The organism is Shewanella morhuae (genome assembly GCF_900156405.1).
GTDB lineage: Bacteria > Pseudomonadota > Gammaproteobacteria > Enterobacterales > Shewanellaceae > Shewanella > Shewanella morhuae.
In genome coordinates this window covers 1-57,088 of the sequence record NZ_FTNN01000017.1, presented here as the reverse complement: position 1 = coordinate 57,088, position 57,088 = coordinate 1, and the positions used below count along the sequence as shown (strand labels likewise).

The 57,088-nt window shown below is 43.2% G+C and carries 60 protein-coding genes, 4 tRNA genes and 1 pseudogene (1 of these 65 cut by a window edge); 32 read left to right on the top strand and 33 right to left on the bottom strand.

Annotation, left to right across the window (positions count from 1 at the left end; genetic code table 11):
- On the bottom strand, positions 1-579 hold the 5' portion of the coding sequence (locus BW947_RS16495; protein WP_076501579.1) for an MATE family efflux transporter. 801 nt of this gene lie to the left of the window's left edge; the window shows 579 of its 1,380 coding nt (coding positions 1-579); it begins with the start codon at positions 577-579; the stop codon falls past the left edge of the window.
- Positions 580-612: 33 nt separating this feature from the next.
- Between BW947_RS16495 and BW947_RS16490 the strand changes: the two genes are divergently transcribed.
- Positions 613-1,236, top strand: a complete 624-nt coding sequence (locus BW947_RS16490; RefSeq protein WP_076501578.1) for a riboflavin synthase subunit alpha — start codon at positions 613-615, stop codon at positions 1,234-1,236.
- A 35-nt stretch (positions 1,237-1,271) separates the two neighbouring features.
- Here BW947_RS16490 and BW947_RS16485 read toward each other — a convergent pair whose 3' ends face one another.
- Positions 1,272-1,472 carry a CPXCG motif-containing cysteine-rich protein gene (locus BW947_RS16485; RefSeq protein WP_076501576.1) on the bottom strand — a complete coding sequence of 67 codons (201 nt, stop codon included), beginning with the start codon at positions 1,470-1,472 and terminating at the stop codon, positions 1,272-1,274.
- Between the two features lie 784 nt (positions 1,473-2,256).
- Here BW947_RS16485 and thrS point away from each other — a divergent pair.
- The 4 genes from thrS to rplT all read left to right on the top strand — a co-directional run bounded on the left by thrS (position 2,257) and on the right by rplT (position 5,383).
- Positions 2,257-4,185 (top strand): threonine--tRNA ligase, encoded by a 1,929-nt coding sequence (thrS, locus tag BW947_RS16480; RefSeq protein WP_076501575.1) that lies wholly within the window; start codon positions 2,257-2,259, stop codon positions 4,183-4,185.
- Between the two features lie 3 nt (positions 4,186-4,188).
- Positions 4,189-4,731, top strand: a complete 543-nt coding sequence (infC, locus tag BW947_RS16475; RefSeq protein ID WP_076501573.1) for a translation initiation factor IF-3 — start codon at positions 4,189-4,191, stop codon at positions 4,729-4,731.
- Between the two features lie 84 nt (positions 4,732-4,815).
- Complete coding sequence (rpmI, locus tag BW947_RS16470; RefSeq protein WP_006081653.1) at positions 4,816-5,010, top strand: 50S ribosomal protein L35; 195 nt, start codon at positions 4,816-4,818, stop codon at positions 5,008-5,010.
- Between the two features lie 16 nt (positions 5,011-5,026).
- Positions 5,027-5,383 (top strand): 50S ribosomal protein L20, encoded by a 357-nt coding sequence (gene rplT / locus BW947_RS16465; RefSeq protein WP_006081652.1) that lies wholly within the window; start codon positions 5,027-5,029, stop codon positions 5,381-5,383.
- A gap of 251 nt (positions 5,384-5,634) precedes the next feature.
- Here the strand turns inward: rplT and trxB are convergent, their stop codons facing one another.
- Positions 5,635-6,588, bottom strand: a complete 954-nt coding sequence (gene trxB / locus BW947_RS16460) for a thioredoxin-disulfide reductase (protein WP_076501572.1) — start codon at positions 6,586-6,588, stop codon at positions 5,635-5,637.
- Positions 6,589-6,898: 310 nt separating this feature from the next.
- Positions 6,899-8,014: an alanine dehydrogenase gene (gene ald / locus BW947_RS16455; RefSeq protein ID WP_076501570.1), complete on the bottom strand. Its 1,116-nt coding sequence runs from the start codon at positions 8,012-8,014 to the stop codon at positions 6,899-6,901.
- Between the two features lie 180 nt (positions 8,015-8,194).
- On the opposite strand from ald, the gene lrp reads away from it, so the two are divergent.
- The 7 genes from lrp to BW947_RS19010 all read left to right on the top strand — a co-directional run bounded on the left by lrp (position 8,195) and on the right by BW947_RS19010 (position 15,622).
- A complete protein-coding gene (lrp, locus tag BW947_RS16450; RefSeq protein ID WP_006081649.1) occupies positions 8,195-8,701 on the top strand; it encodes a leucine-responsive transcriptional regulator Lrp in 507 nt (168 codons plus the stop codon).
- Between the two features lie 341 nt (positions 8,702-9,042).
- Complete coding sequence (locus BW947_RS16445) at positions 9,043-11,784, top strand: DNA translocase FtsK (RefSeq protein WP_076501568.1); 2,742 nt, start codon at positions 9,043-9,045, stop codon at positions 11,782-11,784.
- A 57-nt stretch (positions 11,785-11,841) separates the two neighbouring features.
- Positions 11,842-12,468: an outer membrane lipoprotein periplasmic chaperone LolA gene (gene lolA / locus BW947_RS16440; RefSeq protein ID WP_076501567.1), complete on the top strand. Its 627-nt coding sequence runs from the start codon at positions 11,842-11,844 to the stop codon at positions 12,466-12,468.
- Positions 12,469-12,476: 8 nt separating this feature from the next.
- The gene (locus BW947_RS16435; RefSeq protein WP_076501565.1) at positions 12,477-13,808 is read left to right on the top strand and encodes a replication-associated recombination protein A; all 1,332 of its coding nucleotides are present in this window, start codon (positions 12,477-12,479) and stop codon (positions 13,806-13,808) included.
- Positions 13,801-14,175, top strand: coding sequence for a fluoride efflux transporter CrcB (gene crcB, locus BW947_RS16430; protein ID WP_076501563.1), 375 nt, complete (start codon positions 13,801-13,803; stop codon positions 14,173-14,175). The genes BW947_RS16435 and crcB overlap by 8 nt, the downstream gene beginning before the upstream one ends.
- Positions 14,176-14,193: 18 nt before the next feature.
- Positions 14,194-15,480: a serine--tRNA ligase gene (gene serS / locus BW947_RS16425; RefSeq protein WP_076501561.1), complete on the top strand. Its 1,287-nt coding sequence runs from the start codon at positions 14,194-14,196 to the stop codon at positions 15,478-15,480.
- A 19-nt stretch (positions 15,481-15,499) separates the two neighbouring features.
- The gene (locus tag BW947_RS19010) at positions 15,500-15,622 is read left to right on the top strand and encodes a hypothetical protein (RefSeq protein ID WP_143562267.1); all 123 of its coding nucleotides are present in this window, start codon (positions 15,500-15,502) and stop codon (positions 15,620-15,622) included.
- A 178-nt stretch (positions 15,623-15,800) separates the two neighbouring features.
- On the opposite strand, the gene BW947_RS16420 is transcribed toward BW947_RS19010, so the two are convergent.
- The 11 genes from BW947_RS16420 to BW947_RS16370 form a co-directional block, all read right to left on the bottom strand.
- Positions 15,801-16,139: a TusE/DsrC/DsvC family sulfur relay protein gene (locus tag BW947_RS16420; RefSeq protein WP_076501558.1), complete on the bottom strand. Its 339-nt coding sequence runs from the start codon at positions 16,137-16,139 to the stop codon at positions 15,801-15,803.
- Positions 16,133-16,414: a sulfurtransferase complex subunit TusB gene (gene tusB, locus BW947_RS16415; RefSeq protein WP_076501555.1), complete on the bottom strand. Its 282-nt coding sequence runs from the start codon at positions 16,412-16,414 to the stop codon at positions 16,133-16,135. Before tusB ends, BW947_RS16420 begins: the two co-directional genes overlap by 7 nt.
- On the bottom strand, positions 16,414-16,770 hold the full coding sequence (gene tusC / locus BW947_RS16410; RefSeq protein ID WP_076501553.1) for a sulfurtransferase complex subunit TusC: 357 nt from the start codon (positions 16,768-16,770) through the stop codon (positions 16,414-16,416). Before tusC ends, tusB begins: the two co-directional genes overlap by 1 nt.
- Positions 16,771-16,784: 14 nt before the next feature.
- On the bottom strand, positions 16,785-17,174 hold the full coding sequence (tusD, locus tag BW947_RS16405) for a sulfurtransferase complex subunit TusD (protein WP_076501550.1): 390 nt from the start codon (positions 17,172-17,174) through the stop codon (positions 16,785-16,787).
- A 262-nt stretch (positions 17,175-17,436) separates the two neighbouring features.
- On the bottom strand, positions 17,437-18,099 hold the full coding sequence (locus BW947_RS16400; RefSeq protein ID WP_076501547.1) for a glutathione S-transferase family protein: 663 nt from the start codon (positions 18,097-18,099) through the stop codon (positions 17,437-17,439).
- A 192-nt stretch (positions 18,100-18,291) separates the two neighbouring features.
- Positions 18,292-18,852: an elongation factor P gene (gene efp, locus BW947_RS16395; RefSeq protein ID WP_076501544.1), complete on the bottom strand. Its 561-nt coding sequence runs from the start codon at positions 18,850-18,852 to the stop codon at positions 18,292-18,294.
- Between the two features lie 45 nt (positions 18,853-18,897).
- The gene (gene earP / locus BW947_RS16390) at positions 18,898-20,076 is read right to left on the bottom strand and encodes an elongation factor P maturation arginine rhamnosyltransferase EarP (protein ID WP_076501541.1); all 1,179 of its coding nucleotides are present in this window, start codon (positions 20,074-20,076) and stop codon (positions 18,898-18,900) included.
- A gap of 104 nt (positions 20,077-20,180) precedes the next feature.
- Positions 20,181-20,708, bottom strand: a complete 528-nt coding sequence (gene fldA, locus BW947_RS16385) for a flavodoxin FldA (protein ID WP_076501538.1) — start codon at positions 20,706-20,708, stop codon at positions 20,181-20,183.
- A 54-nt stretch (positions 20,709-20,762) separates the two neighbouring features.
- Positions 20,763-21,035, bottom strand: a complete 273-nt coding sequence (ybfE, locus tag BW947_RS16380; RefSeq protein WP_076501535.1) for a LexA regulated protein — start codon at positions 21,033-21,035, stop codon at positions 20,763-20,765.
- Positions 21,036-21,045: 10 nt separating this feature from the next.
- Complete coding sequence (locus tag BW947_RS16375) at positions 21,046-21,267, bottom strand: DUF2788 domain-containing protein (protein WP_076501533.1); 222 nt, start codon at positions 21,265-21,267, stop codon at positions 21,046-21,048.
- A gap of 101 nt (positions 21,268-21,368) precedes the next feature.
- The gene (locus BW947_RS16370) at positions 21,369-22,145 is read right to left on the bottom strand and encodes an alpha/beta fold hydrolase (protein WP_076501530.1); all 777 of its coding nucleotides are present in this window, start codon (positions 22,143-22,145) and stop codon (positions 21,369-21,371) included.
- Between the two features lie 294 nt (positions 22,146-22,439).
- Between BW947_RS16370 and seqA the strand changes: the two genes are divergently transcribed.
- Together seqA and pgm are read left to right on the top strand one after the other, a co-directional pair.
- Positions 22,440-22,985, top strand: a complete 546-nt coding sequence (gene seqA / locus BW947_RS16365) for a replication initiation negative regulator SeqA (RefSeq protein ID WP_076501527.1) — start codon at positions 22,440-22,442, stop codon at positions 22,983-22,985.
- A 66-nt stretch (positions 22,986-23,051) separates the two neighbouring features.
- Entirely contained in the window at positions 23,052-24,704 is a 1,653-nt protein-coding gene (pgm, locus tag BW947_RS16360) for a phosphoglucomutase (alpha-D-glucose-1,6-bisphosphate-dependent) (protein WP_076501524.1), read from the top strand.
- Between the two features lie 104 nt (positions 24,705-24,808).
- On the opposite strand, the gene msrA is transcribed toward pgm, so the two are convergent.
- Positions 24,809-25,288, bottom strand: a complete 480-nt coding sequence (gene msrA / locus BW947_RS16355; protein WP_076501521.1) for a peptide-methionine (S)-S-oxide reductase MsrA — start codon at positions 25,286-25,288, stop codon at positions 24,809-24,811.
- A gap of 324 nt (positions 25,289-25,612) precedes the next feature.
- On the opposite strand from msrA, the gene astE reads away from it, so the two are divergent.
- From astE to nadA, 5 genes are all read left to right on the top strand, one after another.
- A complete protein-coding gene (astE, locus tag BW947_RS16350) occupies positions 25,613-26,647 on the top strand; it encodes a succinylglutamate desuccinylase (protein ID WP_076501519.1) in 1,035 nt (344 codons plus the stop codon).
- Positions 26,648-26,809: 162 nt separating this feature from the next.
- Positions 26,810-27,988, top strand: coding sequence for a thiamine pyrophosphate-dependent dehydrogenase E1 component subunit alpha (locus tag BW947_RS16345; RefSeq protein ID WP_076501517.1), 1,179 nt, complete (start codon positions 26,810-26,812; stop codon positions 27,986-27,988).
- A 3-nt stretch (positions 27,989-27,991) separates the two neighbouring features.
- Complete coding sequence (locus BW947_RS16340) at positions 27,992-28,969, top strand: alpha-ketoacid dehydrogenase subunit beta (RefSeq protein ID WP_076501515.1); 978 nt, start codon at positions 27,992-27,994, stop codon at positions 28,967-28,969.
- Between the two features lie 9 nt (positions 28,970-28,978).
- A complete protein-coding gene (locus BW947_RS16335) occupies positions 28,979-30,577 on the top strand; it encodes a dihydrolipoyllysine-residue acetyltransferase (RefSeq protein ID WP_076501513.1) in 1,599 nt (532 codons plus the stop codon).
- A 132-nt stretch (positions 30,578-30,709) separates the two neighbouring features.
- Entirely contained in the window at positions 30,710-31,777 is a 1,068-nt protein-coding gene (gene nadA, locus BW947_RS16330; RefSeq protein WP_076501511.1) for a quinolinate synthase NadA, read from the top strand.
- A 158-nt stretch (positions 31,778-31,935) separates the two neighbouring features.
- Here the strand turns inward: nadA and gap are convergent, their stop codons facing one another.
- Positions 31,936-32,946 carry a type I glyceraldehyde-3-phosphate dehydrogenase gene (gene gap, locus BW947_RS16325; protein WP_076501509.1) on the bottom strand — a complete coding sequence of 337 codons (1,011 nt, stop codon included), beginning with the start codon at positions 32,944-32,946 and terminating at the stop codon, positions 31,936-31,938.
- Positions 32,947-33,150: 204 nt separating this feature from the next.
- Entirely contained in the window at positions 33,151-34,041 is an 891-nt protein-coding gene (locus BW947_RS16320; RefSeq protein WP_076501507.1) for a DUF2989 domain-containing protein, read from the bottom strand.
- Positions 34,042-34,245: 204 nt separating this feature from the next.
- On the opposite strand from BW947_RS16320, the gene BW947_RS16310 reads away from it, so the two are divergent.
- From BW947_RS16310 to BW947_RS16285, 6 genes are all read left to right on the top strand, one after another.
- Positions 34,246-35,679, top strand: coding sequence for a glyceraldehyde-3-phosphate dehydrogenase (locus BW947_RS16310; protein WP_076501503.1), 1,434 nt, complete (start codon positions 34,246-34,248; stop codon positions 35,677-35,679).
- A 372-nt stretch (positions 35,680-36,051) separates the two neighbouring features.
- Positions 36,052-36,127, top strand: a tRNA-Gly gene (locus tag BW947_RS16305).
- A 42-nt stretch (positions 36,128-36,169) separates the two neighbouring features.
- Positions 36,170-36,245, top strand: a tRNA-Gly gene (locus BW947_RS16300).
- 24 nt (positions 36,246-36,269) lie between these two features.
- Positions 36,270-36,343, top strand: a tRNA-Cys gene (locus BW947_RS16295).
- A gap of 47 nt (positions 36,344-36,390) precedes the next feature.
- A tRNA-Leu gene (locus tag BW947_RS16290) sits at positions 36,391-36,476 on the top strand.
- Between the two features lie 355 nt (positions 36,477-36,831).
- Entirely contained in the window at positions 36,832-38,025 is a 1,194-nt protein-coding gene (locus tag BW947_RS16285) for an amino acid aminotransferase (protein WP_076501501.1), read from the top strand.
- A gap of 82 nt (positions 38,026-38,107) precedes the next feature.
- Here BW947_RS16285 and BW947_RS16280 read toward each other — a convergent pair whose 3' ends face one another.
- Entirely contained in the window at positions 38,108-39,031 is a 924-nt protein-coding gene (locus BW947_RS16280) for a YvcK family protein (RefSeq protein ID WP_076501499.1), read from the bottom strand.
- A 307-nt stretch (positions 39,032-39,338) separates the two neighbouring features.
- Between BW947_RS16280 and BW947_RS16275 the strand changes: the two genes are divergently transcribed.
- From BW947_RS16275 to BW947_RS18475, 3 genes and pseudogenes are all read left to right on the top strand, one after another.
- The gene (locus BW947_RS16275; protein ID WP_076501497.1) at positions 39,339-40,151 is read left to right on the top strand and encodes a glucosaminidase domain-containing protein; all 813 of its coding nucleotides are present in this window, start codon (positions 39,339-39,341) and stop codon (positions 40,149-40,151) included.
- Positions 40,144-40,767: a DUF2987 domain-containing protein gene (locus tag BW947_RS16270; protein ID WP_076501495.1), complete on the top strand. Its 624-nt coding sequence runs from the start codon at positions 40,144-40,146 to the stop codon at positions 40,765-40,767. Before BW947_RS16275 ends, BW947_RS16270 begins: the two co-directional genes overlap by 8 nt.
- A gap of 159 nt (positions 40,768-40,926) precedes the next feature.
- Positions 40,927-41,394 (top strand): annotated as a pseudogene (locus tag BW947_RS18475) (transposase); the annotation flags it as partial.
- A 183-nt stretch (positions 41,395-41,577) separates the two neighbouring features.
- Here BW947_RS18475 and ttcA read toward each other — a convergent pair.
- The 11 genes from ttcA to ccoN all read right to left on the bottom strand — a co-directional run bounded on the left by ttcA (position 41,578) and on the right by ccoN (position 51,763).
- Positions 41,578-42,549 (bottom strand): tRNA 2-thiocytidine(32) synthetase TtcA, encoded by a 972-nt coding sequence (ttcA, locus tag BW947_RS16260; protein ID WP_076501625.1) that lies wholly within the window; start codon positions 42,547-42,549, stop codon positions 41,578-41,580.
- An 89-nt stretch (positions 42,550-42,638) separates the two neighbouring features.
- Complete coding sequence (gene uspE / locus BW947_RS16255) at positions 42,639-43,571, bottom strand: universal stress protein UspE (protein ID WP_076501492.1); 933 nt, start codon at positions 43,569-43,571, stop codon at positions 42,639-42,641.
- A 172-nt stretch (positions 43,572-43,743) separates the two neighbouring features.
- The gene (gene etrA, locus BW947_RS16250; RefSeq protein ID WP_076501490.1) at positions 43,744-44,496 is read right to left on the bottom strand and encodes an electron transport transcriptional regulator EtrA; all 753 of its coding nucleotides are present in this window, start codon (positions 44,494-44,496) and stop codon (positions 43,744-43,746) included.
- Positions 44,497-44,551: 55 nt separating this feature from the next.
- Positions 44,552-45,244, bottom strand: a complete 693-nt coding sequence (locus BW947_RS16245; protein ID WP_076501487.1) for a sulfite exporter TauE/SafE family protein — start codon at positions 45,242-45,244, stop codon at positions 44,552-44,554.
- The gene (ccoS, locus tag BW947_RS16240) at positions 45,241-45,480 is read right to left on the bottom strand and encodes a cbb3-type cytochrome oxidase assembly protein CcoS (RefSeq protein ID WP_076501485.1); all 240 of its coding nucleotides are present in this window, start codon (positions 45,478-45,480) and stop codon (positions 45,241-45,243) included. Before ccoS ends, BW947_RS16245 begins: the two co-directional genes overlap by 4 nt.
- A 39-nt stretch (positions 45,481-45,519) precedes the next feature.
- Positions 45,520-47,919, bottom strand: a complete 2,400-nt coding sequence (locus BW947_RS16235) for a heavy metal translocating P-type ATPase (protein WP_076501483.1) — start codon at positions 47,917-47,919, stop codon at positions 45,520-45,522.
- Positions 47,920-47,941: 22 nt separating this feature from the next.
- Positions 47,942-48,421: a FixH family protein gene (locus BW947_RS16230; protein WP_076501481.1), complete on the bottom strand. Its 480-nt coding sequence runs from the start codon at positions 48,419-48,421 to the stop codon at positions 47,942-47,944.
- A 109-nt stretch (positions 48,422-48,530) separates the two neighbouring features.
- Positions 48,531-49,499, bottom strand: a complete 969-nt coding sequence (gene ccoP / locus BW947_RS16225) for a cytochrome-c oxidase, cbb3-type subunit III (RefSeq protein ID WP_076501480.1) — start codon at positions 49,497-49,499, stop codon at positions 48,531-48,533.
- The gene (locus BW947_RS16220; RefSeq protein ID WP_076501478.1) at positions 49,499-49,675 is read right to left on the bottom strand and encodes a cbb3-type cytochrome oxidase subunit 3; all 177 of its coding nucleotides are present in this window, start codon (positions 49,673-49,675) and stop codon (positions 49,499-49,501) included. The genes ccoP and BW947_RS16220 overlap by 1 nt, the downstream gene beginning before the upstream one ends.
- An 11-nt stretch (positions 49,676-49,686) precedes the next feature.
- The gene (gene ccoO / locus BW947_RS16215; protein ID WP_076501475.1) at positions 49,687-50,313 is read right to left on the bottom strand and encodes a cytochrome-c oxidase, cbb3-type subunit II; all 627 of its coding nucleotides are present in this window, start codon (positions 50,311-50,313) and stop codon (positions 49,687-49,689) included.
- Between the two features lie 13 nt (positions 50,314-50,326).
- On the bottom strand, positions 50,327-51,763 hold the full coding sequence (gene ccoN / locus BW947_RS16210) for a cytochrome-c oxidase, cbb3-type subunit I (RefSeq protein WP_076501473.1): 1,437 nt from the start codon (positions 51,761-51,763) through the stop codon (positions 50,327-50,329).
- Between the two features lie 265 nt (positions 51,764-52,028).
- Here ccoN and BW947_RS16205 point away from each other — a divergent pair, with 265 nt between their 5' ends.
- The 3 genes from BW947_RS16205 to BW947_RS16195 all read left to right on the top strand — a co-directional run bounded on the left by BW947_RS16205 (position 52,029) and on the right by BW947_RS16195 (position 54,316).
- Complete coding sequence (locus BW947_RS16205; protein ID WP_076501471.1) at positions 52,029-52,475, top strand: hypothetical protein; 447 nt, start codon at positions 52,029-52,031, stop codon at positions 52,473-52,475.
- Positions 52,476-52,743: 268 nt separating this feature from the next.
- Positions 52,744-52,962 (top strand): hypothetical protein, encoded by a 219-nt coding sequence (locus BW947_RS18935; protein ID WP_076501468.1) that lies wholly within the window; start codon positions 52,744-52,746, stop codon positions 52,960-52,962.
- Between the two features lie 61 nt (positions 52,963-53,023).
- Positions 53,024-54,316 (top strand): tyrosine-type recombinase/integrase, encoded by a 1,293-nt coding sequence (locus BW947_RS16195; RefSeq protein WP_076501466.1) that lies wholly within the window; start codon positions 53,024-53,026, stop codon positions 54,314-54,316.
- Positions 54,317-54,686: 370 nt separating this feature from the next.
- On the opposite strand, the gene BW947_RS16190 is transcribed toward BW947_RS16195, so the two are convergent.
- From BW947_RS16190 to BW947_RS16180, 3 genes are all read right to left on the bottom strand, one after another.
- The gene (locus BW947_RS16190) at positions 54,687-54,905 is read right to left on the bottom strand and encodes a hypothetical protein (protein ID WP_076501464.1); all 219 of its coding nucleotides are present in this window, start codon (positions 54,903-54,905) and stop codon (positions 54,687-54,689) included.
- 3 nt (positions 54,906-54,908) lie between these two features.
- Positions 54,909-55,133 (bottom strand): hypothetical protein, encoded by a 225-nt coding sequence (locus tag BW947_RS16185; protein ID WP_076501462.1) that lies wholly within the window; start codon positions 55,131-55,133, stop codon positions 54,909-54,911.
- 385 nt (positions 55,134-55,518) lie between these two features.
- Complete coding sequence (locus BW947_RS16180; RefSeq protein WP_076501459.1) at positions 55,519-55,722, bottom strand: hypothetical protein; 204 nt, start codon at positions 55,720-55,722, stop codon at positions 55,519-55,521.
- A 135-nt stretch (positions 55,723-55,857) separates the two neighbouring features.
- Here BW947_RS16180 and BW947_RS16175 point away from each other — a divergent pair.
- A partial coding sequence (locus tag BW947_RS16175) for a replication endonuclease (protein ID WP_208606978.1) occupies positions 55,858-57,088 on the top strand: 1,231 nt, incomplete at its 3' end.

Sequence of the window (57,088 nt, the reverse complement as noted above, 5' to 3'; positions counted from 1 at the left end):
ACCGCAACCCGCGCCGCCCATAGCAGGTACGCCAAAGTGGCCATAAATAAAAATATAGTTAGCGGGAATGTTTACGGCTAAGCCGACAAAACCTATCACCATGGTGGGTAAGGTATAAGAAATCCCTTCACTACAGCCACGCAGCACTTGATAGAGTACGAATGCGGGGGCACCCCATAAAATACCGTCGAGATATCCTATGGTTAAACGGTATAATTCAGGCTCTAAGTCCATGTGGCTAAGCACAAAGGGCGCTGATGCAAGAAAAATCATCACACCAATACCGCCGATGATGGCAAGATAGGCACCTTGAAAGGCCAGCGGTTGAATCGCTTTTTGATTATTCGCCCCATTATAGTGGGCAAATAAAGGTGTAAAAGCCATCAGCAAACCTTGGACAAACAAAATAGCGGGCAACCACAGGCTTGTGCCGACTGCCACTGCGGCCATATCCACTGCACTTACACGGCCCGCCATAACGGTATCAATAAAGCCCATCATAGTCTGAGTGACCTGAGCTATTAGCACAGGAAGTGCCAGTTGGATTAAACGTTTGGCTTGATAGCCTGAATGATTCATAAATACAGCCTTTAACGATTAAGCGAGCAAAAAATGTTTACAGGTATAGTACAAGCCACCTGCGAGGTGGTTGCAATACATAAGAAAGATGGTTTACATACCCTTGAGGTAGCGTTTGAACCTGATTTGCGTGAGGGACTTACGATTGGCGCAAGTGTGGCAAATAACGGGGTATGTCTCACAGTGACTCAGGTTGCTGATGATAGGGTATTTTTCGACGTAGTGGAAGAGACGTTACGGTTAACAAATCTGGTAAATTTGTCGGTGGGTCAAAGTATTAACATTGAACGTTCATTAACCTTTGGCAGTGAAATTGGTGGCCATATTCTGTCAGGCCATATCCATGCCAAGGCCAAAGTCATGGATATCAGTCACACAGAACAGCATTATGATCTAACACTGGGTATTGAGCCTAAGTGGATGGACTATATCTTTTACAAAGGATTCGTCGGTGTCAACGGTTGCAGTTTAACGGTTGGTGAGGTGAGTGAATCGGGCTTTAAGTTGCATTTAATCCCTGAAACCTTAAAGCTGACAAACTTAAACAGCTACAATGTGGGTGACGAACTTAATATCGAGATAGACAGCCAGACACAAGTGATTGTCGATACTGTTGAACGTGTATTGGCCAGACGTTTTAACGGTTCAGCGCGTTAGCCTTGTTAAGCGTCTCGTGTTTAGTGCAAGCTGATTTAATAGATTTGCTCGTCGTCTGAGTCGATATGCAGTTCAACAGTACGTCTCAATTCATCGACATGTAAACGTAAATGAATTGGGTTACAGCAAATTCGGCAGTCATCGTAATAATCTTGATCTCCGCCGCTGGCATCGATACTGATATCTTGATGGTGCCCGCAGTGGGGACAGGCTATCACTTTATTCATGATTTTCATGGTGTCACTCCTTTTTAGGCAATAAAGCCGAATCATTCTGCTCAATCAGCACTTCTCATGCTTTATTTGCTCGTGATACCTACAGTATTGCGTGAGCTCTGAATGCTCAGTATGTGCTTTCTAGTTAGAGTATCTTTTATTAAGTGCTATTAGAGTATATAGCAGAGTGTAGTGCATTGGCTTAGATGAAGTCAGTCTCAAAACGCCCCATGATAGACCTTCTGGTTAAATTTTTGCTTAGTGAGTGATGACACTTTTAGCATTTAGTCTTTTACCGTCGCCAACCCTTCAATTTTGTTTCTATGTATTACACCATCGTGGGCACTTGAAGTAATATCGTGCGTTAAATGTTGCATTTGCGGTTAAATTTCACTTGTTACATCAAAGAGTAATGCTTGCGTGTCGGGCAGGGGTGTTTGCGCTTAGCTTCTACGATTCTGGTGGCGCGCCTGTTTTAGTCATGATTACTACAGCGAGTAGAATACCGTTCAACATATTTAAGTTCCCTTATCATGATTTAGTTATGTGCCATAAACGGGTGTCAGAATAGGGGAGTTAGATGACCGTTAGGTTAACATGCAGCCAAATCACTAATTCGCTTTTTGCTTTTAATCCCATTTCTAGCCAATAGACTTGCGCCTTTTAGCTACAATCCCTTAGAATAAACGCCCTGTTACGCAAGGTGGCTAAGACTCCTGTACTGTCTTAACCTAGCGAGCATTTTTCTTCAATTAACTTAACCCAAGTGGCCCTACGTGTGGGTCACCACTGGAAAGGATATTTCATGCCTGTAATTACACTTCCCGATGGTAGCAAACGTGAGTTTGCTCATTCTGTCTCGACTCTCGATGTTGCCGCCGATATTGGCCCTGGTTTAGCGAAAGCGTGTATCGCTGGCCGCGTTAATGGCGAATTAAAAGATGCTTGCGATCTCATTGAAACCGATGCTGAGCTGTCAATCATTACCGCCAAAGACGAAGAAGGTGTTGAAATTCTTCGCCATTCTTGTGCGCATTTATTGGGCCATGCGATTAAGCAAATGTGGCCAGAAACCAAGATGGCGATTGGTCCAGTTATCGATAATGGCTTCTACTATGATATCGACCTTGAGCGCAAATTGACTCAAGAAGATATCGAAGCCTTAGAAAAGCGTATGCAACAACTGGCCAAAACTAACTATGATGTTGTGAAGCAAGTGGTTAGCTGGCAAGAAGCGCGCGATACATTCGCAACGCGTGGTGAAGATTATAAAATTGCTATTCTTGATGAAAACATCAGTAAAGACGCAACGCCTGCGTTGTATCATCACGAAGAATACATCGACATGTGCCGTGGACCACACGTGCCTAACATGCGTTTTTGCCAACATTTTAAATTAATGAGTATCGCAGGCGCTTATTGGCGTGGTAACTCAGACAATAAAATGCTGCAACGTATCTATGGTACTGCTTGGGCCGATAAAAAAGCGCTGAGCACACACTTAACCCGTTTAGAAGAAGCGGCTAAGCGTGACCACCGTAAAATTGGTAAACAACTCGACTTGTATCACATGCAAGAAGAAGCGCCAGGTATGGTGTTCTGGCATAACGACGGTTGGAGTATCTTTTTAGAATTAGAAAGATTCATTCGCCGTAAGTTAAATCAATACACTTACCAAGAAGTAAAAGGTCCATTAATGATGGATCGCGTGTTGTGGGAACGTTCTGGTCACTGGGATAAATACTCAGAAGCCATGTTTACGACCAGTAGTGAAAACCGCGAATACGCAATTAAGCCAATGAACTGTCCTGGTCACGTACAGATTTTCAACCAAGGGTTGAAATCTTATCGCGACTTGCCATTGCGTATGGCGGAGTTTGGTTGCTGTCATCGTAACGAACCTTCAGGTTCGTTACATGGATTAATGCGCGTACGTGGCTTCACACAAGACGATGCGCATATTTTCTGTACAGATAATCAAGTTCAAGAAGAAGTGAGTGCGTGTATCCAGATGGTTTACGATACATATGCGACCTTTGGTTTTGACAATATTGTGGTTAAGTTATCTACTCGCCCAGAAAAACGTATCGGTGACGATACTATGTGGGATAGAGCCGAAGAAGCGCTTAAGCAAGCACTACGTGCCAATAACATAGAATTCACTATTTTACCTGGTGAAGGCGCATTCTACGGACCCAAAATCGAATTTACTTTACACGATTGTTTGGACCGTCCGTGGCAATGTGGTACTGTGCAGCTCGATTATGCGTTGCCAAGTCGTCTTGGTGCAACTTATGTTGCCGAAGATAACAGTCGTCAAACCCCTGTTATGATCCACCGTGCTATTTTAGGCTCGTTGGAGCGATTCTTGGGTATCTTGATTGAAGAATATGCAGGACGTTTCCCAACTTGGTTAGCCCCAATGCAAGTTGTCGTGATGAATATCACTGATAAACAGGCTGATTATGTTGAAGAAGTTGTAAAATTCTTCAAAGAACAAGGTATTCGAGCGTCTTTTGACTTGAGGAATGAGAAAATAGGCTTTAAAATACGCGAGCACACCTTAAGGCGTGTCCCTTATTTGTTGGTCGTTGGCGATCAAGAAATGGAAAATAAGGAAGTCGCGGTGCGTACTCGTGATGGTATAGATTTAGGTAAGATGCGACTTGAAGATTTCGCCACTAAAATCCATCAACAGATTTCGCTCCGTAGTCTCAAATTGTTGGAGGAATAGATCATAAAGATCAAAAAAACAGCAGGGCGTCAGCCAGCCCCTAATAGAATCAATGACGAAATTACAGGCGTACCAGAAGTACGTTTAACTGGCATTGATGGTGAAGCTATTGGTGTGGTAAGCATCAGAGATGCTCAGAATTTGGCAGATGAAGCAGGTGCAGACCTAGTAGAAATTAGTCCAAACGCTGAACCTCCAGTATGTCGCATTATGGACTACGGTAAGTTCCTTTTTGATAAAGCGAAAGCTCAAAAAGAACAAAAGAAGAAGCAAAAACAGGTTCAGGTCAAGGAAATTAAATTCCGTCCTGGAACTGACGAAAACGACTATCAGGTAAAACTACGCAACCTGATACGTTTTCTGGAAGACGGGGACAAAGCGAAGATTACGCTACGTTTCCGAGGTCGCGAAATGGCACACCAAAACCTGGGTATGGATCTATTGAACCGTATCAAGGCTGATTTGGACGAGTATGCGGTTGTTGAGTCTTTCCCGAAAATGGAAGGCCGACAAGCAATTATGGTGCTAGCACCTAAAAAGAAATAAGTAGGGCAAAACTTAAAGTAGCAAAGGCTTATGGCCTTTGCTCGCCTTGCTTTTTATTAAACATCCCAATGCGGAGTTTTAGAAATGCCTAAAATGAAAACAGACAAGGGTGTAGCGAAGCGTTTTAAGAAAACCGCTAATGGTTTCAAGCGCAAGCAAGCACACTTACGTCACATTTTGACGAAAAAAAGCACTAAACGTAAACGTCACTTACGTGCCAAATGTTTAGTATCAAAAGCTGACGTACCAGCAATCGCGCGTCAATTACCTTACGCTTAATTTAGGAGTTTAGAAAATGCCAAGAGTTAAGCGTGGTGTAACCGCTCGTGCTCGTCACAAAAAAGTTTTAAAACTAGCTAAAGGTTATTATGGCGCTCGTAGCCGTACTTACCGTGTTGCTGTACAAGCAGTAACTAAAGCTGGCCAATATGCTTACCGTGACCGTCGTCAGAAAAAACGTCAATTCCGTCAATTATGGATTGCACGTATTAATGCTGCCGCTCGTCAAAATGGTCTGTCTTACAGCCGTTTCATCAACGGTCTGAAAAAGGCGTCTATCGAAATCGATCGTAAGATTTTGGCTGACATCGCTGTATTCGACAAAGTTGTGTTTGCAACTTTAGTTGAAAAAGCAAAAGAAGCGTTAAACTAAGAAATTAGTTTGTTGCTGTAGAGAAGGGACCATTTGGTCCCTTTTTTTGTCGGTTATTTTTGACTTAATACAATGATTAAATATTTTACGTTGAAGAAATTAGAATGTATGGGCTGCGTGGAAGCGAAAAAGCCTCTGTGTTTACAGCATTAAACTTTGGGAAAACATGAGCTAAATGATGGTCTTTATGGATAAGTTGCAGTTAAAAAAATAGCAGGCTAAGCCTGCTATTGATCTAAAAGCTAATCTTATTATTTTTTAGCGTCTAAGTAACGCTCAGCATCGAGTGCAGCCATACATCCAGTGCCTGCTGAAGTGATGGCTTGGCGATAATGTTGATCCATTACGTCACCACAAGCATAAACACCTTCAATGCTAGTTTGGGTGGCATTGCCTTGTAAGCCGCTCTGTACTTTTAAATAACCGTGGTCCATTTCTAGCTGGCCTGCAAAAATACCGGTATTAGGGCTGTGGCCAATAGCAACGAACACGCCTGCAACGGCTAAGTCGGTGATTGAACCATCTTTAGTGCTCTTCATCTTCAGGCCTGTAACACCCATAGCATCACCAACAACTTCATCCATGGTTTGATCTAAGTGAAGGATGATGTTGCCATTAGCGACTTTGTCCATTAGACGGTTAATCAGAATTTTTTCTGAGCGGAATGTGTCACGGCGATGAATTAAATGTACTTCAGCGGCAATATTACTTAAGTACAGTGCTTCTTCTACGGCTGTATTACCACCACCTATCACGGCAACTTTTTGATTGCGATAGAAGAACCCATCACAGGTTGCACAGGCTGACACGCCGCGGCCCTTGAATGCTTCTTCAGAATCTAATCCTAAATAACGGGCTGAAGCGCCAGTTGCAATGATCAGCGCATCACAAGTGTATTCGCCGTTGTCGCCTTTTAAACGAAAAGGGCGCTCAGTTAAGGTTACTTCGTTGATGTGATCGAATAAGATTTCAGTATCAAATTTTTCGGCATGCTTTTGCATACGTTCCATCAAAGCTGGACCCGTTAGGTCATCCGCATCGCCTGGCCAGTTTTCCACTTCAGTTGTGGTGGTTAATTGTCCACCTTGCTGCATACCTGTGATCATCACTGGTTTTAAGTTTGCGCGCGCAGCATAAACAGCTGCGGTATATCCTGCTGGGCCTGAACCCAAAATCAATAAGTTACAATGTCTGATCTGGCTCATTTTTATCTCCATGCCTTTAGCAAATTGCGAAGATTGTAGGGAATTTACCCGTAGGGGTAAAGTGTTGAAAGGCGATTCTTTTAGATTGTGCTAATCGAGTCTGTGAGCTTTTAGATTAGAACGTAAATGTTGCTTTAACAACGATTAAAATTAACGACTTAAAAGGGGAAATAATAGTCATAATCGCAGCATAAGTTTCTTTATTAAATGATGACGAAATGGTTGTTAATGGACTTTGACTTATAAAATAAGCGGCCTGATAAAATGAAGGCCGCTTAGAATGTATTGCTAGATAAAACTTACGTAGAATTTAGCTTAAAAGGCTGGTTGGTGAAGTAAACTCTAGATTTAACGCGTGAGCGACTTCTTTACAGACGACTTTTCCGTGCATTACGTTTAAGCCATTGAGGAAATGCTTATCCTGCAATAGTGCCTCTTTATAACCTAAGTTAGCCAGCTTAAGAATAAACGGTAGCGTTGCATTGTTGAGCGCAAAGGTTGAAGTTCGAGCAACCGCGCCGGGCATATTTGCGACACAATAATGCACAACACCATCAACAATGTAAGTTGGATCTTCATGAGTTGTTGCGTGTGACGTCTCAACACATCCACCTTGATCGATTGCTACATCAACGATGGCGCTGCCTTGCTTCATACGTGAAATCATACTTCGTGTCACTAATTTTGGTGCCGCAGCGCCTGGAATAAGTACGCCACCGATAACAAGATCGGCTTTAATAACATGTTGTTCAATCGTATCAGCGGTAGAGTAAATCGTTTTAACTGCCGAGCCAAACTGCACATTTAAACGACGCAGTGCATCAATACTACGATCGAGCACTACTACATCTGCGCCCATGCCTACAGCAACTTGCGCGGCATTAGTACCCACCATGCCGCCACCAATGATGACGACTTTAGCTGGCTCTACGCCGGGTACACCACCCATTAAAACACCGCGCCCTCCTGAAGATTTCTCTAATGCCATTGCCCCCGCTTGGATTGACATACGACCAGCTACTTCCGACATAGGGGCCAATAGAGGAAGGCCTCCATGATTATCTGTCACCGTTTCATAAGCAATGCACACCGCTCCACTTTTGATTAAATCTTCAGTTTGCGATAAATCTGGAGCCAGATGCAGATAAGTAAATAAAATTTGATCGTGACGTAACATCGCACGCTCAATGGCTTGAGGTTCTTTTACTTTTACAATCATTTGCGCTTTAGCAAAAACCTCTGCCGCGGTGGCTAAAATGCTGGCGCCAGCATCAATATAATCTTCATCTGAAAAACCAATGCCTAGGCCAGCATTGGTTTCAACAAAAACATCATGACCTTTGTTCGCTAATTCACGAACGCTAGAAGGAACCATACCGACACGATATTCGTGGTTTTTAATTTCTTTTGGAACACCAATAATCATAGTTGAGCCTCAATTGCCTGTAAATCCCACTTTTAATGGGCATAATTGTTATTTTATCGTGACCTGAACGTGATTAATTCAGGGATTTCTAGTATAGTATTGGTAAAGCAGTTTATGCTGCTAAAGTTGGGTCATACCTAGAGTAAAATGTTGTTTTAGTGATAAAGCAAGGTTAAATAAATGGCATATAATAAAAAGAGTCCTGTAAAAGACTTGGATCGCATCGATCGCAACATTCTTAATGAATTACAACTTGATGGCCGCATTTCAAATGTGGAATTGTCAAAAAGGGTCGGGCTCAGTCCCACTCCGTGTTTAGAAAGAGTGAAACGACTCGAAAAACAAGGTTATATCAATGGCTACACCGCGTTGGTAAATCCGCATTTCTTGGGCGCATCCCTGCTCGTATTCGTTGAGATCACGCTAAGCCGTGATACTCCCGAAGTGTTTGATAAGTTTAACCGTGCAGTACAGCTGCTAGATGATATTCAAGAATGTCACCTAGTGTCAGGCGATTTTGACTACTTACTGAAGACCCGAGTTTCAGATATGTCAGCCTATCGTCGTTTGCTAGGTGAGACATTATTGAAGTTACCTTCTGTTTCTGACACGCGTACCTATGTCGTGATGGAAGAGGTGAAACACACCAGTCGTGTCGCGATAAATCATCTACTTTCAGATATCTAATTTACCCTGATTATTTGGTTTTATCATAAGGGGCTTAGGCTCCTTATTTGTGTAACACCATTTGCTTATCTTGCTTGAATTCTGTTGTGCTCAATCTTGCGATCCTACTTAAGTTAACCAGTTTACACACTTATTTTCGTGGTAATTTTAATCAAATTTGTTAACGGAAGTGTTTGTGTAATAACTCTTTCCTCCCTAAAAATATACTTAAGTACCCCGATAGGTTAAATTTTACCAATCATGGCTAATTCTACGTAGAAAAACGGACTAATATGCTCCACATTTAGTGGGATTCTGGTATCGTTAGCCCACCTGTTTTCACTTATTATGGATTACGTCGTTTGTCTCAAGGAAATAGTGTACGCACGCTCACAGGGCTGCAACGTCTGCTGGAAGGCGGACTCATCATTTGTTGTGTTCTCGCCACTTATATTTTGCTCGCATTAACGAGTTTTAGCCCGTCTGATCCTGGTTGGAGTCAGTCGCATTTTCAAGGCGATATTAAAAACTGGACCGGAGCAGTAGGCGCTTGGATTGCCGATATCCTATTATATTTTTTTGGTGTGACAGCTTATATCATGCCGCTTATTGTCGCGTCGACAGGCTGGTTAATGTTCAAACGCGCTCATCATTTACTTGAGGTTGATTACTTCTCTGTTGCCCTAAGGTTGATTGGTTTTTTACTGATTATTTTAGGCTTTTCGGCCCTAGCGAGCATGAACGCTAATAATATTTATGAGTTTTCAGCAGGGGGCGTCGCAGGTGATGTCATTGGACAAAGTATGTTGCCGTATTTTAATAAACTCGGCACGACCTTATTGCTGCTGTGCTTTTTAGGCTCAGGTTTTACGCTATTAACCGGCATTAGTTGGCTCACCGTGGTCGAGAAAATCGGCTTAATTTCAATTTGGGTTTATAAAAAGCTTAAATTACTGCCACAAGCGATGAAACGTAAAGGTGAAAGCGAAGATACTCGTGGTTTTATGTCGGTGGTTGATAAGTTCAAGCAGCGCCGTGAATCTCAATATGTGCTTGAAAGACCACCCGTTATTGACTCGCCAAAAGTGCGTGAACGCCATATCGGGCGTAGAGCAGAGATAACACCCACATTGTCTGCTACTGATGAGGGCATTATCACTGCAACGCAAGACGATACGCCGCAAAAAAATAAGTTGTCTGCGCTTGCAAAAATTTTGAGTTTTAATGGCGCCAAAAATAAAAATACCCAACGGGTTGAGCCGCAAATCGATCATGATGATTTGGCCGCCCATGGTAATTTTGAAGCGCCGCCATGGTTAGCTGAGCCGCAACATTCAATGGCAACTGAGCAAAATAGCGCTGACTTTAACTCCTATTCATTTGCACATGACGATAATGAGCCGGTATTTAATCATCAAACATTGGCAGAAGATGACGATGAGAGTATTGGGTTTAATGATGATGACATTATTGATTTTGATACTAAAGCTTCAACGGGCGCTGTGAATCAAGCTCAGCGTAAGAAGCAAGAGCAAAAAGCAAAAATTGTTGATGGTATTGTGGTACTGCCGGGGCAAGAAGATAAACCTACGCCGAAAAAACCGATGGATCCGCTACCAAGTATTAATCTACTCGATATACCTGATCGTAAAAAGAATCCCATCAGCGTAGAAGAATTGGATCAAGTTGCGCGGCTTGTTGAAGTTAAGCTCGCTGATTTCAATATTATCGCTAATGTGGTGGGCGTGTATCCAGGACCTGTGATCACGCGCTTTGAATTAGAATTAGCACCAGGCGTTAAAGCGTCAAAAATTTCTAATTTATCAAAGGATTTGGCTCGCTCTTTATTGGCGGAAAGTGTGCGAGTGGTAGAAGTGATTCCGGGCAAGGCTTATGTTGGCATCGAAATACCCAATAAATTTCGCGAAACCGTATTTATGCGCGACGTCCTTGATTGCGAGGCATTTACCGAGAGCAAATCCAATTTAACCATGGTGTTAGGCCAAGATATTGCAGGCGATCCAGTGGTCGTCGATTTGGGTAAAATGCCGCATTTGTTGGTTGCGGGTACAACAGGTTCGGGTAAGTCTGTGGGCGTAAACGTGATGATCACGAGCTTACTGTATAAGTCTGGCCCAGAAGATGTGCGTTTTATCATGATCGATCCGAAAATGTTGGAATTGTCTGTGTATGAAGGCATTCCGCATTTGTTGTGTGAAGTGGTCACCGATATGAAAGAAGCTGCCAATGCACTGCGTTGGTGTGTGGGCGAAATGGAGCGCCGCTACAAGCTAATGTCTATGATGGGTGTACGTAACATTAAAGGCTATAACGCTAAAATTGCCGAGGCGAAGGCGAATGGCGAAGTGATTTTAGATCCTATGTGGAAGTCTTCTGACAGCATGGAGCCCGAAGCCCCCGCGTTAGATAAGCTGCCATCAATTGTCGTCGTGGTTGATGAATTTGCCGATATGATGATGATAGTCGGTAAGAAAGTGGAAGAGTTGATTGCCCGTATCGCCCAAAAAGCGCGCGCTGCAGGTATTCATTTAATTCTGGCCACCCAAAGACCGTCAGTGGATGTGATTACCGGTTTGATTAAAGCCAACATTCCTACCCGTATGGCGTTCCAAGTGTCATCGCGTATCGATTCGCGTACTATTTTAGATCAACAAGGTGCTGAAACCTTACTCGGTATGGGGGATATGTTATTCCTACCACCGGGCACGGCCATACCAAATCGGGTTCATGGCGCCTTTGTTGACGATCATGAAGTACATCGCGTGGTTGCCGATTGGTGCGCCCGTGGTAAACCGCAATATATTGATGAAATTCTTAATGGCGCTACTGATGGTGAGCAAGTGTTATTGCCCGGTGAAGCCGCTGAGTCCGATGAAGAATATGATCCGTTGTATGATGAAGCCGTTGCCTTTGTGACTGAAACTCGCCGCGGCTCTATTTCAAGCGTACAACGTAAGTTTAAGATTGGTTATAACCGCGCTGCGCGCATTATTGAACAGATGGAAGCACAAGGTATTGTGTCGGCGCAAGGCCATAACGGTAATCGTGAAGTATTGGCGCCGCCAGCACCAAAAAAATATTAAGCCAATGCTAAGACATGGCTTTAGTGCACCGAATAGTTTTACAGGGTAAGGATTAAAATGAAAAAACGATTATACGCTGTATTGTTAGCTTCGCCTTTGTTATATAGCGCAGCGGCATTTGCCGATGATGCACAGCAACTTAGAGACAAACTTATTAGCACAGCTTCATTAAAAGCGGATTTTAAGCAAACTGTCACTGACGTAAATCAAAAAGTGATTCAGACCGGTTCAGGCATCTTTGCCTTAGCCTATCCGAATCAATTTTATTGGCATTTAACTCAGCCTGATGAGTCTAAAATTGTCGCCGACGGCAAAGATTTATGGATTTATAACCCCTTTGCCGAAGAAGTGGTCATTATGGATTTTGCACAGGCGATTAATGCTTCGCCCATCGCATTGTTAGTGCATCGCGATGATGCGACTTGGGCACAGTATTTTGTGACTAAAAAACAAGATTGCTATGAAATCAAACCCAAAGCGATTGATTCTGGTATTTTGTCCGTTAATGTTTGCTTTAAAAACACTCAATTAGTTCATTTCAATGTTGCTGATGATAAAGGTAATTTAAGCCAGTTTGATTTAAGCAATCAGCAAGCGATTACCGATAAAGATAAAGCGCTATTCACTTTTATACTGCCTGCTAATATCGATGTTGATGACCAACGTCGTAAAACAGCGCATTAGGCTACCGTGTGAGCAGTTTATCCTTTAATTTTGCCCCAGACTTTCGCCCCTTGGCTGCGCGCATGCGGCCAAGAACGATAGCCGAATATATAGGTCAAGCCCATTTATTAGGTGAGGGTCAGCCGCTGCGTAATGCATTAGAAGCAGGGCGCGCCCATTCAATGATGTTGTGGGGGCCACCTGGCACCGGCAAAACCACCCTGGCCGAATTAATTGCACATTATTCAAATGCGCACGTTGAACGTATCTCTGCGGTCACCTCTGGCGTAAAAGATATTCGCGCGGCTATTGAGCAAGCAAAAGCTGTGGCGCAGTCCCGTGGCCAGCGCACCTTATTATTTGTCGATGAAGTACACCGATTCAATAAGAGTCAGCAAGATGCCTTTTTGCCGTTTATTGAAGATGGCACCGTTATTTTTATTGGTGCAACGACAGAAAATCCTTCATTTGAAATCAATAATGCGCTTCTCTCGCGGGCACGAGTCTATCTTATTAAACGCTTAAGCCATGATGAGATTGCCCATATTGTCACTCAAGCCTTAAATGATACTGAGCGCGGCTTAGGTCAGCGCCAATTTGTGATGCCAACCGATGTGCTCACCACGTTGGCACAGCTTTGTGATGGTGATGCTCGTAAAGCCTTAAATCTTATTGAGCTGATGAGCGATATGCTCGCCGATTGCGGCACCTTCACTACCGAAATGTTAATTCAAGTGGCGGGGCACCAGGTTGCTGGGTTCGATAAAAATGGCGATCAGTTTTACGATTTAATCTCGGCGGTGCATAAATCTGTTCGAGGGTCAGCACCCGATGCGGCATTGTATTGGTTTTGTCGAATATTAGAAGGTGGCGGCGATCCGCTGTATGTCGCAAGACGCTTGCTGGCGATTGCCTCTGAAGATGTGGGTAATGCCGATCCTGCGGCTATGACCATAGCGCTTAATGCTTGGGATTGTTTTCACCGTGTTGGCCCCGCCGAAGGTGAGCGCGCAATCGCACAAGCCATTGTGTATCTTGCCTGTGCACCTAAAAGTAACGCTGTTTATAGCGCATTTAAGGCGGCGCGTGAGTTAGCCCGCGGAACAGGACAAGTTGAAGTGCCACACCATTTACGTAATGCACCGACTCAATTAATGAAAGATATCGGCATGGGAGAGGGCTATCGCTACGCCCATGATGAGCCTAATGCCTATGCCAGTGGTGAAAACTATTTTCCTGAACCCCTGCAAACAGCCCAGTTTTATTTTCCGACTGAGCGAGGGTTCGAGAAGCGAATCAAAGACAAATTAGCGCAATTAACTCAATTAGATCAAACCAGCGAGACTAAAAGATATGAATAATCTCTTACTTGTGGCGCTAGGTGGTTCAATTGGGGCTGTTTTTCGCTATCTTATTTCAATATTCATGATCCAAGTATTTGGCGGCAGTTTTCCTTTTGGTACACTGTTGGTTAATGTCCTCGGTTCATTTTTAATGGGCGTAATTTACGCGCTGGGGCAAATGAGTCATATCAGCCCAGAACTCAAGGCACTTATTGGTATTGGCCTATTGGGCGCCTTGACAACGTTTTCGACTTTCTCTAATGAAACCTTATTGCTGTTGCAAGAAGGGGATTGGCTGAAGGCGACTTTGAATGTGGTGTTGAATCTAAGTCTATGTTTATTCATGGTGTACTTAGGTCAACAACTGGTTTTTTCTCGCATTTAACTATTAAGAATATATCACATGCTAGATCCTAAATTTTTACGCAACGAATTAGACGTTACCGCTGAGCGACTGGCCACCCGTGGCTTTATTTTAGATATCGCTCATCTCACTCAACTAGAAGAAAAACGTAAGTCACTGCAAGTGGCTACCGAAGAATTACAAGCGTCGCGTAACGCCATCTCTAAATCTATTGGCCAAGCTAAAGCCCGTGGTGAAGATACTGAGGCGATCATGGCGCAAGTGGGCGATTTAGGTTCACAGCTGGATGCCAAAAAGATTGAATTGGCCGCAGTGCTTGAAGAAGTGAATGCCATTGCCATGTCAATGCCAAATCTGCCAGATGAATCCGCGCCCATTGGCGCCGATGAAACACAGAACGTTGAAGTTCGCCGCTGGGGTACGCCGCGCACGTTTGATTTCCCCATTAAAGATCATATCGATTTAGGCGAAGGCCTAAATGGTTTAGATTTTAAAAATGCTGTGAAAATTGCCGGTTCCCGTTTTATCGTGATGAAAGGCCAAGTGGCGCGCTTAAACCGTGCTATTGGTCAATTTATGTTGGACTTGCACACCACTGAGCACGGTTATACCGAAGCCTATGTGCCATTACTGGTTAATGAGGCAAGCTTGCTTGGTACGGGTCAATTGCCTAAGTTTGGTGAAGACTTGTTCCACACTAAACCTGCTACCGAAGAAGGCCAAGGCTTGAGCCTTATCCCAACGGCTGAAGTTCCGCTAACCAACCTCGTACGCGATACGATTGTTGATGAAGATGAACTACCAATTAAGTTAACTGCGCAAACAGCTTGTTTTCGTAGTGAAGCGGGTTCGTACGGTAAAGATACCCGTGGTTTAATCCGTCAGCATCAGTTTGATAAAGTTGAAATGGTGCAAATCGTTAAACCTGAAGATTCTATGGCGGCGCTCGAAGCGCTGACAGGCCATGCTGAAACGGTATTACAACGCTTAGGCTTACCGTATCGTACAGTGGTTTTATGCACTGGCGATATGGGTTTTGGCTCTAGTAAAACCTACGACATCGAAGTGTGGTTACCGGCACAAGATACTTACCGCGAAATTTCTTCTTGTTCAAATATGAAGGATTTCCAAGCGCGTCGTATGCAGGCACGTTACCGTGTGAAAGCTGACAATAAACCAGCATTGCTGCATACCTTAAATGGTTCTGGTTTAGCAGTGGGACGTACTTTGGTGGCTATTTTAGAAAACTATCAAAATGCCGATGGCAGTATTACCGTCCCTGAAGTATTACGTCCTTATATGGGCGGGTTAACTCAAATAGGCTAACGGATCACAAAATAACACCATGGATAAAAGCCAGCGCTATTTCCGTTGGCTTTCCTATACTGCAGTCATTGCTGCGTTTTTTGCTGTGATGTTGGCGACCATAGGCGAAGCCTTCTGGGTTGTGTTAGAAAATATCAGTTAAGTTTATTTTTTTGCTCAAATAAAAAAGGCATGCTCCCTTAGGAACATGCCTTTTTGTTAACACTTATGTCGCTATAACTTATTCGGGTATAAAGCAGAATTCAACTCCAAAGTGCATGCAATACTCGGCAATTAAGCAACTAATTGGTTTGTTATTACTGCACTATTACTCGTTCTGGTTAAATGCATTTCGCCGGTTTTGGCAGGCCAGCAATTTTAGTTGCTTGTTTAGCCGGTCCAAGTGGGAACAAGGTATATAAGTATTTTGAATTGCCTTTGTCACTCCCTAAGGTTTGACCAATGGCTTTAACTAATACGCGAATAGCAGGGCTGGTTTTGTATTCAAGATAAAAATCACGAACAAAATTGATCACTTCCCAATGGGCGGGCGTAAGTATGATTTGTTCTTCTGCCGCTAACAGTAAAGCCATATCCGGTTGCCAATCGTTAATACTTTTTAAATAGCCTTGATGGTCACGGTCGATTTGAATACCATTAAATTGCAATGAACTCACCACGTTATCACCTTATTGTATCGTAATGCTTGAACCACAAACTCATTGTAATCGATAAGACTGACATTTTTAAACCGCTCCAATAAACCACGAGCAATCACATCGTCTTTTAATACCATCAGCTTGAAAGGTGATAAGGCCATTGTCCATTGGCGGAGTAAAAGGGCGTTAACGCCATCGCTCGATAATAATATGGCATCTTCCTTACAGGCGTAACGTAAACACAGTTTTAAGGCGTTATCGCGGTTGGGCGATGTTTGAATATGGTGCAATATCATCAGAATACTAAGACCTCATCCACTGCGTTTAAGTGAGCCGCTATGGTTTCATCGTTGACAATAGTGACAGGAATGGACAATAAGCTATGGCTTAAGCCGTAATCGGTTAAAGATTGTTTGCACACCATTACCGACTCGATATCGTACAGTGGCAAAGCTTTAAAGGTCGAAATATAATCTTTTGCGCCAATAAGCTCAGGCTGTTGATTTTTAATCAAATGTAGTACGCCTTCATCAACAAAGACTAAACTGACTTCTTGCTCAAAACTAGCACTCAAAAGAGCAAGATCTAAGCCCTCGCGGCCACGAACCGTACCGTGTGGTGAGCAGCGAAATAAGATACACAATTTTTTCATAGCGACCCTGAGAGTTAAAAGCTGATCAAACGATCGGCTGATTCAATGCCTGTGATAAGTTCGCCTAAACCACCCATAATAAATGACTTACCTACATTCCAGTGGCTTAAGCCATTCTCGTGGGCATCTTGCTCACTAATAATTCCGCGGCGCAGCGCTGCGGAAACACAGTTAACTAAGGGAACTTGGTGAGCTTGTGCAAGTTGTTTCCAGTCACTAATGACATTGTTTTCGGCGGCGGCGGGTAAGTTTAAATCGGTAGAATTATAGACACCATCTTGATAAAAAAATACACAGATAACCTGATGCCCAGCCGCAAGGGCTGCCTGAGTAAAACACAAAGCATTGATGCTCGATGACGTGCCATAAGCGGGCCCGTTCACTTGGATAATAAATTTGCTCATTTAAAATAAAAATGGCCTGAAAAGTAAGGCTATTCTAACGCAAGTTAAGCTAAAAATCCTAAGTAACCTGCACACGGTTTAATGGGTAATGACTGCAACGTTGGGCGAGCCATACAGCGTTGTGGTTTGTTGTCCATCAATAGATAGATAATCAGCCCAGCCATTATCTTTAGCATTAAACGATGATTAATGCCGTCTCTAGAGTGCGCTGTCTACGACAGTTTTAATAATAAAATAAACAGACACAGCATTGATCACAGTCTTATTTGACAGGTTTCATTGAAGTCAATATTTCTTGCTCGCCCGCTAAGAGGTTCTGCAGTGAAGGCCGCGCTTTAATTCGGCTATAAAGACTAAACAGATTTGGCCAACGCTTTGCATCGAGTTGTTCTCCAGCGTGCTCCATATTGACCATTTGAGAAGCAAATGCCAGATCGGCAAGACTTAAGCTGCCACCGACAAAAAATTCAGCACTGCCTAAACTTTGCTCCAAATAATCAAAGTGCACTGGGAGTTTTTGGCTTAAAACCGATTGTACAATATCTTCATTACAATGCTGACCCATGCTTGGATTAATGATGCGTTGTTGAAATAGCATAAAAGTGGTCAGTGGCGCCAACTCATAATCGGCATATTTTTCTAACCAGCGCACCTTGGCATGCTGCTCTGCGGTTTGTCCGAGCAACGGCTTAAGGTTGTTATACTTGTCCTCAAGATATTGGCAGATCACGCTGGAATCAGCCAAAGTAAGGTCGCCATCTGTCATTGCAGGAATACGACCCAAAGGATTGAGATCTTTAAACCAAGCGGGTTGATCAAAGGGCAATACCATGACCAGTTGATAATCAAGTGCTTTCTCTGCCAAGCATAAACGAAGTTTGCGCACATAGGGGGAAAGTGGAACGCCATAGACGGTGAGTTTCATTGTGGATCCTTAACTCGTTTAAGAGAAATGCATTATGTAAGTGCAACTTACTATATCTTAACTGTGCAGAGTATGGCCTTAGATGATGTGTTTACCACATATGATGACGATTACTTGACCATCGACTACAAAAAAACAGCCACAAAAAAGCCAGTGCAAGCACTGGCTTTTTGCTGGAAACGAGAAAGGCGATTACACGCGCTTCTTGAATTCGCCAGTACGAGTATCAATTTCAATCTTGTCGCCTACTTTCACGAAATCAGCAACGTTAACCTTGCCGCCGCCAGTGATAGTCGCAGGCTTCATCACTTTACCTGAAGTATCACCACGAGCTGAAGGCTCTGCATAGATTACTTCACGCACGACTGTAGTTGGCATTTCAACAGAAATAGCTTTGCCATCGTAGAAAGTTACTTGGCAAGTTTCTTCCATACCATCAACGATGTAATTCGCTGCATCACCTAAGTTTTCAGCTTCTACGTCGTACTGGTTGTACTCTGCATCCATAAATACATACATAGGATCTGCAAAGTAAGAATAAGTACAATCTAGACGATCTAAAACGATGTCTTCTAACTTATCTTCACCTTTAAACGTCGTTTCAGTACCAGAGTTAAGTAATAAGTTTTTTAACTTTAACTTAACGATAGCAGCGTTACGGCCAGAACGAGTTGTTTCAGTTTTCTGCACAACCCATGGGCTGCCATCTAACATGATCACGTTACCAGGACGGATTTCATGAGCAGTTTTCATTACAGTATTTCCTATATGTAGATTTTTCTGTTATCGCGCAGTATCTTAGCTGTTTTTAACGAACTGAACTAGTCGAGTTGCAAGATCTGCGGCATTTATTGCATTAATTGGCCATTGTTTAACATGTTGCAACAAGGGCAAACTAACAAGATTAAGGTTTTGCCAGTGAAGGTTTACAGCTGATTGCTGTGCTTGGTTAAATGCGAGATTCAATTTAGACCAATTTTCGGCAATTTCAGGGGCGAGATTATCGCAGTAAATTTTGAGAAAAGCTTCTAATTTTACCAGGTGATAATCATCTTCTTGCGGATAAATGTGCCAAATGAAAGGTTTTGCAGCCCATTGTGCTCGCATAAATGAATCTTCGCCGCGCACAATATTAATATCACAGCTCCAAAGTAGGCGATCAAAGCTCTGTTGGTTTGTCATGGGTAAGATGTGTAGGGTTAAATTGCCATGCGTTACCTGTTGACCCGGCACTAGCGCGGCAATATCACAGGGCAATAAATGTGTCAGACTATTTAAGCTACGCCCTTTGGGGATCAACGCATGGATTTTCTCGGCCGATTGCTGCCACAACTCGCATAGCGCCGGCAGAGCCTCAGTCTCATAGCTAAAGATGCTAATTACAGTATCTTGAGCCTCAATCCCCTTAAGACCTAGCTGACTAAAAAGCTGTAACTTATTGGCCGTGTCGGCTTGCCAAGTATCGCGCTCGGCAAACAAATCTTGCTCGCAGATGAGCCCACCGGTTTTTGCGCCAAAGCCAGGAAAGTAAAAATACTTTTTTAGACCATTGGCTTGTAATGAAGGTAAACCATGGCAGCCTTCGACCCAATCCTCTGCGCTTAAATACTCTAAATTCAGCCAGATAGGTACAGACTTGGGATCGTTCTGATGTAAATGAACTAGCAGTTCTTTTACCTGTTCGGGTAATTCACAGGCAAAGGCTTCGATGAGTACTTCTCCTGCGAAAAACTCTATAGGTAAAGGCTTAATCCAATGAATAATATTCACACCATTGAAGCTTTGAGCGGTTTTTAGTGGATCGAGTGTCGGTAATATGTGCGAGAAGCTTGCGAGGTCGTCGACCCACAAATTAACCGGAATGTGGTACTCATTAGCCATTTGTTTGGCTAAACGCCAAGTCACGCCGATATCGCCGTAGTTATCGACGACGGTGCAAAAAATATCCCAATGGTTAGCGTGGGGCATATTGATCATAAGTTGGGTATGTTGTTATTCAGTGGTGAAATAATTTTTTATGCACAAAAATAAATGCATAAAAAAAGCGGCGTAAAGGCCGCTTTATTCAAATCATTAGAAAATTAATCTTCTAATTCAGCTAGACACATTTCTTCATAGATTTGCTTAACCCAAGCATCAACTCGCTCTTCGGTTAGTTCTGGCTGACGATCTTCATCGATACCTAAACCAATAAAGTGCTCGTCATCAACTTGACCTTTAGAGGCTTCGAAGTTGTAGCTTGCCGTTGGCCAATGACCGATGATGATACCGCCACGCGCCTGAACGATATCGCCCACCATGCCCATGGCATCAAGGAAATACTCAGCGTAGTCTTCTTGATCACCACAACCAAAAATAGCGACAAGTTTGTCAGTAAAATCAATCTGCTCTAATTCAGGGAAGAAATCGTCCCAATCACATTGAGCTTCGCCGTAATACCAGGTCGGGATGCCGAACAGCAGCAAATCATACTCTGCGATCTGTTCTTTGGTACTTTTGGCGATATCTTTCACCTCAACCATTTTTTTACCCAGTTTTTTCTGGATCATCTTGGCTACAGCTTCGGTGTTACCTGTGTCGCTACCGAAAAAAAGACCTACAGTTGCCATTGTCTATCCTTTAATGTCTAGTTCACTTATTAGGTTAATCTTGCTGGTACTCATTCAGCACTCAATTTGCTGCTGAAGAATGAATTCGATTAACTGGCTACGGCTGATGTTACTGGCCAATGCCTGTTCATTCAAGGCGTCATATAAATCTTGTGACACCTTTAACTCTATTCGCTTTAATCCGTTAGCTTTATCGCGCTGGATTTGATTGCGTTTGTTGACCTTAAGCTGTTGACTGCGGGACAAAGGATTGCTTCTTGGGCGGCCCCGACGTTTGTCATTGGCAAAAAGGTCAATGGTGGTTCTGTCTGTTGCTTCTTTTGCCATGTTGTTATTGTTAACCGATCCCTGAGCCTTCCCAAGTGATCTGGATAATACCTTTTACAATAAACCCGGCGCAGCCGAGAAATAACACTAACCAAACAATAAATCGACCAAATTTAGGTACATTACCTTGCTTGAGCACATCGTTGATGGCCATGCCGATAAAGAAAAATATCGAGGCAAAAAACAGGTTAAGACCAATGGTTTCAATTTGTTCCATGTACTGAGTTAACATAGTTTCTTAGTCCTTGAGAGTGTTCGAAGGCCAAAAGAGGCGCGAATATATCACATCAAGATGACGGCTGCCATAGGCTTTAAGTCAACTATTATGTGTATTTACTCTGTATGTTTGTCTATAAATTCAGACACAATCCGATTAAATATGGCGGGTTTTTGTGCATGTAACCAATGGCCACATCCTTCAAGCGTTTTCGCCTGCGCAGCAGGGAACTGACTCATAATCGCCGCTCTATGTTCACTCGTCACATAGTTAGAATCACCGCCGCGAATAAATAAGCTCGGACCTGCATAAACTTGTGAGGGATTGGGGCTCTGATTGTACCAGCCAATAATATGAGGATAACAATCTTTTAAACCATTTAAGTTTAGTTTCCAGCGAAAGCCCGTGTCGGTGCGCTGTAAATTCTTCAGTAAAAATTGCGCCGTGGCTTCGTCAACACCCTGAGTGATTAAGTGGTTTAGGGCAAAACGTCTGTCAGTGTGGCTTTCTAAGGGCAGGCTTTCTAGTGCCGCAAATACGATATTGTGCCTTGGTTCATAGGCTACGGGCGCGATATCTGCCGCCACCATAGTGATAATACGCTCAGGAAAGGTCAACGCTGTTGCCATAGCTATTTTCCCGCCCATAGAGTGACCCACAATATGGGCGCGTTCTATGTCAAGTTCATCGAGTAAGCCTGCCATGGCATGGGCGAGGCTAGGGTAATCCATTTGCTGCCAATGTTCGCTTAAACCGTGATTAGGCACATCTACGCGGATCACTTGATGATGCGTTTCTAATGTTTGCCCTAGACTTTTGAGGTTATCTAGATTGCCAAACAAGCCGTGGATTAAAAGGACTGCGCTTCCTTGGCCTGTGGAAACAAAATTCATGGTGATTCCTGTGGGATTTTTGCGGATTATGGCGCGAATTGTGCCCTTAATGCACTTAGCTTGACAAGTCAGCTCTGCTTAGCAATGCCTTTACGATGGCTAACTTGTCTGCTTTTTCAGCAATTGCCCATTATCTGCTAGTTTCCTGTGCTGTTTAGCGCATTTTTAGAATAATGGCGCTTTATCAGATTGATAGAGATAGATACACTGGTGCAGATCGCAATGATCTGTCCCGATCGCTGTGGTACATTTTTTTCGGTTAAGCCTGTCGAATAACAAAGGATAATGAAGGTCATGAAATATATCGAAGTAGATGAAGATCTCTATCGTCACATTGCCAGCAAAACAGAACGAATTGGCGAGAGCGCCTCAGACATCTTGCGTCGATTGCTCGGCTTGCCCTTTGCTGCGATTGAAGCACCTCAGCCTTTGGCGATAAGCCAACCCAGTTTAGAGGCTGAACCTGTTCAGCCTGTTGTAGTAAAAGTCGTAACGCCAGTGGTTAATGATTTCAGCGCATTAGTTAATGAGCATCAGTTATCCCAACAAAAAGGCGCAGTAGGGCGGTTTCTATTTTTACTCGACAGTTTGTATCAATTAGCCCCAGCGCAGTTTTCGAAAATTTTGCAGATACAAGGCCGCGATCGTTTATATTTTGCCCGCTCTAAAGAGCAGTTGCTTGAAGCGAGCGCCTCGGCTAACCCTAAAGAAATCGGTAGCAGCGGTTTTTGGGTCACGAGTAATAATAATACTGCCAAAAAACGCACCATTTTATCCGAAGTGTTAGTGCAGTTTGGTTGTGATGCGACCATCGCCGAAGGTATTGCTGAGCGTTTATAAGTCATTTACGTTTAGTGTTTGATATTAAATTAATTTTCACTGTAATTGAGTGCAGGAGAGCCACAGGTGGCAATACATCAACGGGCAGGACAAATCGCTAATCAGACGGATCTGGTTAATATTCCGAAACTGATGAGTCATTATTACGCCATCATGCCAAATATGGCTGACGTGCAACAACGTGTCACCTTTGGCACATCTGGGCACAGAGGCTGCGCCTTTAACGGCAGTTTTAACCAGCAGCACATTTGGGCCATTACCCAAGCGGTGGTGGATTATCGCCAATCAGAGAATATTGATGGACCGTTAATCCTTGGGATTGATACTCATGCGTTATCCTACGCCGCTTATTTATCGGCTATTGAAGTGCTAGCTGCAAACAAAGTGACTGTACATATTCAGCAACATGATGGGTTTACGCCAACGCCAGTGGTTTCCCACGGCGTGATTGGTGCTAATCGTGCAGCCAATATCACAGGCGCGGGGATGTCTGATGGACTGATCATTACGCCATCACACAATCCGCCACAGGATGGTGGTATTAAGTACAACCCGCCCCATGGCGGTCCGGCGGAAGGCAATATTACTGCTTGGATTGAATCGCGCGCGAATGAGTATCTTAATCAGCAGTTAGCTGGTGTGCATAAACTCACCTATGCCGATGCACTCACTTCAGGTTATATAAAAGCCATTGATTTAATTAGCCCGTATGTAGCCGACTTAGAAAACGTTATCGATATGCAAGCGATTGCTAAAGCTAAAATTCGTATTGGTGTTGACCCGCTTGGCGGCTCAGGTATCCATTATTGGGCACCGATTGCAGCGCGCTACGGGCTCGATATCACCTTAGTTAATGATAAAGTGGATCCAAGTTTTAGCTTTATGCCATTGGATAAAGACGGCAAAATCCGCATGGATTGCTCGTCTCCTTATGCGATGGCTGGTTTACTTGCCCATAAAGAATCCTTTGATTTATGTCTGGGTAACGATCCAGATTATGACCGCCACGGCATTGTGTGCCCAGGCACTGGTTTGATGGATCCCAATCATTATTTAGCGGTCGCCATAGATTATTTACTCACCCACAGACCAGATTGGAGTGATACCTTAGCCATAGGTAAAACCTTAGTATCGAGTGCGCTTATCGATAAAATCTGTGCTTTCCACGGCAAAAAATTACTCGAAGTGCCTGTGGGCTTCAAATGGTTTGTTGATGGTTTAGCCAAAGCCACGATTGCTTTTGGTGGTGAAGAGAGCGCTGGCGCGGCATTTCTGCGCCGTGATGGCACTACATGGTGCACCGATAAAGATGGTTTTATTCTGGGTTTACTGGCCGCTGAAATACTTGCTGTTACAGGTAAAACCCCTGGCCAGCGTCACCAAGAGTTGGTAAAGCAATTTGGTCAAAGCTTTTATAAGCGTATTGATAGCCCAATCAGTCTTGAAAACAAGGCCAAGTTTGCGTTATTGAATGCTGACACCTTAAAAGCCACTGTGCTTGCAGGGGAGGCAATTGAAAACGTATTAACTCATGCTCCGGGCAATAATGCGGCCATTGGCGGCATTAAAGTGACCACTGCGAATGGTTGGTTTGCGGCGCGCCCATCGGGCACTGAAGCGTTATTTAAGATCTACGGTGAGAGTTTTATCAGCGAGCAACATTTAGCCGATATCATCAAAGATGCGCAAGCGTTAATTGATAAAGCGCTAAATGCTTAAGATGAATAGTATGCTTAGTCGATAAAAGCCAGTAACGGCTAACGATAAAAATATCCAAAAAACGCACTCATAATAGAGTGCGTTTTTTTGAATAGGAAAGTATCTTAGTAGGCGATATGGCAACTAGGTAGGTTATTGTTATCAATATAATTTTGATGGTATTCCTCCGCGACATGAAATTGCTGCAAGGGAACAATTTCAGTCACAATGTGGCGTAACCCCCAACGTCCCGAGCGGGCGAAGGTCAGTTTTGATGCTTCAGCGGCCGCTTTTTGTTCGCGATCATGAAAGAAAATAGTGCTGCGATACTGATTGCCGATATCTCCACCTTGCATATTAAGGCTGGTAGGATTGTGATTTTTCCAAAAAACTTCGAGTAAATCGTCATAGCTGACTATCGTGGGGTCAAATTCCACTTGCACCACTTCGGCGTGGCCAGTGTTGCCTTTTTTGACTTCTTCATAAGTCGTTGCCGTATTTTTACCGCCCATATAACCACTTGTGGCGTTTAGTACGCCTTCAACTTGTCTAAAAAAATATTCAACGCCCCAAAAACAGCCGGCTCCAAAAGTTGCTAATGCCATAGATAATACCAATTAGATGTCTAGATGGCTGAGATTGTGATTAATCTACTCATCAAAAGCAAGTAGGGCGATTAAATTTAATATTTTTAGTTTATGCCAGTCCCAAGTGGTTGGACTTCAGCTAATGTATTGGCCGTTATTGCCTTTTATAACCAAGCATTTTTTTGCCGTGAATGTCTAGGATACGGTTTTCATACTTGTGTTAGTATTGATGCGCTTTTAAGGATGCCTGCCTCAATCAAACCATATCATGACAAAAATTAAACGGGCTTAATCATTCCCGTTGGGCATTTATCTTTAGCACACCATTATAAGGAGAATTCTGTGTTACAAGCTCTGTTAGATTCGAAGGATTTTTTAGCGTTAACCTTAGCCAATCCACACACATTTGATGGCACGTTTTCGTTTAAGTTAGGCGATCATACTCAAGTTGAAGTGTGGGACACCGGCGTTATCGTTTTTGAGCCAGTCCACAATGAAGGTAAAGATATTGTCCTATCCTGCGGAGTTCATGGTAACGAAACAGCACCTATTGAGCTATGTAATGGCTTAATTACACAGCTTCTACAGCAAAAAATTATTGCCAAACAGCGCACTTTATTCCTTATTGGCAACCCATTAGCCATCAATAATGGTACCCGTATTATTGATGAAAATATGAATCGCCTTTTCAGTGGCGAGCATTCAAATCCTCCTGGTTTAATCAATCCCGAACGTATTCGTGCAAAGAAACTCGAAGCCTATGTCGATAAATTTTATACTTCGGTAACGGATGGACGCCAACGTATTCATTACGATTTACACACCGCAATGCGTGCCTCTAAACACGAAAAGTTTGCTATTTACCCCTATCGTCCAGGGCGTGCCTTTAGTGGCGAGCAAATTATGTTTTTAGCTGCAAGCGGTGTTGATACTGTACTCTTTCACCACGAACCGACTACCACATTCAGTTATTTTTCCTCTGAGCGTTATGGCGCTGATGCCTTTACTATTGAATTAGGTAAAGTGTATCCCATGGGGCAAAACGACATGACACGCTTTATCGCCACCCATGAAATGTTTATGCGTTTAATTACGGCTAAGCCATTAGAACTTACTGATTTTGATGCAGATAAAGTCAATCTGTATCAAGTATGCCGCGTTATCAATAAACATGCCGATGATTTTGAATTTACCTTCGCAACCGATGTCGAAAATTTCAGATCTTTCCCTAAAGGTTTTGTACTGGCACGCGAAGGGGGGCAAGACATTAAAGTCGAACAAGAGTTTGAGTCTATTGTGTTCCCTAATGCCAAGGTGCCTATTGGTAATCGCACTGTGATTTGTTTAATTCCAGCGGTTAATGCGCACGTACGTTAGGCTTGTAAAGCATTATATACATGCAAGGTAGTGATAACTTACAGTTTGAACTGTGCCAATGGTTGATAGGTAGTTTACGTTAACGTAATGTCCGTCCGGCATATTAGTATAAATTAGGCGCACCAAACACGTTGGAGCGTCACGAGATAACAAGAGCACAATATGAGCAAAGCAACACTCAACACTGATACAGTGCACCGAGTCGGCTTCTTGGATAAGGCATCGCTTCACATTCCTATCCTTCGAATTCTACAAGCCGATGGCACCACTTATGAAACCGCGGTTTTGCCTATTATAGATGAAACCTTAGCAACCAAAATTTATGATACCTGTGTGTTCACTCGGGTTCTCGATGAACGTATGTTAGGTGCCCAGCGTCAAGGACGCATCAGCTTTTATATGACCTGCACGGGTGAAGAAGCGGCGATTGTCGGCAGTGTTGCCGCACTTGAACAAGAAGACGTGATCCTCGCGCAATACCGTGAACATGCGGCGCTGCGTTATCGTGGCTTTACCACTGAACAGTTTATGAATCAGATGTTCAGCAACGAGAAAGATCTCGGTAAAGGCCGCCAAATGCCCATTCACTACGGCAGTGCAGCATTGCACTATCAAACGATCTCATCGCCATTAGCAACGCAGATTCCACAAGCAACAGGTGTTGGCTATAGCTTAAAGATGCAGGGCAAACGCAATGTAGCTATTTGCTATTTTGGCGAAGGCGCCGCATCAGAAGGGGATTTTCATGCTGGTCTAAACATGGCCGCGGTGTTGAAATGCCCGGTGATTTTCTTTTGCCGTAACAATGGCTACGCCATTTCAACGCCAACTGAAGAGCAGTTTGCTGGTAATGGTATTGCCAGTCGTGGTGTGGGTTATGGCATGCATACTATTCGTGTTGACGGTAATGACATGCTGGCTGTGCTGGCCGCGACTCAACAAGCGCGCGCTTATGCAATCGAGCATAATGCTCCCGTATTGATTGAAGCGATGACTTATCGCCTCGGTGCCCATTCATCTTCAGACGACCCATCAGGTTATCGCTCCAAAGATGAAGAAGCTAAGTGGCAGCAACACGATCCGGTGAAACGTTTCAAATTATGGCTTATCAACAAAGGTTGGTTTGCCGAAGCGGATGATGTGAAGCTACATGAAAAATATCGCGAAGAAGTATTAGCAGCGGTAAAAGTGGCTGAAAAAATTCCTGTGCCTATGCTGGATGAAATTATTGAAGATGTGTACGACAAGCCAACGCCGGTGCTGAAAAAGCAACTTAGCGATCTTAAAGAACATATCAAAAAATATCCGCAAGCCTATCCAAAAAGTGCAGGGAGACTATAAGCCGTGGCTGAAATGAATATGTTACAGGCCGTGAATGAGGCCTTGTCTATTGCTATGCAAGCCGATGAGCGCATGGTGATTTTTGGTGAAGATGTGGGCCATTTCGGCGGTGTATTTCGCGCAACTTCTGGTCTACAAGAAAAATTTGGTCGCGACCGCTGCTTTAATACCCCGCTGACAGAGCAAGGTATTGCTGGTTTTGCTAATGGTTTAGCCTCAAATGGCATGACGGCTGTGGCTGAAATCCAATTTGCCGATTATATCTTTCCGGCGTTTGATCAAATCGTCAACGAGACGGCGAAGTTTCGCTATCGCAGCGGCAATGAATTCGATGTTGGTGGTTTAGTTTTTCGTACGCCCTATGGCGGCGGCATCGCTGGCGGCCATTATCATTCGCAATCACCTGAAGCCTATTTTACCCAAACACCTGGATTAAAAGTGGTGGTGCCACGTAACCCAGAGCAAGCTAAAGGGCTGCTGTTGGCGTCAATTCGTGATAAAAACCCGATAATATTTTTTGAGCCTAAGCGTTTATATCGTGCATCAGTTGGCGAAGTACCCGCTGGCGATTATGAAATCGAACTGGGTAAAGCAGAAGTGGTTCGCGAAGGTAAAGATATCACCTTAGTAGCGTGGGGCGCACAAATGGAAATCCTGGAAAAAGCGGCTGATATGGCCGCTAAAGAGGGTATCTTCTGCGAAATTATCGATTTACGTACCTTGTCACCCTGGGATATCGATACCGTTGCCGATTCAGTCAAAAAGACCGGACGTTTGTTGGTCAATCATGAAGCGCCACTAACCGGTGGTTTTGCTGGTGAAATTGCCGCGACTATTCAGCAAGAATGCTTCTTATATCTTGAGTCGCCTATTAGCCGCGTTTGTGGTTTAGATACCCCGTACCCACTCATTCATGAAAAAGAATACATGCCAGATGCGCTCAAAACCTTTGAAGCCATCAAAGCATCAGTGACCTTTTAGGAGTCCGGTATGATTAAAGATTTTATTTTGCCGGATATTGGCGAAGGTGTGGTTGAGTGTGAGTTGGTTGAATGGTTGGTTAAAGAAGGCGACACCGTCGTTGAAGACCAACCGATTGCCGATGTCATGACCGACAAAGCGCTAGTACAAATCCCTGCACCTTTTGCGGGTGTGGTCACTAAGCTCTATTACGCGAAAGGTGAGATTGCAAAAGTGCATGCGCCGCTCTATGCCGTACAAATTGAAGGCGCCGTTGAAATCGCAGATGAAGAGTCAGTTGCGGCTACTCAATCTACAGTGGCGCAAGTCGCGACAAAGGTTGCTGAGCCCGCTGGGAATGCATCCGTGAGCATTGAAGAGTTCTTACTGCCGGATATTGGCGAAGGTATTGTTGAATGTGAGTTAGTCGACTGGTTGGTGAGCGAAGGTGATATGGTTGAGGAAGATCAACTGATTGCCGACGTGATGACCGATAAAGCGCTAGTGCAAATTCCTGCCATAAAAGCGGGTAAAATTGCCAAACTGCATTATCGCAAAGGTCAGCTCGCTAAAGTGCATGCGCCTCTGTATGCCATTGAAGTTGAGGCCTACGCCTCAGCAGCGACCGATACTGTGGCTAACGCAGCATCAACAGCACAGGTTGCAAGTGCAGAACCCGCGCGTCAGGGGAAAGCCTTAGCTAGCCCTGCAGTTCGCCGGATGGCGCGTTCCCTAGATATCGATTTAAGCCGAGTATCTGGTACAGGAAAACACGGCCGTGTCTATAAGGAAGACATCACTCGCTTCCAGCAACAGGGCTCGAGCAATGCTGTTGCAGCTCCAAATGTGGCTCAGGTAAAAGAGGCGCCATCTCAAGCATCTCAAACCCAAGTTGCAGCTGCAGCGTCTGTAGTAACTCAACGCGTTGATACGGTTGAGCCTATTCGCGGCGTAAAAGCGGTGATGGCACGCATGATGGTGGAATCGGTGTCGAGTATTCCACACTTTACCTATTGCGAAGAGTTTGATTTAACAGACTTAGTCGCACTGCGTGAAAGCATGAAGGTCAAGTATTCGTCCGATGAAGTAAAGCTGACCATGATGCCATTCTTCATGAAGTCGATGTCATTAGCCTTAAGCCAGTTCCCTGTGATGAATAGCCAAGTCAATGCTGATTGCACTGAATTGACTTATAAGTCTCGTCACAACATCGGCATGGCGGTGGATTCTAAAGTCGGTCTTTTAGTGCCTAACATTAAAGATGTGCAGGATAAGAGTATTTTAGAAGTGGCGGCAGAAATTACCCGTCTGACCCAAGCAGCCCGCAGTGGCCGTGTGGCGCCGGCTGATCTAAAAGACGGCACGATTTCTATCTCTAACATTGGCGCCTTAGGTGGTACCGTTGCGACGCCTATCATCAATAAACCTGAGGTAGCGATTGTCGCCTTAGGTAAGTTGCAAACCTTGCCTCGCTTTAACGCGAAAGGGGAAGTCGAAGCCCGCCAGATTATGCAAGTGAGTTGGTCTGGCGATCATCGCGTTATCGATGGTGGCACTATCGCTCGCTTCTGTAATCTGTGGAAACAGTATCTTGAGCAGCCTCAAGAGATGTTATTAGCGATGCGTTAAGTGACTGGCACGCAGATTTGACACAAAAGGACGCTTTAAAGCGTCCTTTTTAATTTGCTTTGCATAAATGGGTTAATCTTTTGATCCCGATTACGTATAATTCGCGAACGTAGTTATCCTAATGGATGTGTTATGAGTCAGTTTATTCCCAGCATAGAAACTATTGATTACCCGTTTCCGCCTAAGCCTGTTCTTTTGTCTGATATTGAAAAGGCCGACTATAAGGCGCGTATCAAACAATTACTTATTGAAAAAGATGCTGTGCTGGTTGCCCACTATTACACCGATCCTGAAATCCAAGCTCTTGCCGAAGAGACCGGCGGCTGTGTTTCAGACTCCTTAGAAATGGCGCGTTTCGGCCGCGATCACCCCGCAAAAACGTTAATCGTTGCAGGGGTTAAGTTTATGGGCGAAACCGCCAAGATTTTAAGCCCAGAAAAAACTATTTTAATGCCGACCTTAGAGGCCACGTGCTCGTTGGACTTAGGGTGTCCTATTGATAAGTTCAGCGCTTTTTGCGACGCGCACCCAGATCATACCGTGGTGGTTTACGCCAATACTTCGGCCGCGGTTAAAGCGCGCGCCGATTGGGTGGTCACATCAAGTATTGCCCTTGAAATCGTTGAGCACTTAGACAGCGAAGGCAAAAAAATCATTTGGGGACCCGACCGTCATTTAGGCAGTTACATTGCCAAACAAACGGGCGCGCAAATGTTGATGTGGCAGGGCGATTGTATCGTTCACGATGAGTTTAAATCTAACGCGCTGCGTGACATGAAAAGTGTGTACCCCGATGCGGCTATCCTTGTGCACCCTGAGTCGCCCGCCAGTGTCGTGGCCATGGCTGATGCTGTCGGTTCGACCAGTCAGCTTATTAAAGCAGCTCAAACCATGCCGAATAAGCATTTTATCGTGGCAACCGATCGCGGTATTTTTTATAAAATGCAGCAAGCTGCGCCAGGTAAAATATTAATCGAAGCGCCAACCGGCGGAAACGGTGCAACCTGTAAGAGCTGCGCTCACTGTCCTTGGATGGCTATGAATGGTCTACAGGCGATTGAGGCATCACTTAGTGGCAGCGATAAAACACCCCATGAGATTTATGTGAATGAAGACTTAAGAATCAAAGCATTGATCCCGCTGACGCGCATGCTGGATTTTGCTAAAACACTGAATATGAAAGTCAAAGGTAATGCCTAAGCATCGTTAAATATGTTATTCAGGCTACTTCAGTTTGATAAATAATCCCTGCCATAGTGTGGGGATTTTTATTGAATCTAAAGCAATAAAAAGCCCCGCGAATGCGAGGCTTGATTGAGTAACGCGTTATCTAAAAAGCGAGATAATTTTGCGTTTAATTACTTGGCGTTCATCAGTGCAACTGCGTTATCTAACATGCGGTTACTGAATCCCCACTCGTTATCATACCAAGACATCACTTTAACTAAACGTCCGTTCACACGGGTTTGAGTGGCGTCAAAATTTGAAGAGAACGCATTGTGGTTAAAGTCGATAGACACTAATGGCTCTTTGTTCACCGCTAACACTTCGCTCAATGGCGCAATGCTGGCTGCGCGTTCGATAATAGCATTCACTTCTTCAACCGTAGTGTCACGGGCCGCGATGAAAGATAAATCTACCAGTGATACGTTAATGGTAGGAACACGAACCGCTAAACCGTCAAATTTACCTTGTAACTCAGGTACAACTAAACCAACTGCCGCTGCGGCACCTGTTTTAGTTGGGATCATCGACACTGCTGCTGCACGGGCACGACGTAAATCTGTGTGATACACGTCAGATAAACGTTGATCGTTAGTATAGGCGTGAATAGTCGTCATCAAACCTGATTCAATACCAATCTCGTCATTTAGCGGCTTAGCAAAAGGCGCTAAACAGTTAGTAGTACAAGAAGCATTTGAAATAACAGTCATATCTGAGGTCAGTACGTTGTTGTTCACACCGTAAACAACAGTCGCATCGACGTTTTTACCTGGAGCAGAAATAATTACTTTCTTCGCTCCAGCCGTTAAATGTGGCTGCACGGTTTCTTTAGATGTGAAAATACCCGTACATTCAAAAACTACGTCAACTTGCAATTCAGCCCAAGGCAGTTTTGCTGGATCACGTTCTTGGAAGGTGAGGATCTTATCGCCGTTCACATAAATAGCTTCATCATCATGGTCAACCTTGGCATTAAAACGACCATGAACAGAATCGTATTTAGTCAAGTGAGCGTTGATTGAAGCATCGCCTAAATCATTAATAGCGACAATCTTGATTGGATAAGCTTTTTCGCTTTCGTACAAGGCGCGTAAAACGTTTCTACCGATACGGCCATAGCCATTTATTGCTACACGGATAGTCATCTCATATCCCTCTGGTGATTATAAAATTCAATTAGTAGTAAAATTACCAAACTGACAGCTATCGTCAAGTTAAATCGGTTTTTTACGGCGATATTACGTAACAAATTAAGATTTATTATACATTGATCGCGTAATTGCTATTTTTTACGCATTAACTGAGTAAAAAATTACAAGATGGCAAGCGTCTGCCATCTTAGTTTGTATCTATTTTTCGTCAGAGTGTACGGGTAAGGGGGATGAGTTTGTTTTGGTCGCTACGGGTTGAGACTCAAGCCATGTTTTGACCAAACTTAATGGATAACTGTCATTTTTTAGAGAATCGATAAGCGTTTGTGCCTTCAGATCTAACTCTGCTGCGAGTAACTTATCACCACCGAGTAAGGCTATCATCTTTTGCTCTGAATACTTCTGCTGCGTAAGTAGTAAATTTGCTTTCGTTAACATATAGGCTTTATCCAATTGCTGTGTTTGCCGATAAGTCGAAGCGAGTCCAAGTAACCAGTTGACATCAAAATCATCAAATGGGATTTCTGCAAACACTTTAAGATAGAGTTGCTGAGCTTTTATAGCATTACGATTGCTGTAGTAGGTTGCCACTTGTGCAAGCAAAAACGGATCAGTTATCTCACCGGTATTTTCCAGTGCTAAAAAACGAGCTAACGCGTCAGTATCACCAAAACGTGTCCATTGATAGTAAGACATAAAAGGATCTTGGCGTTCACGGGTTTGTTCTTGTAATAAACTTAGATTTTGATTGCTTAACCTGAAGGCTCTGGCTCGGTCTGCAGTGCGTTCCGTGTGGATGATATGCTGTACACCTGATGCCAGTTCGATACAACGACTATAGTCCTCAAGGTTAGTTAATTGTATGTAGAGTTGTTTCCCTGTGGTTACTTCGCTGTCTTTTAGTGCGTAACGATTTTGGATAATTTTAGTTTTTTCAGCTAAACACCAACTATCCTTGTGCAAATCGGCACAAATTTCAGGATTATTTTTACAAATAGACTGGATGTTTCGACCATTATCACAACCGATAAGACCCAAAAAGCTCATCCCTAGGCTAAATGATGTAATTATTACTAAATTTCGTCTCAAAATAGGCTCCGGATGGTGATTTTATCTAATAAAATTACAGATTTACAGAAAACATCTTGCTGGAAACAACGCGCGACTTTCATTACAATGGCGCCGACCAAAACAGGGTTTTCCCTAAAACCCGCATTAGATTATTGGTCTTTTCGTCATGTTACTCAAACCTTTCAGTACATTTTATTGAAAAGTGAGATAAAGGATCTGTAAATGAGCGCTGATAAACACCTACAAAGTTGGCAAGAACGTTTTGAAATGGCAGAGGCAATGCAACCTTTGTTAGGCAAGTTATACCGTAATCAGGGCGTTGAAGTCGTGGTTTATGGTAAACCTTTACTCAATGCTTCTACGATTGAAATCATTAAAGCGCACCGTTTAGTCCGTCGCCATGTTGGTGAAAAATTACGTTTACGTGAGAGTTTTCCTTTTGTTCAAGCGCTGAGCAAGCTTGCGGTTAAACAATGTAAAGTCGATATCGGTAAGCTAGCTGTAAATTACTGGCGCGATCATACCGATGTTAGTGAAATTGAAAGTTATATGGCAAAAGAATTGGCCGATGCCATTGACCATGCGGATGATGTTGCGCCGCGTGATGTCGTGCTTTATGGCTTTGGCCGTATTGGGCGTTTATTAGCGCGCTTGCTAATTGAGCGCACAGGTCGCAGCAACAAGCTAAGATTACGCGCTATCGTGTTACGTGGCGGTAAAAAGGGCGATTTAGAGAAGCGTGCCAGTTTACTACGTCGAGACTCTGTCCATGGTCCCTTCAATGGCTCTGTAGAAGTTGACGAAGATAACAATGCTATCATCGCTAATGGTACGTATATTCAAGTGATCTATGCAAATTCACCGGATGAAGTGGATTACACTAAATATGATATCAGTGATGCATTAATCGTTGATAATACAGGTATTTGGAAAGATGAAGCAGGTTTGGGTTTACATCTTAAAAGCCCTGGTGCCAGCAAAGTATTACTGACAGCTCCTGCAAAAGGCGCAATCAAAAATATTGTTTACGGTGTTAACGAAGGCGATATTACCGCAGAAGATATTATCGTTTCTGCTGCAAGTTGTACTACTAACGCGATTACGCCGGTGCTAAAAGCCGTTAACGATAAGTATGGTATTGAGAATGGTCACGTTGAGACAATTCACTCTTATACCAACGATCAAAACTTGATTGATAACTATCATACTGCCGACCGTCGTGGTCGTAGTGCTCCATTAAACATGGTGATCACGGAAACCGGCGCTGCGAAAGCCGTTGCTAAAGCACTACCTGTGTTAGCAGGAAAGTTAACCGGTAATGCGATTCGTGTACCCACACCGAACGTCTCTATGGCCATCATCAGCATGAATTTAAATGCAGAGACCAGTAAAGACGAGCTTAACGAGTACCTGAAAGATACGGCGTTGCAATCACCACTACAAAATCAAATTGATTACACCGACTCAACCGAGATTGTGTCGAGTGATTTAGTTGGTTCTCGCTACGCGGGTGTGGTTGATTCGCAAGCGACCATCGCAGAAGGTAAGCGTGCCATTCTTTATGTATGGTACGACAACGAGTTTGGCTACAGCTGCCAAGTGGTGGGCGTAATGCAAACTATGCTGGGTTTAACGACACTGTCATTACCTGCGTAAGCCTTTTGAAACATTAAGAGCTTTAGCTGCTTGTCAAATAAGCGTCCAGTAAAATGGGCGCTTTTGTTTTTCTCTATTTCGCATTTTATTGTTCTTGCAGTAATCATTCCATGAACCACTGCTTATCTGTCGAGTTTTATCATAAGCAGTATTGGCATGGGTATCGGTAAAAAATCTCTAAAATGAATCCTTAAATGGATTAATGAATCATCAGTTTAGTGACGTTGTGGCGGTTTATTGGACAAACGATGCGGCTTAGATCATTTTTTAAAAATTGTTGATTGACTCTGGGGTCCAAATCGGTAGAATGCCAATCCGCAGTCAAGGGAAAGCGTGCCTAGCATAGGTTCCACTGATGTAGCGCAGTAATAGGCGACATTAGCTCAGTTGGTAGAGCGATACCTTGCCAAGGTATAGGTCATCGGTTCGAACCCGATATGTCGCTCCAAATTAAAACTTAGTGATTTACCAAATCATTAATACAGATTCTGCGACATTAGCTCAGTTGGTAGAGCGATACCTTGCCAAGGTATAGGTCATCGGTTCGAACCCGATATGTCGCTCCAAATTTTAATGAATTTGGTGATTTTGGCGCGATGGCAGAATGGCTATGCTGCGGATTGCAAATCCGCCGATCTCGGTTCGACTCCGGGTCGCGCCTCCAAAATAAAGCGTTAATGACATGATTCCCGTTGTTAATGTAAAGAGTTTGCCCGAGTGGTGGAATCGGTAGACACAAGGGATTTAAAATCCCTCGCTGAATAAGCGTGCCAGTTCAAGTCTGGCCTCGGGTACCAAAACAAATAAGCCCTGACATTAGTCAGGGCTTTTTTGTTTTAGATTTTTTTAGCGTATTTATCCAATATTTCCTCAGCACTATTTGTAGTTTTGTGGCAGTGCTGATGTCTAGTTTCTTTTATCCTAATAACAAACCGAAAAATAAAAGTGTAGTCTAGATACTGTAAATGCATTTTTTTAAAAAAATAGGCTTTTTGTTTACAATTAATCAATAATAATCAAATTATATTGATTAATCTTTGATAAAATATGCATTTCAATAGTAAGCGGCTTTTGGGTCTATTACACCTGATAAGACAGTGGTATAAATAACTCGAAATTTTCCCTACACGTGAACATTTAGGATAAGTAGTCATGATTTTCTCTGAAGTTGTACTTGCACCCGCCGATCCAATTCTTGGTTTAACCGATACATTTAAAGCTGATCCTCGCCAGAATAAAGTAAACCTTGGTGTGGGTATTTATAAGAATGAGGCCGGTCAGACTCCTGTACTTGCATCAGTGAAAAAAGCAGAAGCTATATTACTTGAGCAAGAGAAGACTAAAAATTACTTAGGCATTGAAGGCGTGCAAGCCTATAACCACGCAGTGCAATCGCTGTTATTTGGTGAAGGCAGTGAGTTTATATCTTCTGGCCGCGCAGCCACTGCACAAGCTCCTGGTGGTACTGGTGCACTACGCATTGCTGCCGAATTTTTACTGCGTAATACAGATTCACACACTATTTGGGTTAGTAATCCAACCTGGGCGAACCACCAAAATATTTTTGAAACGGCAGGCTTAGCGGTAAAAGAGTACGGCTATTATCAAGCCGATGCCCATGATATTGATTTCGATACCATGATGACAGATCTGTCTAGCGCGAATGTAGGCGATATCGTGCTATTACATGGTTGCTGCCATAACCCAACGGGTATCGACTTGACCTTAGCGCAATGGGAACTCGTAGCCCAACTGTGTGCCGATAAGAAACTGGTACCACTGTTTGATTTTGCTTATCAAGGCTTTGGTGCAGGAATTGAAGAAGATGCAGCAGGTTTACGCTTAGTGGCTGCTAAGGTGCCTGAATTATTGATTGCTAATTCTTTTTCTAAAAACTTTGGTTTGTATAATGAGCGCATCGGTGCGGTGACTGTGGTCGCCGAAAATGCCGATGCCGCAGCGCGTGCCTTTAGCCAAGTTAAACGCACCATACGCGCTAACTATTCTAATCCTCCAGCCCATGGCGCGCTGATCGTCAGCACCATACTTGGTGATGCCGCACTTAAAGCAATGTGGGTGCAGGAAGTGACAGAAATGCGTGAGCGTATAGCTGAAATGCGTACGCTATTTGTTAATAGCTTGAAAGCAGAAGGCGTGACACAGGACTTTAGTTTTATTTCTCGCCAAAATGGTATGTTTAGTTTTTCGGGTTTAAACAAAGCCCAAGTTGCGCGTCTGAAAGATGAGTTTGGTGTTTACATTGTGGGTTCTGGCCGTATCAGCGTAGCTGGGATGACGAAGACCAATATGCCTGCGATCTGTAAAGCTATAGCGCAAGTATTATAAATACTTAACGGATTATAAGATAAAACTAAAGGACAGCATTGGCTGTCCTTTATTGTTTTTAGTTAATAATTCACTCTAAACGCTAACAGGCGAGAGGTTGTTGCGTGAACTCCTGTTTTATCCGCAGCAGGGCACTTAATGCATCCAATAGATTAGTCTGATCATGCAAATTAGGATTATGTCGATTTTTTAGCGGAAAGAAGTTAATCAACGAACCTAAACGTATTTTTTCACCATGGCATAGTACTTTACTGATCACCGGCTTGCCGATCACTTGATGGCACCAAGCAATGCGTTGTTCAATGCTAAATTGACCCGCTGGAGAGGTTTCTTCGGTGAGGTTATCAATAAAAATAACTTGCGCCTTTGTTGCGGCTAAGCTTTTGGCGAACTTAGGTAGCAATAGTGGAGGCATGATGCTGGTTAAAAAGCTTCCTGGGCCTAAAATAATTAACTCGGCATTACGTACAGCCTCACAGGCCTCAAAGGTCGCATCAACTTGGGGCTCAAGGCACAACGCTATAGGCGCCTCATCCATGCTGTCGACATTTGTCTCACCAAACACTTTACTACCCGAGGCTCGAAGGGCAACTAAATGAGTAGGTTGCTCAGACATAGGAATCAGCTGAGTCTCTATCTTGAGCAAGTTACGAATAAGATTCACCGCCTCAAGCGGGCGCACGCAGAGTTGATCTAATGCCAGTAGCATTAAATTTCCCAGATTATGACCACTGAGCTCGGTTTGCCCCTGAAAACGGTATTCAAAAAGCTGTGAGCCGACTGATGGGCGATAAGCGAGATGGGACAAACAATTACGTAGGTCGCCCCATGCAATACAATCTTGTTCAGCTCGAAGCCTGCCTGTAGAACCGCCATTATCTGTGGTAGCAACAATACCAGTGAGGCGATTGCCTAAAAAATCGAGTGAAGATAATACGCGACCTAAACCATGGCCTCCGCCGATAGCGACGACATGTTTAAATTGATTTAACATCAAATACTGCATCTGGGTTTATCCTTCCTGAATACCCGAGAAAATCATTTTCATCCTTAAAGTCTGTGTTAAGCGCGATGATAGATGATCAAATATTGTCATACATAATGGCAATTGCGGAACCTTAGAATAAAAGCTCAATCAAAGATTACACTGAAAAGTGGCGAGCGCGGGTCGTTCAACTGACAGATGTGATTTACGGTGGGTATTGTACCCGAATTTATTGATGTGATTTGAGGCAAATTTCGTTAAATCTAACAAATAGCTTATAATCCGCACTTTATTTTGCCTGAGAAGGCGTAAAACCAAAGGTGAACTATTGAAAATAGGTAGAATTGGTTCGTTTACATTGGCATTAGCCATGGTCATCGTCGCTATTTTTTCATTAAGAGTGTGGATTATTCCAACGATTAATGATGCACCTTCTGTTGCGACTCGATTAGTTAACGCGGTCGATCCTGTTACTCAAGTTCCTGACTTTTCAACGGTCAACGATATTGTTGAAAAAAAGAAAGCCTTTTTTGATTTTTTACGTCCCATTGTGCAACAGCAAAATGCGATTATTTCGATGGAACGTGACTTTATCAATGAGGTACTCGACTTAATCGATAACGGCAAGAGTTTATCTGAAACTCAACGTGGATTACTTAATGAGTTATTTGATAAGTATCAATATGCAGCACGAAATACAGATACTAAATCTTTAAATAGTTTATTAAAACGTGTTGATATCGTACCCGAATCTATGGTGTTAATCCAAGCGGCAAACGAGTCCGGTTGGGGCAGTTCTCGTTTTGCAAAAGAAGGATTTAATTTTTTTGGTGAATGGTGTTTTTCGTCAGGCTGCGGCATAGTGCCATCCTCGCGAGGCTCAGGTAAGTCGCATGAAGTTAAGGTTTTTGTTTCAGTGGATGAATCAGTGGCCTCCTATATGCGTAACCTTAATTCTAACACCGCCTATGCTTTATTCCGCTCAATTCGTGCCGATTTACGCTCACAGGAGCTAGAGCTGAAGGCTGAACAATTGATTTACGGTTTAGTGAATTATTCAGAAAGGCAAGATGCTTATATTGATGAGCTTCTAGATATGTTACGTCATAATGAAAAGTATTTGGTGAATGTCGATGTATAAAAAATGGTGGTTAGGTTGTTTTTGTTTATTGGCAGCGAGTACCCATGCTGAGACTATATCCCTTGAATATAAAGCTTTTTATGATAGATTGAAGCAAGTTAATAAAGGTAACTACCAACTTGTTGAAGTTGCTTTTAGCGTCCCTAAACAACAAAACTGTTTGATTGAAAATGGGACTATTTCCAATGAAAAAACTTCAACGCCATTGACCTATACTGATGCTCAAAGGTTATTTATTCCATTGGATGATGATTTGAAGAATGAGCGAACCTTAGTGAATCTTAACTTTGCTGGTAGCGCAGCAGGGTGTGCTATCGCAATGCAAGTTAGAGCTAAACAGACGTTAACGCAATACGACCGTCATCGTTTACAGCAAATCAATACTGAAATGGATGCACTACTGGGTACCATGCAAGGTTTTCCAATGCGTTATTTTAGGGATCCAATAGCAGGATTAAACTTTGAATTTTCACCCGATCAACCAGTGGTAGTTTATATTGATAACCGTGAACAAGAGATTACAGGTAGCTTTAAATTAGCGGCGAGTGAGCTAGACAACATCACATCATTACGTTTTAGTGTGTCACCATCAGTGTTGAGCCCTTGGATTCAATAAATATTCTTTCAAAGTTAGACGTCATCGCTAAAACTGATGTGAATAAAAAAGTCCTCAAGTGAGTAATGCCGAACAGTTAAGATAGATTGCTTGCCGAGCTCGCTGAAAAGATCAAAATCCGATGACCTCTTGTCATCGGATTTTTTTATGCAACTCTCACATACCTGGCACGCCAGAGCAGAACACCCTCATTGGCGCAGTCTTAACTTGTATGGTGTCGACGGTGTTGTGTGGCGGACACCCGATAGTGTCCAGAATCGAGCCGCCTATGCGCGAATCGCAAACGCTTCAGGTGACGCGGCTTATCCGCAAATCAGCATGGTTTGTTTAATGGAATTAAGCAGCCATTTGTTGGTCAACAGCGCCTTTGATTCGGTTGTCGAAAATGAAATGAACTTGGCGCTTGGGCTCATTCCTAGCATTTCCAATCACAGTCTAGCTCTCTCTGACCGAGGGTTTTACTCGCTCGGCCCTCTGCGCGCTTGGCAACAAGTGCAACCTGATAGCCACTGGTTGTTGCCACTGAAGAAAAGTACTTAATATGGAGTGGTTCGAACGCTGGGTAAGTATGGCCAGCTGGTAAGGCTAAGCACCACGCCTCAAGCCAGAAAGAAATGGCCGGCAATTTAAGTTGGATGGTAAATGGGAAAGAGCTTATCCAAGAGTGCTTAAAATGGGCAAAAACAAGTATCCAATTAGACCAAATAAAAATGCCGTTCACACTTAAATGAACAGCATTACACTCATAGTGGACTTTTTAATTTATTGATTTGTAAGCTTGCTCATAGCGATGACTTATTTGGAGATTCGTTAGGCCTTATAGGTTTGCACAATATCGATACGTTTTACGGTATCTACATTTATATGCCCATTGTCAACAATATCAAGAAAGTCAAAAGCGGGTAAATTAGCCTCAGCGGCAATATCAGCACGTTGAGGGGCATCTGGATCGCGTTTTAGCGAGACAAAATCAAATTGCTCACGATCAACACCTTGTGAGGGGGCTGTATTTTGCATGGCCGTAAAAATGGTTTCAATACGACCAGGATACTGTCTATCCCATTGGTTAAGCATATCTTTGACTGCTACACGCTTTAAGTTTGTCTGTGAACCACATAAGTTACATGGGATGATCGGGAACTCTTTTAAGTTGGCATATTCTTCAAGATCTTTCTCTCGGCAATAAGCCATAGGACGGATCACTACATTAGCCCCATCATCAGACAGTAATTTAGCTGGCATCGCTTTCATCTTGCCACCAAAAAACATATTCAAGAACAAGGTCTCAATAATATCGTCCCTGTGGTGACCTAGGGCGATTTTAGTTGCACCGATGCGCTGGGCAAAACTATAAAGCGTACCGCGGCGCAGGCGGGAGCACAGTGAACAGGTGGTTTTACCTTCTGGAATTTTGTCTTTTACTATCGAGTAGGTATCTTTTTCGAGTATGTGGTAAGGCACGTTGAGTTTATCTAAATAAGCGGGTAACACATGCTCGGGGAAACCAGGTTGTTTCTGATCTAAGTTGACCGCGATAATTTCAAACTGAATTGGCGCACGTTGCTGTAAATTCATCAAAATATCGAGCATCGCATAGCTGTCTTTACCGCCACTGAGGCAGCACATGATCTTATCGCCATCTTCAATCATATTGTAATCGGCGATAGCACTACCGACTTCACGGCGTAAGCGTTTTTGTAATTTAATAAGGCGAGAGGTATTTTTTTTTGATGATTCTTCAGACATCGGATGTGCCGTAATTTCAGACATAGCTTCAGACATAATTTCAGACATAAAAAACGCCCAGTAACGTAGTTTCAGGGCGCGTATTATTCCAGCTATCTTGCCAGTGGTAAAGAGCCGTGTATCGCTTAGGTTACATCTAATGGCGATTTATAGCCGTCGGGTTTAATGGCAAGTAAATCACAGTTGATACTGTCGATAACATGCTCAGCGGTGTTACCAATCAGCGCGGCTGAAAATCCAGTACGCCCGACTGTGCCTAAAATCACTAATTCAGCATCAAGTTGTTCGGCAAGCTCAGGGATCACATCCTCAGGTAAACCTTCTTTAACATGGCAATGGCTGGGGTCAATACCATAGGCATTGGCAAGGTAGCTTACGCGCTGCTCATGTTGCATACGAATAGTTTCATTATAAGATTGAGCATCAAAATCAGGTAATTCAATAGCTAAGTTAACTGGAGTGCCAGGATAACCATTGACTAAATACACTTCTGCCGAGAATTTAAGCGCTAAATCTTTAGCATGTTCGATGATTTTGCCGTTAAGCATTTGATGGTCGCTATCTTCAGCTGCCACATTAACAGCACAGAGGATTTTCCCTGCGGCTTGCCAGTCGTGGGCTTTTACCATTAAGACTGGGACAGGGGCTTTACGCATTAAGTGCCAATCGGTTGGGGTAAATATCACCGCTTTGAGTTTATCGTGGGCATGGGTGCCTTTGACTATCAAATCGTATTTACCTGTAATGGCATGATTAATAATACTTTCGAATGGGCGATTGTGCCAAATTACTTGGGTGTCAATATTGAGTTGCAGATGGGTGTAGGCGCTTAGTAAATCGTTGATCCAAGCTAGGCGTTGATCTATGACACCTTGGCGCATCGATTCACGCTCTTGATTTGACAAAATTGATGTCATTTCGTAGGAGAAATCGAAAATAGAAAGAAACACAGTGACTTGAGCGTTACTTTTACTGGCTAAGGTGACCGCTCTTGCAAGAGCAACTTGCTCTTCAGTGGTAGGGTCAACCACAACCAGTATTTTTTGATAATCCTTCATGGTATGTTCCTTTCATCATAGGCTCAGTATCATCATAAGCCTTTGGCAATTAACCGTATTGTTTTAGATCAAATGCAACCTAAACTCACTTTAATATCGCGACTTACTTTATTTTTGTCTAGTTCATAGCGCCATAACCTGATTCATTGAACCATCAATTCCCATTCATCAACTATGTTGCAATTCTCGAATTTCCCGCTAATTGATTGAGTTCCAACGTATCAAGAATCGTTATATATTTACCATTAACTTCGATTAAACCCGCTTTTTGGAAGCGACCAAGCAAACGGCTGATAGTCTCAACGGTTAAACCAAGGTAGTTGCCAATGTCACCGCGGGTCATCGTCAGCCGGAATTCTTTATGGGAAAAGCCACGGCTACCAAAGCGATTGGCGAGGTTACTGATAAATGCCGCTAGGCGTTCTTCGGCATTTTTTTTACTCAACAACAAAATCATTTCTTGATCGCTCATGATTTCATTACTCATTAGGCGCATGATTTGCTGGCGTAATTTAGGCATAGCACCTGACAGCTCGTCGAGGATATTGTAAGGGATTTCACAAACCATTGATGTTTCAAGTGCTTGTGCAAAGCTCTGATGTTGTTGGGCGTGGATCCCGTCAAAACCAATTACATCACCAGCAAGGTGGAAACCGGTAATTTGTTCATCGCCTTGTTCGGTAATGGTATAACTTTTGATGGTGCCAGAGCGGATAGCAAACAGCGATTTTAGTATATCGCCTGATTTAAAAATTTGTTCACCTTTTTGGATTGGCTTTTTACGCTCAATAATATCATCGAGCTGATCTAGCTCACTCGCATTAAGGGTAAAGGGAATGCATAGGCTACCCATACTGCAATCGTGACAATGAATTGTGCATCCGCTAGCGGCGGGACGACGATTTTTATTTTGATCGATTGTCATGTTGATTCTCAAGTTTTTACACTGCAACCATGTTAAACCAATTCACTCACTTGGGCTAGTTCAGCTGTGCGAGAGCAATATATAAAGTTTGTCCGCCAAAGGCTATTAACAACAAGCCGCTCAATAATCTAACGGTTTTCTGTTGTACCCATGTAGCGAGCCGTTTTGCTGCCACGCCCGCGCTTAATAGAGCTGGTAATGTGCCTAAACCGAAGGCCAACATAATTAAGGCGCCTTGACTGGCTGAGCCAGAAGCCACTGACCAAGTTAAGGTGCTATAAACTAAACCGCAGGGAAGCCAGCCCCAAATAAACCCAGCCATAACAGCTTGGCGACGATTTTGAATGGGGACAAGACGTTGGGCTATGGGTTTTAAATATCGCCATAGCCACTGTCCAACCCGTTCAATTTGCACAATACCGACCCAAATTTTGGCGATATATAGACCAGTGGCTATCATCATCAGCCCCGCAATTATGCGCAGTATAATAAGGTAGATATCGAGCTCGAATAAATGCCCCAGTGCTGCCGATGATGCGCCAACGAAAGCGCCTGCCAAGGTGTAGCTTAAAATACGGCCGAGATTATAACTCAGTAGGTAGTTGAGTTGATGCGCCAACAAATTACCTGATTTAGGATGCGGTATTTGGGCTGAGAACGCGCCAACTAAACCGCCACACATGCCAAAACAATGCGCTGCGCCCATTAGGCCGACTAAAAAGGCGCCAGGAATATTGTACTCAATCAAAGTGGCATGCCTTTTTGCTGATCCTTTATTGCTTGCTGTGTTGGGTCATCCAGTTGTGCAGACAACGGCGCTACAGGTGTATGACCGGGTTTTTCCGCATTTTCGTCAAACAATATAGAAACACTTTGGCGGTCAAGATCGTCAAATTGTTCGGATTTTACCGCCCAAAAAAACACCATAATAGCGATAGCAACAAAGATCATGGCAATGGGGATAAGTACATAAATAATTTCCATAATGACTTTTTACTCTTTTGGTTAAGCGTTTTATGATAATTACACTTTGACGCGCAACAACCTCAGGCTATTAGCGACCACAATCAAAGAACTCGTCGACATACCAATTGCAGCGATATAAGGCACCACGTGGCCAGTTACGGCTAAGGGTAAAATCAGGGCATTGTAACCCAGTGCCCAAGCCAGATTCTGTTTAATAATTCGCGTGGTCAATTTTGCTATAGCGACGGCTTGGGTGAAACGGGATAGATGATCGCCCAGTAAAATCAGATCGGCACTGTTTTTAGCGATAGCACTGCCACTACCCATCGCGACGGATAAGTCAGCCCCCGCCAGCACTGGGGCATCATTGATACCATCGCCAAACATGGCCACACGAGTGTGTTGTTGTAATTGGGTCACTAGGGCAAGTTTACCCGCAGGCGTTAAGCCGCTATGCACATCTTCAATACCCAGTTCTTTTGCTAACTGATGTACGTGGCCAGAATTATCACCGCTGGCAATACTGATATGGCAACCTTGCTGCTTTAATATCTCAACTGTGGTTTTACTGTCTTGGCGAATATTGTCTTTAATTTCAAAGCTTGCTAGCACTTCAAGTTGCTCATTACATAAACGGGCTAACCAAATTCTTTGTATTGGGTCGAGACTATCTACATTGGCACCAGTATATATGGCGTTTCCTATTAAGTATTCAGTCCCATCGATACTGCCTCGCACGCCAAAACCCACTTCATGGTGAATATGTTCAGCAACCATCGCGTTATCGGCAAACTCAGCAAATGCCGCCGCAATAGGATGACGAGAGCCAGCCTCAAGTGCGGCGCAAATCGCCAATGCTTGAGTTTGAGTGATATCAGCCATGCAGTGTATTTGCCCAATCGAGAGCGTACCACAGGTGAGGGTACCCGTTTTATCAAAGACAACATGTTTGATCAATGGCAGTTTTTCAAATACCCCCGCTTTACGGGTAATGATCCCAAGGCGGGTAAAAAGGGCGGTCGCGCAGGTGACTGCAGTCGGTGTTGCTAGGGCTAAGGCGCAAGGGCAAGTGGCAACCAATACCGATAATGTCACCCAAAAAGCATCTTCTGGCGCAATTTGATGCCAAACCAGATACGTTATAGCTGCAATGGTAAGAATAGTGCCTGAGAAATAGCGGGATAGTTTGTCGGCTAATAAGGCAATTGCAGGTTTAGTATTGGATGCCAGTTCCTGTAAACGAATAATCTCCGCGACGAGTTGATCCTGCCCCAATGCGGTAATTTTAACCTTAATCGGTTGGTCAACGTTGATTGTGCCTGCGTATACCTGACTATCGCGCTGTTTTTCAATCGGCATTTGCTCGCCAGTGAGCATAGCTTCGTTGATGCTCGTATGGCCTTCAATCACCACGCCATCAGCGGCAACGATTTCCCCTGGTTTCACTAAAATGACATCATTTAAGCGTAATTTTTTAGCTGGGATTTCGTCTTGACCATTCTCGGTGACTAAGTGCGCGGTGAGTGGTACTAATTTATGTAAGTTACTGGAACTGACCGAGGCTTTTTGTCTGGCTTTTTGCTCGAAGTAACGCCCGAGCAATAGGAAAAAAGTGAACATAGAAACTGATTCAAAATACACTTCACCCGTGCCATTAATCGTGGCAAAGCAGCTGGCAATGTAGGCACCACCTATGGCAATGGAGACCGAAACATCCATATTAAGCTTGCCGCTGAACAGGGTACGAATGGCACTAAAATAGAAGGGTTGCGCAGAATAAAGCACCACGGGGGTCGCGAAAATCATACTCACCCAGCGAAAGTAATCTCGATATTGCACGTCTAAATCAGTGAAATAGCCAGTATAAAGGGCGAGGGCGAACATCATCACTTGCATAGTCGCAAAGCCAGCGAGCCCTAAACGCAGTAAAAACTTACGGCTATTAAGCTTATTGTTGATCTCTTGTTCATCAACTTGATAAGGCGCAGCTTGGTAACCAATACGGCTAATTTGTCCGAGAATATCACTGAGTTTTAGCGTGCGTTTATCCCAACTAATCATCGCCCTTTGGGTGGTCGAGTTGACGAGCACTTGCACTATGCCATTAAGCTGTTTGACTTTATGCTCAATCAACCAAGCGCAGGCGGCGCAAGTGATGCCGTCGATGGAGAGCGACACGGACTCGATATTATCCTCTGAATGGACAAAGTCTTGCTGTACTTCAGGTAAGTCATAGGCGCTAAACTGAGTTAAAGTTTCGGGGACAAGGGCATTTTGCTTGCTACCAGGCTCGGTACGAAACTTGTAGTAGCTAAGTAAGCCCGCATCGACGATGGCTTGAGAAACCGCCTGACAGCCAGGGCAACACATGAGTTCATCACGTTCGTTAATGCGAGTCACAAACTGCTGGCCCGTAAGCACGGGCTCTTGGCAGTGAAAACAACTTGGGTGTGTCATAACAATATTTATTCAACCACAATCAGTTTAGCCACAGTTGGACATGATCTTTTAATTGAACGCGCTGGTGAATGCGCCACTTACCATCATAACTTTCAAGACGTACTTCCCAGGGGCCCGTCAGTGTTGCTGGTACAGTAATACGGTACACATTACTGGCATCGGCCGTTGCAGTGAGTTTGATGTCTCTGTCGGCAAGCGTGGGATGGTAGAACTCGACTTTTAAAGCCGCCTGATACGCAGGACCACCGTGTTGGGTCAGTAACAGATCATTACCGTTTTGTTCGAGTGAAAAATTCATGCCTATTTGTTTGGCATATTTCACTTTGCTTAAATCCATGTTGATGGCTTTGCCTTGTTTATAATAATCTTCGGCAACCAGAGAGTCTGAATTATCAAGGGCTATTTTAAAGGTTGTCAGGCTTGCAATAACGGCACACAAAGGTAGGAAAATTAAGAACCAAGGCCAGAACTGCTTATACCAGGCTTGTTGTTCGTTCATGTCAGTTACCCATTATAGAAATTTGTACTATTTTACCGTTAAACATCGGTTATAGCACTTTAAAAAAAAGGCCTCGAAGTTTCGAGGCCTTAGCGTTACTTATATGTAATTACTTGTTTGACAAGCTATAAACATAAGCGGTGATCACGTGAACTTTCTCTTCGCCGAGAACGTCTTTCCATGCCGGCATCACACCAGCACGACCATGCTTAATGGTTTCTTCGATCACGCCGCGGCTACCGCCATATAACCAAACATCGTCAGTTAAATTAGGAGCACCCATGAACTTATTGCCTTTAGCGTCCATACCATGACACGCAAAACAACCTTTCATGAATGAGCCTTGACCTTGAGCGGCAAGAGTCTCGTCATGCTCACGGCCAGACAGCTTAACAACGTATTCAGCTAAACCTGCAATCTCGCTATCATCAATCGGCAAACCACCTTTAGGCGGCATCATGCCATGACGACCACTCATAATCGTGGTTTTAATCGTGGCTAATTCACCACCATATAACCAGTCACTATCAGTGAGATTAGGGAAGCCTTTGCTACCACGTGCATCAGAGCCATGGCACTGAGCACAGTTTTGCAGGAACAAACGGCCGCCCACTTTCAATGCTTCTGGGTTTTTCACTAATTCTTCTAGTGGAGTTGCCAAGTAAGCCGCGAAGATTGGGCCATATTTTTCATCAGCGTGTTTTACTTCTTGGTCATACTGAACATAACGGCCTTCTTTTGCTGCAAGTTCAATTGCTGCAGCAGAATCGGCTTTAATGCCTTGCTCAGTACCAATACTTTGGTTAGAACTCGTCCAGCCTAATAGGCCTTTGTAGTTACCTAAACCAGGAAATAAAGCGAGATAAATCAAACCAAACACGATAGTGATGTAGAACATATAACTCCACCATTTTGGCAGTGGGTTATTGAGTTCTTCAATACCGTCGAAACTGTGTCCCATCGACTCGCCTTCTTTTACGCCAGTGGTGTTCTTAGAACACGCACGTAGTAATAGAAAACAACCCGCGATCACAACTAACGACAGTACGCTAATCCAAACACTCCAGAAGCTACTCATCACTTATTCTCTCCTGAGTCCTTCGATTCCTTGCTAATTTCCTCATCAGAAAATACAAGGTTAGCTGCTTCTTCAAATGATTTTTGACGACGCGAGCTATATGCCCAAGCAAATACACCGATGAAGGTCAGCATCACAATAATGGTTAAGATGCCTTGTAATGTGCCGTAATCCATATATTGCCTCCTTATTTGAGTGCGTGACCCAAAGACTGAAGATATGCAATCAAGGCTTCCAGTTCTGTCTTACCTGCAACAGCTTTCTGTGCGCCAGCTACTTCTTCATCGGTATAAAGATCATTACCCTTGTAACCGCCTTTATGCATGTTACGTAGAATAGTCATCTTAGCGCCCGTCAGTTCGCCGTCTAACTTGTTTTCGGCTAACCATGGGAACCCAGGCATGTTCGATTGAGGCACTACAGCACGAGGATCCATTAAGTGAACTTCATGCCATTTATCGCTGTAACGACCGCCAACACGTGCCAAATCTGGACCTGTACGCTTAGAACCCCATAGGAATGGATGGTCCCAAACAGACTCACCAGCGACAGAATAATGACCATAACGTTCAGTTTCAGCCCGTAAAGGACGGATCATTTGGCTATGGCAATTACTGCAGCCCTCGCGCACATATAGATCGCGACCTTCAATTTGCAGGGCAGTATAGGGGATTAATCCTTCAACTGGCTCAGTGGTGTCCTTTTGGAAAATCAACGGTGTGATTTCCACAAGGCTACCGAAGCTGATAGCGATAACAGTAAAAATCGCCAGCAAACCGATGTTTTTTTCGACTATCTCATGATTAAATTTCATCGAGTTTGCTCCTTTAAGCCGCTGTGGGTTCAGCCAATGCTGGCAATGAATCTTTAGAGGCTTTCACTGTACGAATCACGTTATATGCCATGATCAGCATACCGGTAAGGAATAAACAACCACCGAGGAAACGCACAAAGTAGAAAGGATAAGAAGCTTCTAGGCTTTCAACAAAGCTATAAGTCAAAGTGCCGTCAGCATTCACTGCGCGCCACATTAAGCCTTGCATAACACCTGAAATCCACATAGATACGATGTAAAGCACAGTACCAATTGTTGCTAACCAGAAATGAACATTGATTAACTTGACGCTGTACATACGACCGTGGCCAAATAGCACAGGGATCAGATGGTACAAAGAACCAATAGACACCATTGCAACCCAGCCTAGCGCGCCTGAGTGAACGTGACCAATAGTCCAATCTGTATAATGTGATAGTGCGTTAACGGTTTTAATTGCCATCATTGGGCCTTCGAAGGTAGACATACCATAGAAAGACAAAGAGACAACTAAGAAACGTAAAATAGGATCGGTACGCAGTTTATGCCAAGCACCAGATAAGGTCATGATACCGTTAATCATACCGCCCCAAGAAGGTGCGAATAGGATTAATGACATCACCATACCTAAAGACTGAGTCCAGTCAGGTAATGCGGTGTAATGTAAATGGTGTGGACCTGCCCAGATATACAGTGCAATCAGTGCCCAAAAGTGAACAATTGATAGACGATAAGAATAAACCGGACGACCCGCTTGCTTAGGTACGAAGTAATACATCATCCCTAAGAAGCCTGCGGTTAATAAGAAACCAACAGCATTGTGACCATACCACCACTGCACCATGGCATCGACAGCGCCACTGTATATAGAGTATGACTTAAACAAGCTAACAGGTACTGCCATTGAGTTAACAATATGAAGTACTGCTACGGTAAGGATAAACCCACCGAAGAACCAGTTTGCCACATAAATATGTGAGGTGGTGCGCTTAACAATCGTGCCAAAGAATACCGTAGCATAAGATATCCAGACGATAGCAATTGCGATATCGATAGGCCACTCTAGTTCTGCGTATTCCTTACTCGATGTGTAGCCTAAAGGTAAGGTGATAATTGCCGAGATAATAATTGCTTGCCAGCCCCAAAACGTAAATGCAGCTAATTTAGGCGCAAATAGTCGGGTTTGACAGGTACGTTGTACGACATAATAGGATGTTGCAAAAAGGGCTGATGTACCGAACGCGAAGATCACCGCAGTTGTATGTAAAGGTCGCAAGCGACTATACGTTAACCAAGGTGTATCAAAGTTCAGCTGAGGCCAGATTAACTGAGCCGCAATTAATACACCGACTGACATACCAACGATACCCCACAAAACTGTGGTTAAGGCAAATTGGCGGACAATGGTGTAATTGTAATCAGCGCCTGTTGGCTGGGAATGGTTCATCATCATGCTTCCACTGCTTATTACTGATACTTTGAGTAAAGACAAGCTTTACCTGTTATAAAACGACATAAAAATCAGTTTCCCCTATTGGGGTTGCTGAGCCATGTCAATGCGTTACCTTGCATATTTTGCTCAAATACGAGGTTTTGCAATGATACTTGAGCTATGTCAAAAAAGATACCTGCTGAGGGGCGTGTAAAGTTGATCTAGATCACTCTACGCCATAGAATGCGTTCATCCTGATTAATCAAGGTGACTCTTTGTGCTAATGTCTTTGCGACTCAATTTATTGCTTTTTTTACTTACCTTCAGTCTTACTGCTTGTAACAAAGAGGCCAAACAAAGCCCTTTAAAAAGTAGTCGTGATGCGTCACTTTGTCAGTTTTCTGCAGGGGACTGTATTAAAAAAGTGGGCGATACTCAGCTTAAATTTAATCTGTCTCCCGTCAGCGCACCGAGTGAAAAACCATTAACATTGACGTTATCTTCGACGTTGCCCATAACGAACGTTAACCTTCGCTTAGAAGGGCGAGACATGTTTATGGGAATAATCCCAGTCAAAATGCAGCAATCTGATGACACGACTTATATAGGGAACTTTGTTTATGGATCATGTAGCAGTGGTTATATGGTTTGGCGCGGCTTTGTCAGTTTTAGCCTCAATGGCCAAGATCATACTGTAATAGTTGATTTTCTAGCAGATGATAATGGGTGAGTGTTAGGTGCTCTGCTGCAAAGCTTACTGGCAATAACACCTGCAATATAAGTCATTTTCATCGTGGTGTTAAACGTGGAGGTAGGGGAATAGAGTATCTAATTCAATAGGCTGTCAGTTTATTCTATTTTAAGCCGATGGAGTTAAACATTGAAAATCTGCATTATTTTTAATTAAAAAGAGGCTACAGAAGCACTCAATCTATTGTTGATAATAATTCTCATTTGTGTATTCTAATAAAAGTTAGATAATGAGTGGGAGAAGGGCGATGGCAGACCGAATTAATCTATCAATATCGGCGCATAAACTGGCAAAACTGATCCATGATGGACATCTATGTGCCGCTGATTTTACATGCTTAGATAGCCATTCTAAACAACAAGTTTGGCAGTTATGCTTAATTTGCTGCCAAAAAAGAGTGACTTGCCAACAATGTACATTTTCTGCGTGTGCTAAAATCCCGATATCTCTTGATGCCGATAAATAACATTATCGGCATTTGCGTTTAAGTATTATCATACAAGAAATCCTTATAATTCAGATGCAATATGCAACTTCCTCCAGTTATTCCATTATTTGACTCATTTGAATTCATACAAGTTGGCAATAGCATCGTTAACCAATATATCACCCAAATCAGCATGGAAAAGGTGGTGGATGCGGGCTTAGTTATTGAGCATGCCAGTGATTGGTTATTTGAGCAAAAGCACAATGAAAACAACTACAAAGCCTATCGCAGCGAGTTAACGACATTTCTGCATTGGTGTTTTGATGTTGTTTCAATGTCGCCAATAGACGTAACCCGTAAAGATATGAGCCGCTATGTTGATTACTGCCAAACGCCGCCCATAGCACTGATTGGTTATTTTAATGTGCCACAATTCAAATTGGATAAAATGTATGACGAGCGGGTTCCGAACCCGCAATGGCGACCATTTGTTGGAAAAAAATATCTAGGTCAAGCGCAACCTTATGCACTGAGTGATAATGCGTTAAAAACTAAAATGGCCATTTTGTCTTCGTTTTATTCATATCTGACAAGTGAAGAATACTGTGAGCGTAATCCGGCTCAAATCTGGCTTAATCACAGTCGGTTTTCTGCTAGTCGACAGTATCAACGGCAAAGTCATGAAGATGAAAATAGCCTCGCATTTACCGAATTACAGTGGTCGTACGTCATGGCAACCGTAACAGCACTGGCTGAGGAACTTCCTGAATTACATCAACGAAGTTTGTTTCTTATATCATTGATTTACAGTTGCTATTTACGGATTTCAGATGTATCTGCACGCGCGGGTTATTCACCAGTAATGAATCAATTTAAGCATAATCAGCAAACTGGTATTTGGAGCTTTCATATTCCGCTGAGTAAAGGAGGTAAAAAGCGTAACGTGGCCATTTCAAAGGCGTTACTTGAAGCTTTAGTTAAATATCGACAGTTTCTTGGACTAACTGATTATCCTGGGCCCAATGAAAACCATCCTTTATTTGTACGCCACAAAGCCGCTGGGCGTGGTCGAGATGTTGGCATACTCAACGCCAATTTAGGTATTCGTCATGTCCGTGATGAAATTCAAAGCATTATCAATTTGGCAGCCGACCGTATCGAAACTGATGGCTTTACACAGGACGGTGCACAAATGCGTAAACTCACAGCGCATAATATTCGGCACACCGGCATCACACACGATATCAATATTAACCGCAGACCATTATCCCATGTGCAAGCAGATGCCGGACATGAAAGCATTAACACCACATCGCAGTATTTGCATACCAGCCAAGTTGAACGACATGAAAGTGCATTTAACAAACCAATCGACCATTTAAAAGGAATATAGACATATGCATAACTCAAGTACTCATATCAACTAAAGAACAATAGCATCCTGAGTGTGTTATAAGGCAGCAGCATTGATCTCCCAACTGTTTTATTCCTTCCACAGAAAGCTGCGCACAATGTAACCTAGCGTTATGTTGAGGATTCACGGTTTGGTATAGTGCGTTAGCACCTAACCGCGAGAAGGGATGAAGGGGGTGGGCGAGGTACGAGAATCACTCGAGTTCTTTCGAGTCCGTAACATAATGCATATTGTGCGCGTCTATCAAAAACACATCCTGGCATACCTATATTGCTATCAAAACAAAAGCCAGGATGACGCCTGTTGCTATCATTATTTTGTATCGATGCTGTTAATTTGCTATCAAAAATCATTTACCGGTTATTAGTTCTGCTATCGTTTCTTTGATTAATACCATTTCTTTTTCTAGTTTCTTAATCTCACAAAAACGCTTGTTGTTTTCAATTAGATCTTTACCGTTCTCAATCATATACTCTACAGCTCCTGATTTGGTTGCTTTGCCCGTTAGCTTCATAAGCTCACCAAGTTGTTCTTCTTGTTCTTCTGTTAATCTAACTGTGATAGCCATTTTTTAAATTCCTAAATTTTCTGATAACCATTTTACTATTGTTTTTCTTGCACCCTTTGCATCGGGTTCTTTATCTAATTTTCCGTCAATCCATAGCTTACAATCGTAACTATGCCCCTTAACGGATACCTCTCTGGAGAAACGTTCCCAGTAAAACTCTATTCCTTCAAATTCAACCCAAACACACCACAAACCATTCTCTTTGTAGTTCAATTCTGATTGTTTCATATACCCGCCTTTTTGCTATCAGTTAATGTTCTTTCCATGTGTTAATGATAGCAAATTGGCAGATTAAATCAAGTAAATGATAGCATTTTTTGCAAATAAACTCACGCTTTGCTATCAATTGATGGTTAAACCATTCTATTGATGCTCGGGTATATTAAGGGATTATTAAACCGTAGGTTTGATAGAAGCGGAGCGATACTAAAACAAGTGAAGCGGGTGCTTTTTCCCGCTTTATTCCCCGCCCTGTAGACAAGCTTTTTTCTCTTAGCTTGCACAATTCTTATAGCGCTATTGCTCTCAAACGGTCGCAGACAAAACCAACTTAAAGTATTGTTTCTTAACTGAATCTATTCATTGGCTTATTTGGTTGCTGATTTAAACACTCTTATTTTTTTGGACTTTGATTGCTTTTAATCCATTCATTTAATTCCACTTTCCCAATTTCCCTCTCCAGTATCCAGTGGATGATATCTGCTTCTTTCACTACTTCTTTTGTCCCAATGGTGAGTTCTACTGCTTTATCTCTAAGTAGTTCTGCGTGAGCTTCTCTTACTCTGAATGTTGATATTAATTTAGCCATTTTTTTCATCTGCTGTTTGTCCAGTGTTTATCTTAGTTTTTTGGTTACATATCACAAGTAACTATTGACATGTAACATATCACAAGTGTATTTTGCTCATTAATGTAATTTGTAACATGTAACGGATTATCGCTAAGGTAGCTTATGTTTAGCTTTGAGAAGGGTTCTCTTTATACCAATATGACAAGGAAAGCGGCTTTGCGGCCAGTTCCTAGCGCTTTGAGTTCGTGCATGATTGGCGAGGCTTTAGAGTCGTTTTCTCGTGTTGAGCTTACTTATCAAATTTGTTTGTCATGTGGTCATGAATTTGAATCTGACAAACTTTGTGCCTGTCCTTCGTGTCACTCTAAAACTGTTTATTCCTCTGATGATTTTTCACCTGAGCCATTACCGCCAGTCTTTGAGGTTTCCGACTCTCATTCTGATTTTGTTTCGGGGATTTATAATCGTTTAGCCGCCTTTAATTTCCCTGTTCGTAACAGTGCCGAACGTGAGGTCAGCCAAACTAATTGGCGCAAACCTGTTTTTGATATTGTGCGTCGTCACGGTGATTTTGCTCCGACAATGCTTAATTCGTTTATTACCATTTGTTCCAAACAATCCTATTTAGACGGGGTTCGTGCTGTTGAGTCTGCTTCTCAACGTCTTAAATCATTGAATTTTAATGTGACAATGACTGAATCCGAGGTTAAGGAATTAGCCCGTGTTAAGTCTCAAGATTTACGTCGTCGTTTATCTACTATCACAGACAGTGAGGCGTCCTTTGAGGCTGCTCAACAGTTTCTTGCTTACTTGGGGCTTTCATTTGATGAATTGTTGATTAAACAAAAACGCGCCTCTGGTGAGCTTTTTTCTTTAGTTAATCGTGCATGTGATGAACATTGGTTAGGTCGTCAATTACGACGTCGATTTCTTCGTATTGTTGAAAATGTGGCGCGTGACTTAGGTGTTGTTCACAAGGGTAAGCAGGCTTATTGCAGTGATTATGCCCTTGTTCGCCATCGCCAACGTCAGTCTGATAATTTAGAAGTTTTGGAAAATACTATTGCCGTTGATGATGATGATCAATCAAATGCGTTTTCCTTGTCTGAACTTTCCCGTAAATCAATTTCTAATCCCGAAATCCGTCGGGCTGAAATGTTTGTCAGGTTGAAAGGATTTGAGCAGATAGCACAGGAATTGGGGCATGTTGCTGTTTTTACCACGGTAACGTCACCGTCTCGTTTTCATGCCGTTTCTAATGGCGTGTTAAACCCTAAATTTATCGCTGCTGATAGACCTATTCCTGAGGATGCACATAGGCATTTGATGGGGGTTTGGTCGAATTTTCGCAAGTCTATGGATAAGGCAGGTATTAAATTTTATGGGATGCGCA

What these genes read in the sequence shown, in the direction of transcription:
- BW947_RS16490 (WP_076501578.1), top strand. Translation starts at nt 613, where the DNA reads ATGTTTACAGGTATAGTACAAGCCACCTGCGAGGTGGTTGCAATACAT.
- trxB (WP_076501572.1), bottom strand. Translation starts at nt 6,588, where the DNA reads ATGAGCCAGATCAGACATTGTAACTTATTGATTTTGGGTTCAGGCCCA.
- thrS (WP_076501575.1), top strand. Translation starts at nt 2,257, where the DNA reads ATGCCTGTAATTACACTTCCCGATGGTAGCAAACGTGAGTTTGCTCAT.
- BW947_RS16205 (WP_076501471.1), top strand. Translation starts at nt 52,029, where the DNA reads ATGTCTTTGCGACTCAATTTATTGCTTTTTTTACTTACCTTCAGTCTT.
- gap (WP_076501509.1), bottom strand. Translation starts at nt 32,946, where the DNA reads ATGACTATCCGTGTAGCAATAAATGGCTATGGCCGTATCGGTAGAAAC.
- BW947_RS16220 (WP_076501478.1), bottom strand. Translation starts at nt 49,675, where the DNA reads ATGGATTACGGCACATTACAAGGCATCTTAACCATTATTGTGATGCTG.
- ald (WP_076501570.1), bottom strand. Translation starts at nt 8,014, where the DNA reads ATGATTATTGGTGTTCCAAAAGAAATTAAAAACCACGAATATCGTGTC.
- BW947_RS18935 (WP_076501468.1), top strand. Translation starts at nt 52,744, where the DNA reads ATGGCAGACCGAATTAATCTATCAATATCGGCGCATAAACTGGCAAAA.
- BW947_RS16230 (WP_076501481.1), bottom strand. Translation starts at nt 48,421, where the DNA reads ATGAACGAACAACAAGCCTGGTATAAGCAGTTCTGGCCTTGGTTCTTA.
- BW947_RS16185 (WP_076501462.1), bottom strand. Translation starts at nt 55,133, where the DNA reads ATGAAACAATCAGAATTGAACTACAAAGAGAATGGTTTGTGGTGTGTT.
- BW947_RS19010 (WP_143562267.1), top strand. Translation starts at nt 15,500, where the DNA reads ATGGATAAAAGCCAGCGCTATTTCCGTTGGCTTTCCTATACTGCAGTC.
- fldA (WP_076501538.1), bottom strand. Translation starts at nt 20,708, where the DNA reads ATGGCAACTGTAGGTCTTTTTTTCGGTAGCGACACAGGTAACACCGAA.
- crcB (WP_076501563.1), top strand. Translation starts at nt 13,801, where the DNA reads ATGAATAATCTCTTACTTGTGGCGCTAGGTGGTTCAATTGGGGCTGTT.
- ccoO (WP_076501475.1), bottom strand. Translation starts at nt 50,313, where the DNA reads ATGAAATTTAATCATGAGATAGTCGAAAAAAACATCGGTTTGCTGGCG.
- lolA (WP_076501567.1), top strand. Translation starts at nt 11,842, where the DNA reads ATGAAAAAACGATTATACGCTGTATTGTTAGCTTCGCCTTTGTTATAT.
- BW947_RS16180 (WP_076501459.1), bottom strand. Translation starts at nt 55,722, where the DNA reads ATGAAAAAAATGGCTAAATTAATATCAACATTCAGAGTAAGAGAAGCT.
- rpmI (WP_006081653.1), top strand. Translation starts at nt 4,816, where the DNA reads ATGCCTAAAATGAAAACAGACAAGGGTGTAGCGAAGCGTTTTAAGAAA.
- BW947_RS16485 (WP_076501576.1), bottom strand. Translation starts at nt 1,472, where the DNA reads ATGAAAATCATGAATAAAGTGATAGCCTGTCCCCACTGCGGGCACCAT.
- nadA (WP_076501511.1), top strand. Translation starts at nt 30,710, where the DNA reads ATGAGTCAGTTTATTCCCAGCATAGAAACTATTGATTACCCGTTTCCG.
- tusD (WP_076501550.1), bottom strand. Translation starts at nt 17,174, where the DNA reads ATGAGCAAATTTATTATCCAAGTGAACGGGCCCGCTTATGGCACGTCA.
- earP (WP_076501541.1), bottom strand. Translation starts at nt 20,076, where the DNA reads ATGATCAATATGCCCCACGCTAACCATTGGGATATTTTTTGCACCGTC.
- BW947_RS16335 (WP_076501513.1), top strand. Translation starts at nt 28,979, where the DNA reads ATGATTAAAGATTTTATTTTGCCGGATATTGGCGAAGGTGTGGTTGAG.
- BW947_RS16400 (WP_076501547.1), bottom strand. Translation starts at nt 18,099, where the DNA reads ATGAAACTCACCGTCTATGGCGTTCCACTTTCCCCCTATGTGCGCAAA.
- ccoP (WP_076501480.1), bottom strand. Translation starts at nt 49,499, where the DNA reads ATGAGTAGCTTCTGGAGTGTTTGGATTAGCGTACTGTCGTTAGTTGTG.
- BW947_RS16190 (WP_076501464.1), bottom strand. Translation starts at nt 54,905, where the DNA reads ATGGCTATCACAGTTAGATTAACAGAAGAACAAGAAGAACAACTTGGT.
- ccoS (WP_076501485.1), bottom strand. Translation starts at nt 45,480, where the DNA reads ATGGAAATTATTTATGTACTTATCCCCATTGCCATGATCTTTGTTGCT.
- ttcA (WP_076501625.1), bottom strand. Translation starts at nt 42,549, where the DNA reads ATGTCTGAAGCTATGTCTGAAATTACGGCACATCCGATGTCTGAAGAA.
- msrA (WP_076501521.1), bottom strand. Translation starts at nt 25,288, where the DNA reads ATGGCATTAGCAACTTTTGGAGCCGGCTGTTTTTGGGGCGTTGAATAT.
- lrp (WP_006081649.1), top strand. Translation starts at nt 8,195, where the DNA reads ATGGCATATAATAAAAAGAGTCCTGTAAAAGACTTGGATCGCATCGAT.
- etrA (WP_076501490.1), bottom strand. Translation starts at nt 44,496, where the DNA reads ATGACAATCGATCAAAATAAAAATCGTCGTCCCGCCGCTAGCGGATGC.
- BW947_RS16310 (WP_076501503.1), top strand. Translation starts at nt 34,246, where the DNA reads ATGAGCGCTGATAAACACCTACAAAGTTGGCAAGAACGTTTTGAAATG.
- BW947_RS16375 (WP_076501533.1), bottom strand. Translation starts at nt 21,267, where the DNA reads ATGTTAACTCAGTACATGGAACAAATTGAAACCATTGGTCTTAACCTG.
- seqA (WP_076501527.1), top strand. Translation starts at nt 22,440, where the DNA reads ATGAAATATATCGAAGTAGATGAAGATCTCTATCGTCACATTGCCAGC.
- rplT (WP_006081652.1), top strand. Translation starts at nt 5,027, where the DNA reads ATGCCAAGAGTTAAGCGTGGTGTAACCGCTCGTGCTCGTCACAAAAAA.
- BW947_RS16280 (WP_076501499.1), bottom strand. Translation starts at nt 39,031, where the DNA reads ATGCAGTATTTGATGTTAAATCAATTTAAACATGTCGTCGCTATCGGC.
- tusC (WP_076501553.1), bottom strand. Translation starts at nt 16,770, where the DNA reads ATGAAAAAATTGTGTATCTTATTTCGCTGCTCACCACACGGTACGGTT.
- BW947_RS16345 (WP_076501517.1), top strand. Translation starts at nt 26,810, where the DNA reads ATGAGCAAAGCAACACTCAACACTGATACAGTGCACCGAGTCGGCTTC.
- BW947_RS16270 (WP_076501495.1), top strand. Translation starts at nt 40,144, where the DNA reads ATGTATAAAAAATGGTGGTTAGGTTGTTTTTGTTTATTGGCAGCGAGT.
- serS (WP_076501561.1), top strand. Translation starts at nt 14,194, where the DNA reads ATGCTAGATCCTAAATTTTTACGCAACGAATTAGACGTTACCGCTGAG.
- uspE (WP_076501492.1), bottom strand. Translation starts at nt 43,571, where the DNA reads ATGAAGGATTATCAAAAAATACTGGTTGTGGTTGACCCTACCACTGAA.
- ccoN (WP_076501473.1), bottom strand. Translation starts at nt 51,763, where the DNA reads ATGATGAACCATTCCCAGCCAACAGGCGCTGATTACAATTACACCATT.
- BW947_RS16370 (WP_076501530.1), bottom strand. Translation starts at nt 22,145, where the DNA reads ATGAATTTTGTTTCCACAGGCCAAGGAAGCGCAGTCCTTTTAATCCAC.
- BW947_RS16235 (WP_076501483.1), bottom strand. Translation starts at nt 47,919, where the DNA reads ATGACACACCCAAGTTGTTTTCACTGCCAAGAGCCCGTGCTTACGGGC.
- BW947_RS16285 (WP_076501501.1), top strand. Translation starts at nt 36,832, where the DNA reads ATGATTTTCTCTGAAGTTGTACTTGCACCCGCCGATCCAATTCTTGGT.
- tusB (WP_076501555.1), bottom strand. Translation starts at nt 16,414, where the DNA reads ATGATATTGCACCATATTCAAACATCGCCCAACCGCGATAACGCCTTA.
- ybfE (WP_076501535.1), bottom strand. Translation starts at nt 21,035, where the DNA reads ATGGCAAAAGAAGCAACAGACAGAACCACCATTGACCTTTTTGCCAAT.
- efp (WP_076501544.1), bottom strand. Translation starts at nt 18,852, where the DNA reads ATGAAAACTGCTCATGAAATCCGTCCTGGTAACGTGATCATGTTAGAT.
- BW947_RS16195 (WP_076501466.1), top strand. Translation starts at nt 53,024, where the DNA reads ATGCAACTTCCTCCAGTTATTCCATTATTTGACTCATTTGAATTCATA.